This window comes from Methylophaga sp. (assembly GCF_048266885.1).
Taxonomy (GTDB): domain Bacteria; phylum Pseudomonadota; class Gammaproteobacteria; order Nitrosococcales; family Methylophagaceae; genus Methylophaga.
The window spans coordinates 11732-69402 of record NZ_JBLWYR010000002.1; the positions used below are offsets into that span (position 1 = coordinate 11732).

General features: G+C 43.5%; 46 protein-coding genes and 3 tRNA genes (1 of these 49 cut by a window edge). 18 read left to right on the forward strand and 31 right to left on the reverse strand.

The window, feature by feature from the left end; genetic code table 11:
- Positions 1–1052: DNA repair protein RecN (locus ACN0V2_RS01210; RefSeq protein WP_417548970.1), on the forward strand; the 1052-nt coding region annotated here is incomplete at its 5' end.
- Here the strand turns inward: ACN0V2_RS01210 and fur are convergent.
- A complete protein-coding gene (gene fur / locus ACN0V2_RS01215; protein ID WP_417549118.1) occupies positions 1053–1481 on the reverse strand; it encodes a ferric iron uptake transcriptional regulator in 429 nt (142 codons plus the stop codon).
- A gap of 71 nt (positions 1482–1552) precedes the next feature.
- Here fur and ACN0V2_RS01220 point away from each other — a divergent pair, with 71 nt between their 5' ends.
- The gene (locus ACN0V2_RS01220) at positions 1553–2134 is read left to right on the forward strand and encodes an outer membrane protein assembly factor BamE (protein WP_417548971.1); all 582 of its coding nucleotides are present in this window, start codon (positions 1553–1555) and stop codon (positions 2132–2134) included.
- A 4-nt stretch (positions 2135–2138) separates the two neighbouring features.
- Here the strand turns inward: ACN0V2_RS01220 and ACN0V2_RS01225 are convergent, their stop codons facing one another.
- The 5 genes from ACN0V2_RS01225 to ACN0V2_RS01245 form a co-directional block, all read right to left on the reverse strand.
- A complete protein-coding gene (locus tag ACN0V2_RS01225; RefSeq protein WP_417548972.1) occupies positions 2139–2777 on the reverse strand; it encodes a carbonic anhydrase in 639 nt (212 codons plus the stop codon).
- A gap of 3 nt (positions 2778–2780) precedes the next feature.
- Positions 2781–3422, reverse strand: coding sequence for an MBL fold metallo-hydrolase (locus ACN0V2_RS01230; protein ID WP_417548973.1), 642 nt, complete (start codon positions 3420–3422; stop codon positions 2781–2783).
- Positions 3423–3495: 73 nt separating this feature from the next.
- Positions 3496–4731, reverse strand: coding sequence for a hypothetical protein (locus ACN0V2_RS01235; RefSeq protein WP_417548974.1), 1236 nt, complete (start codon positions 4729–4731; stop codon positions 3496–3498).
- Positions 4732–4828: 97 nt separating this feature from the next.
- Positions 4829–5245: a hypothetical protein gene (locus ACN0V2_RS01240; RefSeq protein WP_417548975.1), complete on the reverse strand. Its 417-nt coding sequence runs from the start codon at positions 5243–5245 to the stop codon at positions 4829–4831.
- Positions 5246–5314: 69 nt separating this feature from the next.
- The gene (locus ACN0V2_RS01245) at positions 5315–7708 is read right to left on the reverse strand and encodes a Lon protease family protein (protein WP_417548976.1); all 2394 of its coding nucleotides are present in this window, start codon (positions 7706–7708) and stop codon (positions 5315–5317) included.
- 84 nt (positions 7709–7792) lie between these two features.
- On the opposite strand from ACN0V2_RS01245, the gene ACN0V2_RS01250 reads away from it, so the two are divergent.
- Entirely contained in the window at positions 7793–8098 is a 306-nt protein-coding gene (locus tag ACN0V2_RS01250) for a PilZ domain-containing protein (RefSeq protein WP_417548977.1), read from the forward strand.
- 7 nt (positions 8099–8105) lie between these two features.
- Here the strand turns inward: ACN0V2_RS01250 and coq7 are convergent, their stop codons facing one another.
- From coq7 to ACN0V2_RS01270, 4 genes are all read right to left on the reverse strand, one after another.
- Positions 8106–8750 (reverse strand): 2-polyprenyl-3-methyl-6-methoxy-1,4-benzoquinone monooxygenase, encoded by a 645-nt coding sequence (coq7, locus tag ACN0V2_RS01255; RefSeq protein WP_417548978.1) that lies wholly within the window; start codon positions 8748–8750, stop codon positions 8106–8108.
- Positions 8751–9033: 283 nt separating this feature from the next.
- Positions 9034–10104: a GGDEF domain-containing protein gene (locus tag ACN0V2_RS01260; RefSeq protein WP_417548979.1), complete on the reverse strand. Its 1071-nt coding sequence runs from the start codon at positions 10102–10104 to the stop codon at positions 9034–9036.
- Between the two features lie 86 nt (positions 10105–10190).
- On the reverse strand, positions 10191–11144 hold the full coding sequence (locus ACN0V2_RS01265; protein ID WP_417548980.1) for a chemotaxis protein: 954 nt from the start codon (positions 11142–11144) through the stop codon (positions 10191–10193).
- Between the two features lie 206 nt (positions 11145–11350).
- Positions 11351–11437: transfer RNA gene (locus ACN0V2_RS01270), tRNA-Leu, on the reverse strand.
- A 40-nt stretch (positions 11438–11477) separates the two neighbouring features.
- Here ACN0V2_RS01270 and rnr point away from each other — a divergent pair.
- From rnr to ACN0V2_RS01310, 8 genes are all read left to right on the forward strand, one after another.
- Positions 11478–13646, forward strand: a complete 2169-nt coding sequence (rnr, locus tag ACN0V2_RS01275; RefSeq protein WP_417548981.1) for a ribonuclease R — start codon at positions 11478–11480, stop codon at positions 13644–13646.
- A gap of 100 nt (positions 13647–13746) precedes the next feature.
- A tRNA-His gene (locus tag ACN0V2_RS01280) sits at positions 13747–13822 on the forward strand.
- A gap of 123 nt (positions 13823–13945) precedes the next feature.
- Positions 13946–14021: transfer RNA gene (locus ACN0V2_RS01285), tRNA-Thr, on the forward strand.
- Positions 14022–14362: 341 nt separating this feature from the next.
- Complete coding sequence (gene gdhA, locus ACN0V2_RS01290; RefSeq protein WP_417548982.1) at positions 14363–15715, forward strand: NADP-specific glutamate dehydrogenase; 1353 nt, start codon at positions 14363–14365, stop codon at positions 15713–15715.
- A 39-nt stretch (positions 15716–15754) separates the two neighbouring features.
- A complete protein-coding gene (locus ACN0V2_RS01295; protein ID WP_417548983.1) occupies positions 15755–16423 on the forward strand; it encodes a methylamine utilization protein in 669 nt (222 codons plus the stop codon).
- Entirely contained in the window at positions 16404–18755 is a 2352-nt protein-coding gene (locus ACN0V2_RS01300; protein WP_417548984.1) for a putative bifunctional diguanylate cyclase/phosphodiesterase, read from the forward strand. The genes ACN0V2_RS01295 and ACN0V2_RS01300 overlap by 20 nt, the downstream gene beginning before the upstream one ends.
- The gene (locus tag ACN0V2_RS01305; protein ID WP_417548985.1) at positions 18715–19545 is read left to right on the forward strand and encodes a DUF3034 family protein; all 831 of its coding nucleotides are present in this window, start codon (positions 18715–18717) and stop codon (positions 19543–19545) included. The genes ACN0V2_RS01300 and ACN0V2_RS01305 overlap by 41 nt, the downstream gene beginning before the upstream one ends.
- A complete protein-coding gene (locus tag ACN0V2_RS01310) occupies positions 19545–19973 on the forward strand; it encodes a group I truncated hemoglobin (protein ID WP_417548986.1) in 429 nt (142 codons plus the stop codon). The genes ACN0V2_RS01305 and ACN0V2_RS01310 overlap by 1 nt, the downstream gene beginning before the upstream one ends.
- On the opposite strand, the gene ACN0V2_RS01315 is transcribed toward ACN0V2_RS01310, so the two are convergent.
- Positions 19974–21413 carry a diguanylate cyclase gene (locus tag ACN0V2_RS01315; RefSeq protein ID WP_417548987.1) on the reverse strand — a complete coding sequence of 480 codons (1440 nt, stop codon included), beginning with the start codon at positions 21411–21413 and terminating at the stop codon, positions 19974–19976.
- A gap of 77 nt (positions 21414–21490) precedes the next feature.
- Complete coding sequence (locus ACN0V2_RS01320) at positions 21491–23242, reverse strand: pyrroloquinoline quinone-dependent dehydrogenase (protein WP_417548988.1); 1752 nt, start codon at positions 23240–23242, stop codon at positions 21491–21493.
- A gap of 498 nt (positions 23243–23740) precedes the next feature.
- On the opposite strand from ACN0V2_RS01320, the gene ACN0V2_RS01325 reads away from it, so the two are divergent.
- Entirely contained in the window at positions 23741–23977 is a 237-nt protein-coding gene (locus ACN0V2_RS01325) for a cytochrome c peroxidase (RefSeq protein ID WP_417548989.1), read from the forward strand.
- Here the strand turns inward: ACN0V2_RS01325 and ACN0V2_RS01330 are convergent.
- Together ACN0V2_RS01330 and ACN0V2_RS01335 are read right to left on the reverse strand one after the other, a co-directional pair.
- Positions 23974–24576: a cysteine hydrolase family protein gene (locus ACN0V2_RS01330; RefSeq protein ID WP_417548990.1), complete on the reverse strand. Its 603-nt coding sequence runs from the start codon at positions 24574–24576 to the stop codon at positions 23974–23976. The two genes, ACN0V2_RS01325 and ACN0V2_RS01330, sit on opposite strands and share 4 nt — an antisense overlap.
- A 64-nt stretch (positions 24577–24640) precedes the next feature.
- Positions 24641–25639 carry a catalase family peroxidase gene (locus ACN0V2_RS01335; protein WP_417548991.1) on the reverse strand — a complete coding sequence of 333 codons (999 nt, stop codon included), beginning with the start codon at positions 25637–25639 and terminating at the stop codon, positions 24641–24643.
- A 201-nt stretch (positions 25640–25840) separates the two neighbouring features.
- Here ACN0V2_RS01335 and ACN0V2_RS01340 point away from each other — a divergent pair, with 201 nt between their 5' ends.
- Genes ACN0V2_RS01340 through ACN0V2_RS01350 form a run of 3 tightly spaced genes read left to right on the forward strand, consistent with a single transcriptional unit; the run spans position 25841 to position 29419 of the window.
- On the forward strand, positions 25841–26428 hold the full coding sequence (locus ACN0V2_RS01340; protein WP_417548992.1) for a TetR family transcriptional regulator C-terminal domain-containing protein: 588 nt from the start codon (positions 25841–25843) through the stop codon (positions 26426–26428).
- Between the two features lie 29 nt (positions 26429–26457).
- The gene (locus tag ACN0V2_RS01345) at positions 26458–27447 is read left to right on the forward strand and encodes a zinc-dependent alcohol dehydrogenase family protein (RefSeq protein ID WP_417548993.1); all 990 of its coding nucleotides are present in this window, start codon (positions 26458–26460) and stop codon (positions 27445–27447) included.
- Between the two features lie 31 nt (positions 27448–27478).
- Positions 27479–29419: a PQQ-dependent sugar dehydrogenase gene (locus tag ACN0V2_RS01350; protein ID WP_417548994.1), complete on the forward strand. Its 1941-nt coding sequence runs from the start codon at positions 27479–27481 to the stop codon at positions 29417–29419.
- 90 nt (positions 29420–29509) lie between these two features.
- Here ACN0V2_RS01350 and ACN0V2_RS01355 read toward each other — a convergent pair whose 3' ends face one another.
- The 17 genes from ACN0V2_RS01355 to ACN0V2_RS01435 all read right to left on the reverse strand — a co-directional run bounded on the left by ACN0V2_RS01355 (position 29510) and on the right by ACN0V2_RS01435 (position 53398).
- On the reverse strand, positions 29510–31222 hold the full coding sequence (locus ACN0V2_RS01355; RefSeq protein ID WP_417548995.1) for a protein kinase domain-containing protein: 1713 nt from the start codon (positions 31220–31222) through the stop codon (positions 29510–29512).
- 14 nt (positions 31223–31236) lie between these two features.
- A complete protein-coding gene (locus ACN0V2_RS01360; protein WP_417548996.1) occupies positions 31237–32703 on the reverse strand; it encodes a NarK family nitrate/nitrite MFS transporter in 1467 nt (488 codons plus the stop codon).
- A 166-nt stretch (positions 32704–32869) separates the two neighbouring features.
- On the reverse strand, positions 32870–34369 hold the full coding sequence (locus ACN0V2_RS01365; protein WP_417548997.1) for a diguanylate cyclase domain-containing protein: 1500 nt from the start codon (positions 34367–34369) through the stop codon (positions 32870–32872).
- A gap of 52 nt (positions 34370–34421) precedes the next feature.
- Entirely contained in the window at positions 34422–35699 is a 1278-nt protein-coding gene (locus ACN0V2_RS01370; protein WP_417548998.1) for an EAL domain-containing protein, read from the reverse strand.
- Between the two features lie 128 nt (positions 35700–35827).
- Positions 35828–36619: an ABC transporter ATP-binding protein gene (locus tag ACN0V2_RS01375; protein WP_417548999.1), complete on the reverse strand. Its 792-nt coding sequence runs from the start codon at positions 36617–36619 to the stop codon at positions 35828–35830.
- A 278-nt stretch (positions 36620–36897) separates the two neighbouring features.
- Entirely contained in the window at positions 36898–37920 is a 1023-nt protein-coding gene (locus ACN0V2_RS01380; protein ID WP_417549000.1) for an ABC transporter permease, read from the reverse strand.
- 39 nt (positions 37921–37959) lie between these two features.
- Positions 37960–39351, reverse strand: a complete 1392-nt coding sequence (locus ACN0V2_RS01385) for a CmpA/NrtA family ABC transporter substrate-binding protein (protein ID WP_417549001.1) — start codon at positions 39349–39351, stop codon at positions 37960–37962.
- A gap of 321 nt (positions 39352–39672) precedes the next feature.
- Entirely contained in the window at positions 39673–40290 is a 618-nt protein-coding gene (locus tag ACN0V2_RS01390) for an ANTAR domain-containing response regulator (RefSeq protein WP_417549002.1), read from the reverse strand.
- Complete coding sequence (locus ACN0V2_RS01395; RefSeq protein ID WP_417549003.1) at positions 40274–41140, reverse strand: nitrate- and nitrite sensing domain-containing protein; 867 nt, start codon at positions 41138–41140, stop codon at positions 40274–40276. The genes ACN0V2_RS01390 and ACN0V2_RS01395 overlap by 17 nt, the downstream gene beginning before the upstream one ends.
- A 429-nt stretch (positions 41141–41569) precedes the next feature.
- A complete protein-coding gene (locus ACN0V2_RS01400) occupies positions 41570–42817 on the reverse strand; it encodes a hypothetical protein (RefSeq protein ID WP_417549004.1) in 1248 nt (415 codons plus the stop codon).
- Positions 42818–43002: 185 nt separating this feature from the next.
- The gene (locus ACN0V2_RS01405; protein ID WP_417549005.1) at positions 43003–45651 is read right to left on the reverse strand and encodes a molybdopterin-dependent oxidoreductase; all 2649 of its coding nucleotides are present in this window, start codon (positions 45649–45651) and stop codon (positions 43003–43005) included.
- A gap of 10 nt (positions 45652–45661) precedes the next feature.
- A complete protein-coding gene (gene nirD, locus ACN0V2_RS01410; protein ID WP_304916640.1) occupies positions 45662–45970 on the reverse strand; it encodes a nitrite reductase small subunit NirD in 309 nt (102 codons plus the stop codon).
- 6 nt (positions 45971–45976) lie between these two features.
- On the reverse strand, positions 45977–48406 hold the full coding sequence (gene nirB, locus ACN0V2_RS01415) for a nitrite reductase large subunit NirB (RefSeq protein WP_417549006.1): 2430 nt from the start codon (positions 48404–48406) through the stop codon (positions 45977–45979).
- Positions 48407–48581: 175 nt separating this feature from the next.
- On the reverse strand, positions 48582–50021 hold the full coding sequence (locus ACN0V2_RS01420) for a diguanylate cyclase (protein ID WP_417549007.1): 1440 nt from the start codon (positions 50019–50021) through the stop codon (positions 48582–48584).
- Between the two features lie 105 nt (positions 50022–50126).
- A complete protein-coding gene (locus ACN0V2_RS01425) occupies positions 50127–52259 on the reverse strand; it encodes a putative bifunctional diguanylate cyclase/phosphodiesterase (RefSeq protein ID WP_417549008.1) in 2133 nt (710 codons plus the stop codon).
- A gap of 139 nt (positions 52260–52398) precedes the next feature.
- Entirely contained in the window at positions 52399–52857 is a 459-nt protein-coding gene (locus tag ACN0V2_RS01430) for a YybH family protein (RefSeq protein WP_417549009.1), read from the reverse strand.
- Positions 52858–52867: 10 nt separating this feature from the next.
- Entirely contained in the window at positions 52868–53398 is a 531-nt protein-coding gene (locus tag ACN0V2_RS01435) for a MarR family winged helix-turn-helix transcriptional regulator (RefSeq protein ID WP_417549010.1), read from the reverse strand.
- A 217-nt stretch (positions 53399–53615) separates the two neighbouring features.
- Between ACN0V2_RS01435 and ACN0V2_RS01440 the strand changes: the two genes are divergently transcribed.
- The 3 genes from ACN0V2_RS01440 to ACN0V2_RS01450 form a co-directional block, all read left to right on the forward strand.
- The gene (locus ACN0V2_RS01440; RefSeq protein WP_417549011.1) at positions 53616–55451 is read left to right on the forward strand and encodes a diguanylate cyclase domain-containing protein; all 1836 of its coding nucleotides are present in this window, start codon (positions 53616–53618) and stop codon (positions 55449–55451) included.
- A 72-nt stretch (positions 55452–55523) separates the two neighbouring features.
- A complete protein-coding gene (locus ACN0V2_RS01445; protein WP_417549012.1) occupies positions 55524–56933 on the forward strand; it encodes a YcjX family protein in 1410 nt (469 codons plus the stop codon).
- A protein-coding gene (locus ACN0V2_RS01450) for a TIGR01620 family protein (RefSeq protein WP_417549013.1) crosses the window boundary here: on the forward strand, positions 56933–57671 show its 5' portion. Its footprint extends 299 nt past the window's final position; only the first 739 of its 1038 coding nucleotides appear in the window; the start codon lies at positions 56933–56935; the stop codon falls past the right edge of the window. The genes ACN0V2_RS01445 and ACN0V2_RS01450 overlap by 1 nt, the downstream gene beginning before the upstream one ends.

Here is a 57671-nt window from a genome sequence, read left to right on the forward strand (position 1 = left end):
ATGAGCTGCTACAGGAACAACAGCAGTTAGCCCATGCGGCACAGCTACTTCATACCAGTGAATCAACATTACATCACTTGTTCGATCAGGATCAGGGGGCGGCTTACGACCTTATCGGGACAGCTCTGGCAGAGCTGGAAAAATTGCAGCAATATGAGCCTCGCTTTGCCGAGATCATTGAAACGCTAAATAGTGCAGCAATCAATCTGGATGAAACAGCAACCTCGCTACGGCATTACCTGGACAGTGCTGATCTTGATCCTTCTAGACTTGAAGCCGTTGAGGCTCAGTTGTCTGTGTTGCATGATTTGGCGCGTAAACATCATGTTGAAATTGAAACCTTGCCAGCTCATTATCGAGCATTATGTGAAGAACTAAACAGTTTGTCCCAATCCCAGCAAAATCAAACCAAACTAGCAAAGCAGCTTAACGTTCAAGAAAAACGCTGCCTAGAACTTTGCGCCGAAATCCGTGCAAATAGACAGCAACACGCCAAACCATTAGCAGAAACCATCACCAAATCAATCCAACAACTGGCAATTCCTGCAGGCCGGATAGAATTTATTATTCGTGCTTTTGAAGAAGGTAAATTCAGTGAGCATGGAGCAGATCATATTCAACTATTGGTCAGCACCAACCCCGGACAGCCTGCTGGCGAACTAGCTAAAATTGCATCAGGTGGTGAGTTAGCTCGGATCAGTTTGGCGACTCAAGTAGTTACTGCAGGGAAACGCAGTGTGCCGACATTAATCTTTGATGAAGTGGATGTGGGAATCGGTGGTGGTGTAGCAGAAATTGTCGGACAACACCTCAAATTATTAGCATCCACCCAACAAGTAATTTGTATAACGCATTTACCTCAAGTTGCCGCGCAAGCGCATCAACAATTGCAAGTTACTAAAATACTCGGTGAAGACAAAACTCACACTGAAATTAGTGAACTTAACCGTCAACAACGTATTGAGGAAATCGCCCGAATGTTGGGCGGAATGAACCTGACCCAGAAAACTCGTTCACATGCTGAAGAGATGCTGGATCAGGGTCAAAGCTGATTAACGTTCTTTTTTGCAGTCTTCGCGGTTGCAAATGCCATAGATGTAAAGACTGTGGTCGGTCATTTCAAAACCATTCGCCTTGGCAATGGCTTTCTGACGTTCTTCAATAACTTCATCATAGAACTCGATGATGCGATTACATTTCACGCAAAATAAATGATCATGATGTTCGCCATCTTCCAACTCAAATACTGCATGACCGCCATCGATATTCAGACGAGATACCAGACCGGCACCTTCAAATTGAGTCAGCACCCGATAGACAGTTGCTAAGCCAATTTCTTCGCCCATTTCCAGCAAAGCCTTGTAAACATCTTCGGCACTGAGGTGGCGTTGTTTGGAATGTTCAAGGATCTCTAACACCTTTAAACGTGGCAGAGTAATTTTCAATCCCGCTTTTCTTAAATCTTGTCTTTCCATTATTATTGTTGCCTCGTAGAATACTTACGAATAGCGTATCATCGCACTTTCGTCATCAATACAGAAACAAATACTAAATGAAAAGCCTGCTTATTTATAGCCTTTCCTTGGTTATTCTCACTCTCAGCGCCTGCAGCAAAGATAAAATACCGGGTGTTTATCGAATTGATATTCAGCAAGGTAACCAGGTGACCCAGGAAATGCTTAGCAAACTGGAACCTGGCATGACCAAAAGTCAGGTGTCATTTGTAATGGGAACACCAATGCTAATTGATGTGTTCCATCCTAATCGCTGGGATTATATCTACAGTTTCCGTCCGGGCAATGGTTCTCGCGAACAACGTCGAATTACGTTGTATTTTGATGATGCCGAAACACTGGACTATATTGATGGTAATACGCGCATTGTTGAAAACATCCAATTAACAGAAGAACAGCGCACCGATACCAATGTAGTGGTTCCACTAACGGAACAAAAGACTGGCTTTTTCAATAGTATGCTGAATGTAATTGGTTTAGGCGAAGACGAAGTGGAAACCATCGATGACGACGTCACCGATACCGATGCAGCAAAGAAACAACAGAAAGAGGCGCTACCAAACAACTCTAATGATTCCATGGGAGACCAACCCGCAGGTCAGCTCCCAGACATTCAGTAAAATCCTAAACAGCTGATTCCTGAACCGGTTCAAACTGGCCGGTTTGGGGATTAAAACAAAGTAACTCCCCCGCTGCTAAATCAAAGTACCAGCCGTGTAACGTTAAACGACCATCTTCTACACGTTGCTGAACACATTCAAAACTCATCAAATTATCTAACGATACAAGCACTGCACGTTGCTCGCATGCTTTTAACTGACTGGCTTCATCACCTTTGGCATGGGTTTTAACCCAGTCTTTTGCCGGCTGGGCTATTGAAACCCACTGATGGATGAATTTTGAATTTTGCTGGCCATCGTCTTCCCACAATGCACGAATACCACCACAATTGGCGTGTCCCATGACAATAATGTTCTCTACTTCCAGATTATTTACAGCAAATTCAAGTGCCGAACTAGTGCCATGATGCAGTCCATCATGTTCACAAGGAGGCACCAGATTAGCTACGTTTCTGACGGTAAACAGATCGCCTGGATCACAATCCGTCAAAATTGCCGGGTCCACTCGAGAATCACAACAACCGACCATCAACGTTTTCGCTGGCTGGCCCGTTTTCATACTGGCGTAAAGACGGCTGTCTTGTCCAAAATATTGTGTTTTAAATCGCTGAAAGCCTTCAATTAATCTATCTGTATTAGCCATTGTCTATGCTTGTCTCAAAAACGTTAAAAAAGGATTATGTTGTTTCTCATGAGCAATCGTGGTGACTGGTCCATGACCGCTATGTACTTGCAAATGCCCAGGTAATTGCATTAAACGCTGTAAACTTTGCTGCATTATAGCCGGATTTCCCATCGGCAGATCAGTTCTACCGACACTTCCAGAGAAAATGGTGTCCCCAACAAAAATATCCTGTTGATCATAATAACAACCCTGCCCCGGGGTATGTCCTGGGGTAGAAATGAACTTAAGCATAGTATTACCTAGCTGTATTTCATCACCATCATTGACTAAATGATCGATGCGTCCACATTGACGGTTAAAGCTGGGTTGGCCGAACCAATCTCCCTGAACGGGCAATGTTTCGAATAATGGAATTTCTTTCCGCGGTAAGTAGGTTGGCACATCAAACTTTGATTGCAAAGCGATTAATCCGCCCGCGTGATCAAGATGTCCGTGGGTTAACAGTATCATCTGGATATCTGGCACTGGTTTGATTGCCAATAACTTTCTAACTAACTCATCGGTTTCACCGGTATCAACAATAGCAGCAGTGCCGGTTGTTTCATCTTCAATCAGATAGGTATTGACCTGAAAGGCACCAACGGTAAAGCAGGTGATTTTCATCCCTATATTACTCCCCAAAAAAAAGCAGCTGGTGAGGACACCAGCTGCTTTAACAACATCATTTTAAACTTAATTATTTATCAGTTTTTTTCTGCGTTTCGCGTGCTAAACGCATATTATTTTCAAACCAATCACGTTTAATTTTTTGGGTACGCGCCAGATTGATATTGGCTTCATACCATTTCTGTTTAATATCCGCATGGGGATCTGGATGCAGATTCGCTTCATACCATTTTTTATGGCTTTCACGTGCTGCTTGCAGATTCGCTTCGTACCATTTTTTGTCACTGGCCGTTTGCTCATCGCTAAACTCATACCAATGTTTGTCAGTAGGAGCCTGATCCAGATTCGCCTCATACCATTTGCTATGTTGCTCACGGAATTTCGCTAAGTTTGCTTGTTGGAAGCTTCGTTTCAAATCGCTGTATTGTGAATCAGCAAATTCATACCAATGTGTTTCTGTTGGTGTGTTATCCAGATTCGCTTCGAACCAATGCTGCCGATTAGCTCTCACCGTTTCGATAGCACTGCGTAAATTTGCTTCATACCATTTTTTCTTGGTATCAAGATGATCCACCATATTGGCTTCATACCAGTGTGTATCACGTTGCTGTGCAGGACGTTGATTGGCCTCATACCATTTCGCATTTTCACGAGCGATCTTGGTATTGTATGCAAACCAATCACGTTTAATTTGTTGTGTACGAACCAAACTTATATTGGCTTCATACCATTTCTTTTTAATATCTGCATGTGGATCTGGATGCAAATTCGCTTCATACCATTTTTGATGGCTTTCACGAGCCGCTTGCAGATTGGCTTCATACCATTTTTTATCATTGGCTGTTTGTTCATCACTGAATTCATACCAATGTTTATCCGTTGGCGTCTGATCCAAATTAGCTTCGTACCATTTGCTGTGTTGCTCACGGAATTTTGCTAGGTTGGCCTGTTGCCAACGCTTTTTCAGATCACTGTATTGTGAATCAGCAAACTCATACCAATGCGTTTCGGTAGGTTTATTATCCAGATTGGCTTCATACCAATGACGATTAGCTCGCACTGCTTCAACAGCACTACGTAAATTCGCTTCATACCATTTTTTCTTGGTATCAAGATGCTTCACCATATTGGCTTCATACCATGGGCGTTCAGAATGCTGTACAGGATTCTGCGCCGCTTTGTACCAAGGCAGTTTTTTCATTTTATCTCTCACTGCGTTTGCGGATTGCAACTTAGATTTAATACTATCTACCGTTGCGTGATTGCTCTCGTACCACTTTGTTTTAATATCGATTGTGCTACTCATTGCGTTTACCTCTCTGGGCAGTTTTACAGTTTGATACTACCCCAGAAGTGAAGCCTACCACAAGTAAAAGCATGTGAAGAACTATCGAAACCAGCTTTTATTCAAAGCAATGCTTTTCGGCTTTTACCCGTTGCAACATAGCAATTTTCTGCTCAACCTGTTGGGTGCGCCTAGCTTCTTTTTCATCAACCAATGAGGAATACCCCAAATAGGCTAATCCTAACCACCCTTCAACAATAGGAATGGTGTCAAAAACAATTAAAGTTGCAGCCAATTTATTACTGCCATCTTCAGAAAAACCCGGTTTATAGCTATATCTGTATGGATGAAGCTGGTTAATCGCCCCATCAATTTCAACACAACTATGTTTACGGATCTCATCCGTTATCTCGACCAGAGGAGGTTCGTAATAAATGGGCTCTGTCGGCACAGGTACTGGTGTTAAGGCCTGCACGGGAAATGCTACCAAACCAAATATCACACTACAGAGTTTAATAGAAAATTGATTATTCATAACTAATATACCTATCAATTAGCGTGTTTACTTGACTGAGTTAACGGCCAACCAAGCCAATACTAAAATCTAATCATTGGTATCGTTACTAGAGTCTTTGTCATGTTTATTTAACTCCGCCCAATTTGCCAATCTTGTTGCCACAGCAGCATTAAAACTGCCTTCAGGATAGTTACCTTGTTCATCTGCGACGCCGACTTCATGATCGGTCAACACATTAATGGCATCAGCGATATCATCAATGGCATAAATATGAAACAAACCATTTTCCACTGATTGCCTAACCTCAGGCTTTAACATCAGGTGCTGCATATTACTGCGCGGAATAATGACACCTTGGGTGCCGGTTAGTCCCACCAGACAACAGACATCATAGAAACCTTCAATCTTTTCATTAACACCACCAATAGCTTGAACATGGCCAAATTGATTCATGGAACCCGTAATCGCCATAGATTGTTTTAGTGGTATTTTGGCAATAGATGAGAGTAATGCACATAGTTCAGCTACCGTAGCACTATCCCCGTCTATCTCTCCATAGTTCTGTTCAAATACAATACTCGCCGCCATCGATAATGGCTTATCTGCTGCATAAAATGATCCCAGATAAGCCGCAAGGATCATTACACCTTTTGCATGGAGATTACCGCCTAATTCCACCTCACGTTCAATATCAATAATGGCATCATCACCATAGCGGCAACTGGCGGTAATTCGGGTGGGTTCACCAAAATGAAAACCACCAATACTTAAAACAGACAAACCATTTACCTGACCAACACGTTTTCCACTCACATCTAGTTGGATAATTTGCCGTTGGATTTGCTGATAAACCACTGAACGTACTCTATCAACACGTCTGAGACGTTGCTGCCAAGCATGATTGACGGCATCAGCGGTGATCTCTGATTGTTGGTACTTTCTTGTCCAGTAGGATGATTCACGTAGTAGGTCAGTCATATCGCCGATATGCAAAGATAACTGCTGACCGTCATTAATCGATCTTGCTGCGTACTCAATCATTAATGCGACCGCACCTTGTTGCAAGGCTGGCAAATGCTCATTCATAGCGGTTGAGGCAATCAATTTAGCCATTTGCATATGTGTTTCCGCGGTGCGCGGCAGTTCATCCTCCAAATCGGCAAGCACTTTGAATAAACCTGCAAATTCAGGATCCCATTCGTAAAGCTGATAATAGAGATCTCGATTACCCAGGAGGATTACTTTTGTTGAAAGCGGAATCGGCTCAGGCTCAAGAGAAACCGTGGCGACTAAGCTGTATGTGCGCTCCAGGTTTTCCAGCGGGATTTCCGCTGCTTTTAAAGCGGCTTTCAAACCTTCCCAGGCAAAAGGCTGTTCCAGTAACTTTTCAGCGTCAACAATTAAAAAGCCGCCATTGGCTCGATGCAAAGCTCCCGCTTTGATTAAGGTAAAATCGGTGACCAACGCCCCCATCATCGCCATATTTTCGACACAACCTAGGAGATTTTGATGATTCGGTTGATTGAGGTACACCACGGGCGCGCCATGCAAGTCGGCATTATCAACAATCAAATTGATTTGATAACGTTTTAAACAATTATCAATATTAACGTCTTCCGGGCGCTCATCATTTTTCAGAAACATTTCGATATTGCGTTGAATATCAAACTGCATATCATCAAAATAAATCTGCAGTTGTTTAGATCTTGGGTAAGCATGACGTAAAAAATCAATCTGGCGGGTTATAACTTCCAGTGCCACCTGATCATTGAGTGCAGTGATTTTATTAACGGTGTCATGTTCCCACTCATGAATTTCAATTAATGTTTCTTGCATTTCAACTTGCAGTTTGGCGATAGCGTCTTCTGTTTCCATTTTTTTTGCATAAGGAAGATCTTCAAAGGCTTCCCCAGATAACGGTTCACCTTCATGTTGAGCAGCAAAGGCATAAGCTCCATCTTCCATTCGCAGTAATACAACGCCCTGTTTATCTGCTTCAGCCTGTAAAACAGCAAACAAACGTACCCGATGTTGACGACTGGCTTCCTCAATTGCCCTTAACCGTCCACGGTAATATTCATCATCAAATGCATAAGGCAATTGTTGCTGGAGCTCTTTGATGACGCGTTCAATATCCAGCTTTAATTGCGCACCATCGCCCGCTGCTAATGACAACGCTTTAGGTTGTTGAGGCACATCAAAATTATGTAAATAGGCCCAATCTTTGGCAGACGGACGATTGACGCTATGCTTAGTGAGAAACTCACTAACCAGCGACTTTTTCCCCATGCCGGCCTCCCCCATCACATACAGGTTGTAACCATCGGCTTGAATATTCGCCGCAAATTCAATCGCTTCGCGAGCTCGGTCCTGGCCAATTAGGCCCGTTAAAGGTTCGATTGTTGCCGTGGTTTTGAAGGGCAGATCGGCTGGATTACAGCCATGATAAAGTTGTGATGCATTTAGTTGTGTGACTGGCATGGATATCTCTGGACGAATGAACTGAACTTAGCTTAGGCTAGGCACATCTGATAGGCAACTGCATCAATAAAAGGAATGAACGTTATGACAGGTCAGGATTTTGAAGAAAAACGCAATTTCTTTCGAATGCGCGTCAACGGTCCGGTGAAGATTCAACGTCAGGATTCTGAAGAAACCTTTCATGCTGAAGGACTTGATTTGAGCGCTAGCGGATTAAGTTTGATTTCAGATGAAACGCTAAGTGAAGGCGAATTGCTACAAATCAGCATAAAAAGCCATAATTCAGAACTCGCAGATTTTGTTGCGCAAGCTGAAGTGGTGCGAGTGCAACCTTTAGATGGGCATCCCGAACAATTCAATATCTCTGTAAAGTTTACGACAATATATTGAAATTGATTTAAAGCCAGTAGCTGCTACGAGTCATTACTTTAGACATCGGTTGCATAATTTTTCGCACCAGCCAAGGTAATTCGGCACCACCTGCTGCCAAAGCGCTTTCTTGATGATGACCTTCATCTTCTCGCATTTGTGCCAAGATTGAGCGACTACGCAAATCATTTTCACTTACTTTGTCCAGATGCTCGTCCAAATGTTCAATGACTTGCTTTTCAGTTTCAGCAACAAACCCTAGGCTCCATTTATCACCAATTTTTCCAGCCACGGCTCCAATCATAAAGGAACCGACATACCACAATGGATTCAGTAAACTTGTCCGGCCTTCAAGTTGGTGAATACGCTTTTCACACCACAGCAAATGATCATTTTCTTCCGTAGCAGCTTGTTGCATCGCTTCACGTACATTGGTCAATTTTGCTGTTAATGCCTGGCCTTGATACAAAGCTTGTGCAGAAACCTCTCCAGCATGATTGACACGCATTAACGCAATCGAATGCCGACGCTCGTTATCATTAAGCGTTTTTTCTTCTATATCTCTCGCTGGGTTTTCTCTTCCACTTGATGGCGGAGTACCGACCAGAGTTGTTAACGCTTTATCCAATTCGATAATAATTTTGTCAGTCAATAACAGATCACGAAAACTCATATTTTTCCTAGGGCTTGTTTATATTTCATATCCACCACTGCTGGGGCTATTTTTGTGTCCGACAAGGCGGAAATCACGCAGTGTAGCCATCCTACATAAGTGATTGACAACGCAGGCGGCCGCAAAAATAGCCCCAGCCCTTCGGGTTGTGGCTGAAAAAGCGCCACTCTGCGTTACTCGTCACTTATTTAGAATAACTAAAAGGCGCTCCTCGTGCCTTGATTGACGCTTTTTCAGCTCACAACAGAGGCGGAGATGAAAGATAAACAAGCCCTGGATTTATTCAAAATAACTCAACATTAGAGCTCGCCATTTTCTTCGGCTCAGCCACTCTTCCTTCAGCGACGAGATGATGGTAATTTTGTACTTGATTTCGGCCTTCATTTTTCGCGGTATACAACGCTTCATCTGCCTGACCGATGACATCAGTTGGGGATAATTGGGCAGAAACTTCCACAAAGCCAACGCTGACAGTTACTTGCCCCAGTTGAGGAAAGTTATGATTTGCAACCACTTTACGAATTCGCTCAAAAGCCTGCATTGCATCATTTTCATTAGCGGCTTTAAGTAAGACCACAAATTCTTCACCGCCAAAACGGTAAATCAGATCATCATCGCGGATTACGCCAGAGGTCATTAGTCGGGCGACCAAAATGATCACCTCATCACCGTACAAATGCCCGTAGGTATCATTTATAACTTTGAACTTATCAATATCCACTACACCTAGCCAATGTTTTATGGCATAACGGCGGCGCCGTGAATCGTTTGGTGAAGCCATCAGTTTATTGAGTTCACTACTTTGGTTGACCAGTATTTTTGTAATCTGCTCATCCAGTGTTTCGCGATTATATAATCCGGTTAATTTGTCACGTTGGGACTTATCAATTAATGCCAGATAGTTCGCATAAACCCTCAAAATTCCATGCACTAGCCGTTGATCGATAGCAGAAGGTAATTCATCGCAATGATGTACCAGACTGGCAAAGATTTCGCCATGCGAATCGTAGGCCGGATAAATCACATTCCAACCTGTAGTACCCGTTTGGCGATAAGAAACAATATCTTCCTTATCAATAGCTTCGGTCATCGCGGCAGTCAATTCGTCAGCCGTTTCCACATTCAATTTAGGATGCTGATCAGAAGACGAAATAACATCGTTTACGCAGAATGCCAGCAGACTAATGTCGTGAACCAAATCATGACGCCGTACCCGAAACAAACGTAATGACTGGGCTGGAAATAATTCATTTAAGGTTTTTAACAGACTTTTTTCCAACACTTGACGATCATGATGTCGGGTAATTTCGGCAAGATTGTCGACAATTCGTATGCTGCTATGACGATGTTGCATTAGTTGTTGCCTTTATCGGAACGGGTGGTCGATCATCGTTGATCAGGCTGATCAATTGCCACTCAGATCAATTCGGCATTGGCCAGTTAGTGTTTGCTTTCAATAAAGCCGCGGATTGTTGCCGCTAATTCGCGAGGTTGGAATTTTGAAACATAGGCATCTGAACCAACACCGCGCCCCATCGCCTGGTTTGCCACAGCGGTGAGTGATGAATGCATTATTACCGGTAGATGCGCCATGCGGGAATCTGCTTTGATTTTTTGTGTTAAAACATATCCATCCATCTCCGGCATCTCAACATCGGTTAACACGACTTGAATTTCTGACGTTATATCGCGTTTTTCCTGCTCGCATTGAGTTGCCAATTTATCGAGCATTTTCCATGCAAGTGCACCATTAACGACACCAGTATGACTAACGCCCAATTTATCCAAGGTCTGTGTTATTTGCTTACGTGCGACATTAGAATCATCGGCATATAGGACTTTATACTTTTTACCGTTCTCAATTTTTTCTATGCCTTCAAACGCAGTTTCATCATAAAAATCACCGGTATCAGCCAGTACTTTTTCAACGTCCATGATCATGACCAGGCGTTTATCTTGTAATTCAGCAACTGCAGTCACTAAACCGCCTAAACGTTTGGAAATTAATGGAGGTGGTTCTTTTACTTGCTGCCAGCTTAATCGTTGAATGGTATCAACGGATGTCACCAAAAATCCCTGAACATGCGTGTTATATTCTGTGATCATCAAGATTTTTGGCGTTTCTTTGGATTTTAATTTACAGAACTTTTGTAGATTGATGATAGGCACCATATCACCACGCAAACTGACAAAGCCCTCGATGCCATCTGGCATTTCTGGGGCACTGGTCACTTCTGGGATATTAAGCACCTCCCTGACTTTGAATACGTTGATACCAAATAGCTCATTACGACCAGTATCGTCATTAGTTCCAAGACTAAAAAGCAGCACTTCAAGATGATTTGTGCCTGCTAGTTTGGTACGCTCGTCAATCGAATCAATAAAAGTTGCCATATCCATTCTCACTGTGCAAAGGCTGATTTTTCCGGTGGGCACAATAGAAATGTACCTGACACGGCATTAGTTGCACAATATCGTAACCTTAAAGCAGGTTCAATAGCATTAATAATCAAATTGTGGGAATGCAGAGCGAGAAAGATTCACCTGAATCGGCCAAAGCAGTTAAAATGGTCGGGTGACAAAGAGACAAAAATTCGGAATGGTGCCCAGGGGGAGACTCGAACTCCCACGTACATACGTACACTAGCACCTGAAGCTAGCGCGTCTACCAATTCCGCCACCTGGGCAAGAAGACGCGCATCATATAGATCGAGATAAAAACTGTCAATGACTGAACAAAACATAACGGACCCTTTTGAGGGTCGTGAAGCCGAGAAATACGACAACCCCATCCCTAGCCGTGAATTTATTCTCGAGCTCCTCAAAGAACACAAAGCCCCACTCTCCCGAAAACATCTTTCAAAACTTCTAGACATTAAAGGTGAAGATCAAACCGAAGCATTACGCCGACGTTTAAGAGCAATGGAACGTGATGGTCAAATTTTGCGTAATCGCAAAAATGCCTATGGCATCGTATCCAAAATGAATCTCGTTAGTGGTCGAGTAATGGGTCATCCTGAAGGCTTCGGCTTTTTAATTCCTGATGAAGGCGGCGAAGATTTATTCCTGAGTGAACGTGAAATGCGTGTCGTATTACATGGAGATCGGGCATTAGCTCGAGTCAGTGGTACTGATCGCCGAGGCCGCAAAGAGGGTGCCATCGTAGAAGTAGTTCAGCGAGGTAATCAAACCGTAGTTGGGCGCCTGCAAGCAGATGCCAGCCTATACTATTTAATACCGCATAACCGTCGTATCAGTCAGGATATTATGATTCCTGCTCATGAATTGATGGACGCCAAAGACGGTCAAATTGTCGAAGCAGAAATTACTGAACACCCTAATAAACATCGCTCACCCCTAGGCAAAATTGTTGCAGTACTCGGTGATCATATGGCTCCAGGAATGGAGATTGACATTGCCCTGCGTAGTTTCGAATTACCTCATGTTTGGTCACCCAAAGCATTAGCCCAAGCAGAAAGCTTCGGTGAAAATATTCCACAAGAAGCTATTAAAGACAGACTCGACTTACGTGAGCTGCCTTTAGTCACGATTGATGGCTCAGATGCACGTGATTTTGATGATGCGGTTTACGCCGAAAAACTTGATTCGGGCAACTGGCGTTTATGGGTTGCCATTGCCGACGTATCTTATTATGTCAAACCTGAAGATGATCTTGACCAAGATGCTCAAGAACGGGCAACTTCGGTTTACTTCCCAAGTCAAGTTATCCCTATGCTGCCTGAAGCTTTATCCAATGGCTTATGCTCATTGAATCCCGAAGTGGATCGTTTGTGCATGGCCTGTGAAATGATCATCAACCATGATGGCGAAATAGAATCTTACAAATTTCACCAAGCTGTAATGAACTCCAAAGCACGACTGATTTACGAACAAGTTGCTAGCATCCTGCAAGAGAATGATGCTCCATTACGCGAACAATTCGCCCATGTACTTCCTGGCTTGGAAACAATGTATGAATTGTTTCACGTCATGCTCAAAGCACGTGAAAAACGCGGTGCGATAGACTTTGAAATGACTGAAACACAATTCTTGTTTGATGAAAACCGGAAAATTGCTTCTATTGAACCGCGTAAACGCAATGATGCTCATCGGTTAATCGAAGAGTTTATGATCGCCGCCAATGTGGCAGCAGCAAAATATTTACTCGCCAGCAAACTGCCCGTTTTGTATCGTGTACATGAAGTACCATCGGTTGAAAAACTGTCGGGCCTGCGTGAGTTTTTAGGTGAACTGGGTTTATTTTTAGGTGGCGGCGATACCCCTGAACCCGGCCATTATGCTTCATTACTGAAAACCGTCAGCAAACGTCCCGATGGGCATCTGTTACAAACGGTCATGTTACGTAGCATGAAACAAGCGGTCTATTCACCGGACAATCTTGGTCATTTTGGTTTGGGATTGGAAGCTTACGCCCATTTCACCTCGCCGATTCGTCGCTATCCTGACTTGTTAGTTCATCGTGCTATTAAACATGCCATCAGTAGGAAAAAGAAAACGACTTGGCACTATTCCGAAGAAACCATGGTACAACTTGGTGAACATTGCTCAATGGCCAGTCGACGTGCTGATGAAGCCACTCGTGATGTTGCCGATTGGCTTAAATGTGAATATATGCGGGATCGGGTTGGTGAAGTCCATGAAGGTGTCATCAGTGGAGTAACCGGTTTTGGCTTATTTGTTGAACTGAGTGACATCTATATAGAAGGTTTAGTCCACGTCACCGCATTAAAAAATGATTACTACCAGTTTGATGCTAGTGGCCACCGATTAATGGGTGAACGAACACGTAAATCTTATCGTTTGGGTGACTCGATTCGTGTCAAAGTCGTTCGTGTGGATCTTGATGAAAAGAAAATTGACCTTGATTTAGCTTAGAACTGAATTTCCCTTGACCAGAAAAATAAAGGCAGTACAATTGTCGACTTCCTGAAAGTCATCCAAATTAATTTGAGTGGCTTTTGAATAGATTTCTGTGGTGAATGTAGCTCAGTTGGTAGAGTCCCGGATTGTGATTCCGGTTGTCGTGGGTTCGAGCCCCATCATTCACCCCACTTTTGCAATCGTTTATTTAAGCTCATGTGAATGAAAAAAAATAAACCGATTCAGCATTATGTTTTAACAAGTGATTCAGGCTTGCACGCCACACACACTGTTTGTATAATGCGCCTCTTGTTGCCGGTGTAGCTCAGTTGGTAGAGCAACTGATTTGTAATCAGTGGGTCGTAGGTTCAAATCCTATCTCCGGCTCCATAAATTAAATGGTCGTGTTTATACACGGCCTTTTTTTTGTCTAAAATTCCGTATCAAACGCCAACAAATTCTCTTCCAGTATCAACAATCAAAGCTAGCTGGTGAAAAGATTGATTTCTCTGAATTTAATGTTTAGCTAGTTGTTTGCCTAATAATTACGATTTCCCCCGGCATGAATACAAATAAATTAGGCTAAGAACATGCTGCCAGCGCCCCAACTTTATTCAAACAATTCAGTACCATGAACCATTGTTGTGATATCAAGTCTGATAAACGGCGGCGTTTCTGTTAAATTGTTTAGCTTAAATCGAACCCGTGTAACTAAATCTAGTGAGTGATAAATGTCTTACCTTGAGACAACGATGAAAAAGCTGCAACGTAGCAGCCCAAGCCAACCAGAGTTTTATCAAGCCACCGAAGAAATTCTGCAATCTATCCGCCCATTAATCGACCGAAATCCGCAGTATTTACAACAAAATATTATTGACCGTATTGTTGAACCCGAGCGTCAAATTATGTTTAGAGTTGTCTGGCATGATGATGCTGGTAATGTGCATGTGAATAAGGGCTACCGCGTTCAATTCAGCTCTACACTTGGCCCTTACAAAGGTGGGCTTCGCTTCCATCCTTCGGTGAATGCCAGCACGATTAAATTTCTGGGCTTTGAGCAAATTTTCAAAAATGCATTAACCGGTTTATCGCTTGGTGGGGGTAAAGGGGGAGCAGACTTTGATCCCAAAAATCGTTCAGATCAGGAAATCATGCGCTTCTGTCAGGCATTTATGACCGAGTTACATCGTCACATTGGCGCAACCATTGATGTTCCGGCGGGTGATATCGGTGTCGGGAAACGGGAAATTGGCTATTTATTTGGTCAATACAAACGTTTGAATCGACACTTTGAAGGCGTGCTGACGGGAAAATCACTCAATTGGGGTGGTTCTTTAGTTCGCCCTGAAGCCACGGGTTATGGCTTAGTCTATTTCACCGAAAATATGCTGCAAGCTAACGATGATAGTTTGGATGGTAAAAGATGTCTGGTATCAGGAGCTGGCAATGTTGCTACGCATACCATCGAAAAGTTGTACCAATTGGGCGCTTTGCCGATTAGCTGCACTGATAGCACCGGTACGATTTATCATGAAAAAGGCATTGATTTAATGCTTATCCGAGAATTAAAAGAACAACGTCGGAGTTCATTAATTCACTATGTGGAATCACATCCTGATGCGCAGTTCATCCCTGTCGAAAACTATCCTAAAGATGGTCATGCCGTTTGGAGAATAAAAGCGGATGCAGCGTTCCCCTGTGCGACTCAGAATGAGTTGTCTCTAGCTGATGCAAAAGCGCTCAGTGAAAATGGCGTTAGCTGTATTGTGGAAGGAGCCAATATGCCTTGCACTGCTGAAGCTCAAGCACATATTATTGCGGCTGGGATTCACTTTGGCCCAGCCAAAGCAGCCAATGCCGGTGGTGTAGCAACTAGCCAACTGGAAATGGCACAAAATGCTAGCATGATCCAATGGTCATTTGCTGAAGTGGACAAACGTTTACAAGAGATCATGAAAGACATATATCAACGCTGTTCAGAAACAGCGATAGAATTCCACCAACCGTGTAATCTAGCGTTTGGTGCCAATATTGCAGGATTCCGTAAAGTAGCGGATGCCATGCTGGAACAAGGATTGGTGTAAAGTTTACCAAGTCCTACCTACAGGCCATAACCGCGGGATATGACATTGAGATCTCTTTATCATTTTACTGTGAGCTTACTGCTCGGTTCATTCACACTGGCTTTACCAGCACAGGCGGATGTTATTCAGTTGAAAATAATCGATCAACATCAACAACCCGTTTCTAATGCGGTAGTTGAAATTCTTAACTCTGCCGAAATTGCTGATCAACCGTCCAACATTGCCGTAATTGACCAAATCAATAAAGCCTTTGTCCCTGAACAAATTATTATTCAACAAGGTCAGGCTGTCGATTTTCCGAACAGTGATAATATCCGCCATCATGTTTACTCTTTTTCTGAAGCTAAAACCTTTGAACTCAAGCTCTATGCTGATAAGCCTGAGAAACCAATAGTTTTTAATACACCAGGTGTAGTGGTGGTTGGCTGCAATATTCATGACTCGATGATTGGATATATATACGTTGCTCAGCATCAACCGTACACTTCCTCCGAATTCGGTATCGCTCACATTGAAACTACCCTAGCCTCCCCTCAGATAAGTATTTGGCATGCGTATGCAGTAAAAGGCCCAGAAAGCCGAGAAACATATGAGATAGACCAATTAAAACAAAATGATTTAGGGGAATTCATTGTCGAAATGAAAATAATGCCCCCACCTTCACGCGAATCATTTGAGGATACGTTTGGTGCGACTGCGCATCACTAAATTACGCACGCAAATTTTGTTATTTGCGTTAGCACTGGTTTTATTGACTACCCTGGTGATCCAGTCTATTTCCTGGTGGTCAGCTAACAAATTTAACCAGCAACAAATTGCCCAAAACATCATCAGTGCTGAAAACATTCTACGTCAATATATTCGTTCCACTGAAAACAGTCTGGTGAGTTCAGCACGTGTCTTGACAGCAGATTTCGGTTTCAAACAAGCCATTACCTCAGGAGAGAAAGACACCATTACCAGTGTGCTGGCTAATCATGGGGCTCGTATAAATGCCGATTTAATGCTACTGACCGATTTATCCGGCCGTTTGATTTCTAGCAGCCGTTCCAGCATGAATGAGCCGACGATATTAAGTGATATTGTCAAAGATTTATTGGAAAAGCCTGCTGTAGCACATCTTGTTATGCTCAATAACCGAGTCTATGAATTAATCCTGTTACCAGTGATGGCACCTCGAACAATTGCCTACAGTCTGGTGGGGTTTGAAATCGATCAAACGACCCTGCTCGAACTAAAACATCTTACCGGGCTGGATTTAACCATTATGAACAATGACATAACGGTTTATTCAACTTTGGAAGATTTTTCTACCGATGAACACTTTATCGATCAAATAAACGCCGCTAATTCAAATTGGCTATGGATAGATAGACCTACCTTTGTTAGTTCCGATTTTATGCCAGCCACTAGCAGTTTGAATCCTATCAGGATTTTGTTCACTGCCGACCTAAGGTCAATTTATAAACAATATGATGATATGGCCTATCAAATCATGTTGATTGTTTTGCTGGTGATCATGTTAGCTATTGTTATCAGCACCATCATCGCGCATACCTTAACTACACCTTTAGCCAAACTGGTTAAGATTGCTAACCAATTTGCCGAAGGTAACTATGATGCTTGGATTGAACCAGGTCAGTCTAGCAGTGAAATCCGTGATTTAGCCGGAGCACTTCGTACTATGGGGCAAGAAGTCAAACAACGAGAACAAGTGGTGACCTGGCAGGCACAACATGATGCATTGACGGGGTTATTAAATATACACACGATGCGCAGTAGCCTCGGGGCGATCCTGCGAGAGTATGGTCAGTGCGTTGTTATCGCGATGTATATCCAAAATTTCAGGCAGATTAATGACCGATTAGGCCCGGAAATAGCTGATGCCTGCCTGACAGCATTATCCAGTCGCCTCAAGCAATTTGATACCCAAGCAGCTAAAACCAATGCTCGACTGGAAGGCATAGAATTTTTATCCGTAATTCAGTTACTCCCTAATCAACGCCCCAAGGAAATTGTTGAAGCACTGCTCGCAACTTTAGATCAACCTTTTCAAATCGGGAATATCAGTTTGAATTTGCAGTTCTATGCAGGCGTATGTTGTTATCCTGAACATGGACTGGACAGTAAGATAATGCTGCGCCGGGTCAGAATTGCAGCCGATCATGCTCGGCTCAACCGTCAAGCCATCCATATTTATACAGCGGGCGAAGATGAACAACATTTAGAAGAATTAACACTGATAGAGTCACTGCAAGCGCTGTTAAGGCAACCCCATAATATTGAGCTGTTTTTAAACTTCCAACCCAAAGTAGAACTGCATAATGGCAAAATGGACACGGTAGAAACCCTTATCCGTTGGCACCGTCCAGGGTTTGGCCGTATTGCTCCCGATAAATTTATCGGTCTTGCTGAACAATCAGGCTTAATTGTTGAATTAACACATTGGGTCGTTAATGAAACATTCAAACAACTCCGCATCTGGCGTAATCAAGGCCTAGAGCTAAGTGCCGCTATTAATGTATCGGCCGAAGATTTAGCCCATCCTGACTTTTGTAACTATTTGAATAAGCAAATTGTACATCACCAGATACCGGCTGAGTCAGTCACGATTGAGATTACTGAACGCGATATCATGCATGATGAAACCTTGGGCATAGAAGTACTTAATAGCTTAAAGCAGTCTGGCTACAAAATTGCGGTCGATGATTACGGTATTGGTCAATCCTCTTTATCCAAATTGAAAATCTTACCCGTCGATGAACTTAAATTGGACATGAGTTTTATCCGCAATTTGGATAGCTCTCTCACAGATCAAAAAATAGTTTGGTCGACCATTCATCTTGCTCACTCATTGGGTTTAAAAGTGGTCGCTGAAGGTGTGGAAAACCGGGCCAGTTATGAATTGTTAAAAGAAATGGATTGCGATAGCGTGCAGGGATATTTAATTAGTAAACCTCGAGATGCTGAAGATCTTGTGGCTTGGTTAGGTGAAAATAATGCAACTTATTCTATTTCTGCTGACATTGACACTCACTAGTCAGCTTTTTGCTGCCGATGGCAAATTAATTGCCACGCCAGGCATTTCACAAATCGAAGGTACGGGTGGCGGTGGTTTTGTCCCATGGGCACAATTAGCAGGCTACGGCAGCCGTGATGAAATTGCTGCCAATGTATTTTGCAGCGGCGCCAATGTTGATGATTACGACCTGCGTGTCTGCGGAGCTCAAGCGACTTTTTATGATCGTGTTGAATTTTCTGTGGCTAAACAAAAGTTTCATGTTGATGCGCTAAATCTAGATATCAAACAACGTGTATTAGGGGTTAAAGCCAGACTTTATGGGGATATCGTTTACAGTCGTTTTCCACAAATCAGCTTGGGGATTCAGCATAAAAAACTTGATGACCCGTTAGTCGCGGATTTGTTAGGGGCTGATGAAGATTCTGGAACAGATATTTATTTAGCCGCCAGTAAACTGCATCTTGGTGCGATTGGCGGCTACAACTGGCTATGGAACATTACTGCTCGCTCCACTGAAGCCAATCAAACTGGATTGCTGGGCTTTGGTAATGCTGAGCGTGGCAATCAGAGAGAAATCGTTCTCGAAGCTTCGACAGCGGTTCTTTTTGGACGGCACTTGGCACTGGGCGTTGAATACCGTCAAAAGCCCGATAATCTAGGTGTAAAAGAAGATGACTGGTCGAATATTTTTGTCTCCTGGTTTCCTAATAAAGTTATCAGCGTCACCGGGGCTTGGTTGGATTTGGGTGAAATTGCTGGAGCCAAAAACCAAAAAGGCGCCTACTTTTCTGTAACGGGTTATTTTTAATGTTTACAAAATATTTCTCCAGCCTGTTAATAGTTGTTGGTTTGTTGGTTTCTGGCTGTGCAACTACCTCCCAAAAAACGTTATATGAGCAATTAGGGGGTGAAGCTGGAATCAATAATATTGTGGAAAACCTTATCCAAGAAATTGGTCAGGATCAGCAGGTTTTTCATTATTTTGCTGAAGCACGTGTCAGTCGATTTAAAGAAAACCTGATAGAACACTTTTGTGCGATTTCGGACGGACCGTGCAGCTACACTGGCGATAATATGGTCGATATTCATACGGGTATGAATATCAATGAAAAAGACTTTAATCATCTAGTGGATTTATTAATTAACGCCATGGATACCGAAGGCATTCCCCACCGTATTCAAAATCAACTTATTGCCCGTTTGGCGCCATTACGCAAAGAAATTATTTATCTCTGATTACTCTTCATTCTCTATCTCTGCTTCCACCAGCGGAAACTGCGGTACATGGGTAAAAACCACCTGATTTCGGCCATGATCTTTCGCTTTATAGAGTGCTGTATCAGCCGCCTGTAAAATCACATCCATCGGCGGTACAGCCTCTTCCGGCCATAACAAACAGACCCCACAGCTCATAGTCACCGGAATTAAATCGGAACCACCGGCAATGGGTGCTGAATCAATAATTGTTCTTAAACGTTCAAATGAAGCTGTTGCCTCTTCGGGCTTTAATTGTAAAGCGATTAAAAACTCTTCCCCACCGAACCGCCCTAACACATCATAGTTACGTAACGTGGTTTTCAATCTAGAAGCAAACCGGCGTAACACTTCATCACCAACAGCATGACCATAGGTATCGTTAATTTTTTTAAAATTATCGATGTCACATAATGCAATGCAATAAATTAGGTCAGTACGCGAAGATCGTTGCAGCTCTTCCGAAATGCGCTCAATTGCGGCATGCCGGTTTAACAGCGTGGTTAAATGATCGTGGTTGGCCCGATAAATTAAATCCTGATACAGATGGGATAAGGGATTTGCCAATCGACGGGCCAACAGCGTACTGAGAATGACAGCCAGTAATACGATAAATAAGGTGAGTGCTAGCAAGGAGTAATTTAACTGATCAAAGACTCGGTAAAACACTGATAAATCAGCCAGCAAAAACAATTGTATTTGTTGCTCCATTGGACTTGCTAACGGTACTTTCTCCAACAAATATTGAGAGCGTTGCCACCACAAAGTCGGCGAACCATCATTTTCTAATATCTTTTCAAATTGCTTTTTATCAATAGGGTAAGTCGTTAAAAACAAATTGGATTGCGATGACTGAAAAATAATATCCAACCCAGTTTTGAGCTTTAATTCTTCCAGCAATGGGACATTTATTTCAAACGCAATAACGGCAATGGCGACTTGATGTGGCGCCTGAACTGGCAAACTAAACAAACGGTAAAGATGCTCATTTATCTCTACATACTGGCCTTGTTCTGAAGCCTCATGAAATGCCAACCAATTGATATCAGCCAATTCGATTAGTGGTACATCCAACTCATTTGATGCAATAAGTTCACCTTGATTACTCACCAAAAGCATCAAGTCAGCTTGGATTCTTTCTGCATGGTTTGTCAGCATGCTTTTAATCGTTGGTAAATCGTTACTAGCAATGGTCTGTCTAAAACCAAAATCCTGAATGATTACGTCAGTGGAATAACGCAAGCTAGATTCACGACTATCGATATATTGATGCAAAAAATGTGATGCATTGGCAACCTGGTGATGAATCTGCCGTTGGTTATGTTGATTGATAAACCAGCCATGGCTGAGCTGCATAGCTAAAGCCGTCAATAAAATCAAACCGACACAAAGCAGGATCACCCGCGCCTTAATACTATTCATTTATGCAATATTTCCAAATACGTCATACCGTCAATATTAAGGTTTGAAACGCTGCCATTACCGGAAAAAGAATCTTTTCAAGGCAGACGCCAGACTTGAATTTTCTGCCCAGTTTTAAATCCGAACAAACGATTTCCACCGACAGCAACAGCGATATGTTGTTTGCCATTAATACTGTAAGTGATTGGCGGTGCATTCACACCAGCCTCGGTTTTTGCACTCCAGCGTTTTTCACCCGAATCAGCATCAAAAGCCATCAACTCTCCATTGCCTTCACCAACAAATACCAGACCACTCGCTGTACTTAATACGCCTCCAATTAATGGATTTTCGGTTTTAACCTGCCAGACAATTTTGCCATTATCCAAATCAATGGCTGTTAATAATCCATGTTTTTCGTCGGTATTCAATGGTGACATCGAAGAATAGCGTACCGCTTCTTTACCATCACTCGCGGCTTGTTCGTGCAACTTATATTCAACCGGCCAATGAATGGCCGCAATAAACACTAAACGTCTACGGGCATCCACTGACACCGGTGACCAGTTTGCCCCGCCCATTACCCCAGGATAAATTACCGTGCCTTCTTTGCTGGGAAGTGAAAACATATTTTTTTGCGGTACAAAGGCTTCACTTTTATAAAGAAATTTACCATTACGTCTGTCATGCACGTAAAACCAACCGGTTTTCCCCGCCTGACCGATGGCAGGAGTTGGCTTTCCTTGAATTGTTATATCAAACAATACCGGAGGACTGGCAACATCATAACCCCAACTATCATGGGGTACTTGCTGGTAGTGCCAGCGATAATCACCACTACTTGCATCCAGAGCTAGTAAAGAACTGCTATAAAGGTTATCGCCAGGTCTGGATGAGCCTTCCATCTGAGGCGAAGGATTACCGGTGCCGAAATGCAGAATCCCAGTGTACGGATCGATGACAGGTGTACTCCAGGCAGAAGCACCGCCATAACGCCACGCATCATCGTGTTGTTTTAATGCCGACTTTTCTTTTTCGATATCACGAGGTAACTCAATTCCATCAGCGGTTTTAGTGACAAAATCCCCTTCCCATCCTTCTGACTTAATGGTGTCAAATTGCCATTTCAATTTTCCACTATTGATATCAAATCCGGCCATAAATCCACGGCGGCCATATTTTCCAGCAATCCCCACCACAGCGCCCAATGGTGAGTCAGAATCCGTCGCATCCAGATGTAAGCCATAGCCAACTCCGGTAATACCAATAATCACCGTATCTTGATAAATCATCGGCGCCATATTGATGCCTGCTCCAGAGGTACCTGAAACACTGCCAAGCTCAGTATCATCCAGGGTGCTTGCATCTTCTTTGATGCCACTATTTTCACCAATCACCCGATTATCCCAGCGTTTTTCACCCGTTTTGGCATCTAATGCAATCAGTCTTGCATCAATAGTCCCGGTAAACACCATGCCGTTCGCAACCGCAACACCACGGTTCGCTGGACCGCAACAAATGGGATAGCCTTTATCCAACTCATGCTCGTAACGCCAGATCAGTGTGCCGTTGGCGGCATCCAAGGCGACCACATCATTAAATGGGAGGGAAACATACATTACACCATCTAGTACCACCGGCGTAGCTTGGAAGGTCTCGTTAACCCCGGTATCAAATTCCCACGCTTCAATTAGACCCGAGACATTACTTTTATTAATTTGTGTCAACTTGCTATGGCGTTGATGAAGATCATCGCCACCATAAACTGGCCATTCAATCTCTGCCGCTGAAAGTGGCATGGATAAGCTTACTAGCAGCCCTCCTAACCAGATGATGTCTTTTAGACGCATAGTTTTCTCTCTTAAATTATTTTTTAGTTATGCTAACAATTATTCTGCAACGAACATTATTCACCTTAAACCATCACATATGTGATTCAGATCAATTCAACCACTGTTAACCCTACAGCAAACAACACCACCTACAATCAAATTTTGAACAACTACATTATTCAGATAATTGAGGTGAGTTTTATGCATAAAACTTTATTAAGCCTCGTTACAGCGCCATATATCACAACCTGTCTTCGCAGACCGCTTGGCAAGTGAACCAATTAACCCCATCCAGACCTTTATTATTGCCGAACTCGGTAAAGTTGAACTCGGGAAAAAACTCTTTTTTGATCCAAGGGCTTGTTCCGGTTTTATTTATTGTAATTCCTGTCCTATCCTCAGCATGGTAGGCAGCGATTATACCCACCTCAATTGGTCATAAATGGCCGGAAGGTTCTATTAAGTCACCTACCTTGCTGAATTCCAATATGAACTTCGCACAATTCTGAGATGGTCGTGCGGCCAATTTGCAAGAACGCCGCTGGGCCAATCGCTAATCCGATGGAAATGGTCTTCAGCCATTCTTTTGCGATTGATGTATTACGTTCAATTCCTCAGTATGTCGCCGAGTTTAATAAAATTTATGACCGTGATGAGATTACTCTGGATCACGTCACCAATGTCATAACTGCTTATGTAATCCAACTCAAACGCCCGGTGAAAACTACTACCGGGCTTTTTTGTGAAATTTAATCAGGCAAATCAGCAACACTATCGACTACTGCAGCGTATAGATCACGTGTTGAGGCAATTGCTCCATCCTGAACCTGTTCAGCTGAAACAACCTTTTCACCAGCCGCCTGCAGTGGTCGAGTTGCTGTAGCACTCGCAACAACTGTAGGTTTATAGCCCAAATTAAACGCGCCATGTGCTGTGGAATTCACACACATATGCGTCATAAAGCCAGCCAAAACGATATTCTCAATATTCAATGATTTTAGCCGCTCATCCAATTCAGTTTGCACAAACGAATTAGGGAAGTTTTTAGTAATCACATATTCCCCATCTTTCGGGGCCACTTCATCTGAAATCTGTCCAATTTCAGTGGTCAGGTCATAAGGTGAACCCACACCTCCATCGTGCTGAATATGAATGATAGGAATGTTTAACGCCCTAGCCCGTTCTAGCAAAGCTTTGGCTTCAATAATGGCTTTTTCCACACCCGTGAGCTGCATAACACCGGTCCGATAGGTGTTCTGACAATCAATCATGATTAATGCTGAATCACTCAACTTTGCCGGCTGATGCCCTAAGCCGACAATATCTCTTAATGTTTGTGATGCTTGTGTCATAACAATCCTCTTTGAATGTTCAAAAATTTACTCGCGGTATGGTTAGCTTCAGTCGTACTGCCGATTAATCCATACGATGTTGAAAACTCACTGCATAAGCACCCGGTCTGGCCAATAAAATAGGATCAGCAGATGGTTCAATCCCCTCTGGCAAAGCCAATGGATTAAACATTGTCGCTTTTTCATACTCTGCAGCATCAGCCATTGGTGCCTCGATCACTATAGTCCCTAACTCAACTACTTGACGGTCATCAGGCCAAATTACCGTTGCATCATTCACTTCATCGCCTGTTTCAGCAATTTGCACCGACAAACGAAACTCGGCAGCTTCTTCAGGTAAGCGCTCACGAATTTCATTCATCAAATAGTTTTCGTTTTGTGCTTCGGCATCAGCTTTTTCCAATGTTTTCACACCATCTAATGGGGTCACAATATAGCGACCATAAACCGACTCACCTTCGCTATTGGTAAACTTAAACGCATTGATACCATGGTAGGACAGATTGGCAAAACTGGCTGGAAAAGGTTTGGGATATTCAACAAAATGCTTGGCTTTAGGGTTATTCGCTAAAAATTGTTGAATAGGTTTGGTCTCTGCTTCTGAATTGGCAGAATCTCTTACAGCAGTGAGCATTTCCAAAAAGGCTTCTGGTGTTGCCACCGGAAAACGTGGCACTGAGCTCATTACCATATCGGTATATTCCTCATCGCCCAAATCAATACGCATCGCCATCCCTTTGGCTAATCCTTTAGGATCATTATCGGCAATATCTGGAAACCCGGTTGCATTAGAAAAACGTACGACTATTGGTGAGGATTGCTGTTGCAAATGTGCTGCAGAAGTAATTTGTCTTGCTGACTCAGCCGGATGGAACACGCCGGTTAACACCACCCCTTTTGTATGGTTGGAACGTAATCCTTCTCGGGGTCCTTTGAATAAATCATGCTGTACATCAACAATCTTTTCGACCGTCGATTTTTCTGCTTGCTCTGCTGAAACAGGATTTATATTGAAACCTAACAACAATGCCAGCGGCAAATACTTCAATGTTTTGCTACCCATTAACGCTCTCCTTTTTATGAATTCACTGCCCGCATCGAGCACGAAAATATAGGTTAAAGCTTTATGAGCCTTTTACATCAAACTAAGTTCATGTTGATTTAAACATGAATCAGTAATTTTGCGCTGTTGATTTAACATGGTTTGCATTTACTAGACGATTGGTCTATCGTGAACGAAAAATAACTAGACGACCGGTCTAATATGGCACGCATTCAAACAAGACAATCATTAATCAAAGTGGGTACCGACGTTATCGGCAGCCATGGTTTTAACCCAACAGGCTTAAATACCGTGTTAAAAACCGCTGGCGTGCCGAAAGGGTCGTTTTATTATTATTTTGCTAGTAAAGAAGATTTCGGCCTCGCTATCATTGATGAATTCGCGATTGCCTATAACGAAAAAATTGCCTCGTTTCTCAGCGATACCAAAGTCAGTCCACTGCAAAGGATTCGTAACTATCTGCAAAACGGGCTGGAAACAATCAGTGAAGGTAAGTGCAAACGTGGCTGCCTGATTGGCACATTAGGACAGGAATTCTCCAGCCAAAATGAAACATTCAGAGTACGATTGGATCAGGTTTTCGAAGGCTGGAAACAACAATTTAGCCTGTGTCTACAAGCAGCTATTGATTGCGGTGAGCTTGCCGAAGATAACGACATACATCAACTTGCCGAGTTTTTACTATCCGGCTGGCAAGGTGCAATTTTACGTGCCAAGATGAATTCCAGTGTTGCGCCTCTGCAAGCTTTTATTGATACCACTTTTGATCGCGTATTAATCACCCGCTAAATAATTCCTATCAACTACCCGGAGATTTTATGAGCAAAGTCGCTCGTTTCCATCAAACAGGTGGACCAGAAGTATTAAAACTGGACAGTATCGAGCTATCCCCGCCTCAAGCCGATGAAGTGCTGCTCAAAATTAACAGCATTGGTCTAAATCGTGCTGAAGTTATGTTTCGAAGTGGACAATATCTGGAAACACCCACACTCCCAGCCCGTCTCGGCTACGAGGCTTCAGGCATCATCGAACAAGTCGGTTCCAATGTCAGTCAATTCAACGTTGGCGACAAGGTCAATGTGATCCCATCTTTTTCAATGAACCAATATGGCACTTATGCTGAAAAAGCCGTGCTACCCGTTCATGCCATCGTTAAACAACCCGCCAATATTTCTGACAATGAAGCAGCCGCTGTTTGGATGCAATATCTCACCGCTTGGGGCGCACTGGTTGATATCGGAGAATTAGCAGAAGGTCAGACAGTGCTGATTTCAGCAGCCTCAAGCAGTGTCGGGCTGGCAGCCATTCAGGTAGCTAATCAGGTAGGTGCAACTCCGGTTGCAATCACCCGCACAGCTGAGAAAAAAGGCCTATTGCTAAAACACGGCGCCAAACACGTTATTGTCAGTGAGTCCCAACAGATAGCTGAACAGGTGATGTTGATAACGGGTGGAAAAGGCGCAGACATGGTATTTGATCCTGTCGCCGGACCCGTCTTAAATAAATTGGCCGATGCCTGTGGCCAATTTGCACAAATTTTTGTTTATGGCGCACTCAGTACAGAAAACACAATGTTCCCGCTGTTTGCTGCTTTGGCTAAAGGATTAAGCTTTCGGGGGTATACCCTGTTTGAAATCACCCAAGATGCCAAACGCTTGCAACGCGGTGTAGAGTTTATCGATAAAGGCCTAACTGCCGGACACCTCAAACCGATTATTGCCAAAACTTTTTCCTTGGATGACATTGTTGCTGCTCATCAGTACATGGAATCCAATCAACAAATCGGCAAGATCATCGTTACAACCTGATACCACTTTTTTACATTAATGGAGGATATCCATGAAATTTACCCTTAAAACACTCAGCTTTTTAACGCTTTCCTCGCTTGGCATGTTCAGTACTGCCAGCTTTGCCGATGCGGCTGATGTCGAAAAAAACCTTCATAAACTCAATGTGCCAGATGGTTTTAAAGTTGAAGTCTATGCCGAAGTGCCAGGTGCACGCCAAATGGCGTTGGGCCAATCAACTGGTACCGTTTTTGTCGGTACGCGTGGTCCTAAAGCTTATGCTGTGGTGGATCGTAATAAAGATCGCAAAGCCGATGAGGTAGTCACTATTCTTGACGATCTCAACATCGGTAACGGTGTTGCCATGTATCAGGGCAATTTATATATCGCCGAACAAAACCGCATTGCCCGTTATGCAGCGCCTGGTTTTGACCTCACCCTTCCGTTTAAGGAAATGCGAGAAGTCATTTATGAAGATCTGCCGGACAAAGCACATCACGGCTGGCGTTATATTGATTTCGGACCGGACGGCAAACTCTATGTCACCGTTGGTGCACCCTGCAATATCTGTGAAGTAAATAATCTGGAAGCCACGATTATCCGGATGAATCCAGATGGTAGTGATGCTGAGATTTTTGCCGAAGGCATTCGTAACTCAGTTGGTATGGATTTCCAACCAGAAACCGGTGTGCTTTATTTCACTGATAACAACACCGATATGATGGGTGATGATATCCCGCCCGGTGAATTAAATGCTGCACCTGAAAAAGGCATGCACTTTGGCTTTCCTTATTATGCCGGCGGTAAAGAGCGCCATGAAGATTGGGCTGATAAAACACCACCGAAAGACGTGACTTATCCGGTTACCGAGTTTCAAGCGCATACCGCTGCGTTGGGCATGAAGTTTTATACCGGCAATATGTTTCCAGAAGACTTTAAAGGCGATGTCATCATTGCTCAACATGGTTCTTGGAACCGCACAGAACCTGTTGGCTATCAGTTGATGCGTGTCACATTTGATGAAAACAATAAGGTCAGTGGTCATGAAACCTTTATCGACGGCTGGTTGGTCGATGGTGAAGCTTGGGGACGTCCAACTGATGTACTGCAATTACCTGATGGCTCAGTGCTGGTTTCGGATGATTTCAATGGCGTGATTTATCGTGTCAGTTATGGTGAAGAAAAAGCCGCTGACAAAACCACCAACACAAGTCATTCAACCAAAACAGTTGAAGGGCTGGTGATGCCAGAATCTGCTATTACTCATCCTGATGGTCGTGTATTTGTCACTGAAATCGGTGAGTTTGGTAAAAAAGGTGATGGCAAAGTTACTGTAGTAAACACCGATGGCAGCACTGAAACCTTAGTTGATGGCCTGAACGATCCAAAAGGCATCGATATGTTTAACAACACTTTATACGTTGCCGATGTCGATCAATTGGTGAAAATCAGCATGGATGGCCAAAGCGAAGTGATGGTTAAACCAGCTGACTTTCCAGGTAAACCAGTGTTTCTCAATGATGTTGAAATTGATGGTCACGGCGTAATTTATGTATCTGATAGTGGCGACGATAACGGCAAAGATGCTGGAATTTATCAAGTCACAACAAATGGTAAAACGACTGAAATAATCAATTCAAAATCCGGCATTAAACGTCCTAATGGTCTGCTGATGGATGGTTACAACAAAATGCTGGTAGCTGATTTTGGCACAGGTGATTTATTTCAACTGGATATTGCCTCAGCGAAAGCCACAAAAGTAAACAGTGGTTTTGGTGGTGCTGATGGGTTAGTTCGGGATACCGATGGATTTTTATATATCAGTGATTGGAATAACGGCAAGGTATGGCAGCTAAACGAAGCCAAAGCCACGCCACAACTCATCACAGATGAATATGAAACCGCGGCCGATATTGCCTTATCAGCTGATGGCAAACATCTTTTGATGCCCGATATGAAAGGCGGAAAATTGTATTTCTTGCCAATCAGGTAAAACCGTATCAAAGCAATCTAAAAGCCGGGATTCTTCCCGGCTTTTTTGTCTCTGAATTAAATCATTCAAGTGTTATTAAAAGTGATTCCCCTAGCCTACCATTAGGTAAAGCAATATCAGATTAAACACCAAGCTCAAAGTTGCTAGTATTTGCCAGAATCTCACCGGATGACGTTCTATTAAAGGAACATATGCATCATGCAAAAAAGCTGGGTTAGGTTTTATGATGTCAGTTTGCAGCTCAGATAACGCTTCATAACGCCGTTGCGGATTAAGCTGCACCGATTTTTCAATAGCCTTATCCACCCAGACCGGGATCTCCGCCTGCAATAGCGTTAATGGTTGATAAGTCAGTCGACTCAATTGCTGACGATTCATTTGTTTTTCGAAACGCTTTCCGTAAGGTAGTTGGCCACTCAGCAAGTGATAAACGATCGAGCCCAACGAAAATTGATCGGCCTGTACTCCTGCCTGTTCACCCAGCAAATATTCGGGAGCGGTAAATTCTCTAGTTCCCAATAGTTTTTTGCGTTCGATCGGCGAAGCGACATCAGCGATACCTGCGATTCGGGTAGAACCAAAATCAATAATTTTAACTACACCTTCATCACTAAGCATGACATTGCCGGGCTTAAGATCCTGATGCAGCATATCCAGACGATGAAACGCCCGTAGTCCGGAGATTAATTGTGGAAGTATTTGCCTAACTTCACTTAGGCTCAGCGGTCCTTCATCATCCAGTTTCTGTTGCAGCGTTTTGCCCGCGATATATTCCATCACATAAAACAAAAAACGCCGTGGACGTTGTTGTTCGACAATGCGTACTACGTGGGCATTATCAATTCGTCGACCAATCCACTCTTCCAACTGGAAACGTTCCAGATAAGCCGGATCATCTTCGAAATTCACCGATGGTGTTTTCAACACTACTTTCTGCTGAGTTTCGGTATCAATAGCCAGATACAACTGACTGGTTGAACTAGCATGCAATTCACGTAATACCCGGTAACCATCAAGAATGACACCTTCATACAATTCCGGCGGGAATGGTAATGCCATTAATCGGGCATAGACTTCATCGGGTTTGGGTTCAGACAACTCGTCAATACAAAATACTTGGCAACTTACATTGTCACCACTGCCGTTTTGCAACGCTAACTCACACAAGACTTTGGCACACTGCTCAGGATCTGTGTTGTCGCTTAATTGTTGCTTGATGACATTGTCGGCAACAAACTCATAAACGCCATCAGTCATCAAGATAAAGACATCACCCTGTTCCACAGCCAGGTTTTTATAGTCGATATCCAAAGCATAATCGACTCCCAATGCCCGACCCAGATATTCCTTACCTTCCTCCAGTTTTATCCGATGGTCTTGAGTAAGTTGCTCCAGCGTATTGTTGCGAAAAAGATAGATTCGGGCATCGCCGACATGGAACAAGTGCGCCGTAACTGATTTGATAATCACCGCCGAAAAGGTAGTGGCAAAGCCTCGCGACATTTCCCGAAACTGATGACTCTGCCCACACAGCCAGACATTAATCGCCGTTAAAACCTTGCCACCGGATTGTTTGACCGACCAGGTATCTGGTGTGCTGAAATAATCAGCAATAAATCCGGTGATGGCTGCATGACTGGCCTCACGGGCCTGCTCGCTGCTACTGATACCATCGGCAATTGCACAGATGGCCCCCTTACTTTCCAGCAACAAGTTATTTTCCGGGGCATAAAAACCAATCGCATCCTGATTTTCTGCTTTTACCCCGGCCCGCGAGTATTGTCCGCAACGGACTTTCAGCATGATCTCGATCCCGTTTAATGCACGTCGATCATTTGCACGGTACCATCCGGCAATACTTCTGCCATCTGGCCGCGCGGCTCATCCATAAATTGCACTACGATCAAGGTAACAACAGCGGTGGCAGCAATCACCCAGAAAAACAACTGTGCAGACACCACCGATAAAACAGTTAAAAATAACAATGCACCGACATTACCATAAGCACCTGCCATACCAGCAATTTGTCCAGTCAGACGACGCTGAACCAAAGGTACTACAGCAAAAACCGCGCCCTCACCTGCCTGAACAAAGAACGAACAGCACATGGTTGCCAACACAGCTAACACAATAAACCATTCGGGCGTAATCAGGCCCATAACAAAATAGCCCACAGCCAGACCTGCCAGACAAATAGTTAATGTCAGTTTACGACCAAGCTTATCACTGAAATAGCCGCCGGTTGGACGTGAAACCAGATTCATAAATGCAAAACCCGATGCCAATAAACCCGCTTGAACCGCTGTAATATCAAATGTTTCACTGAAAAATAACGGTAACATGGAAACCACCGCCAATTCTGATCCAAAGGTAGCCAGATAGGCCAAATTCAGCACAGCAACTTGTTTGAATTTATAACGATGAATCTCTGGCACTGGAGTATGGAATATGGATTTGTTGACCTGATAAATATGATAAAGCTGATACAAAAATAACAATACCAAAACAAGGTAAATCATAAGTGTGACCGAGCCAGATAATAACGCCACACCGTTAGGAGACAGTTTCCAAGCTAACAAACCTAAAGCGCCATACATGGGGATGGTCATTAGAATTAATAACGCAAAGTCACCTTTGCTGGTCACCTCCATCGCCCCAGATTTTTTCGGTTTGAAATACGTGGAACCTTTAGGTGTATCAGAAACGCTGTTGTAATAAATAAACGCATAAACCAAGGCAATAAACCCGGTCAAAGCCACTGCATATCGCCAGCCTTCTTCACCGCCAAACATCAAAGCAATCGTCGGCAGACTCATTGCCGCTGCAGCGGAACCGAAATTTCCCCAGCCGCCGTAAATGCCTTCAGCCAGACCAACTTGTTTGGCCGGAAACCATTCTGAAATCATCCGGATACCGATAACAAAACCGGCCCCAACAAAACCCAGCATAAAACGGGCTAAGGCCATTTGTTCGAAACTGTCAGCTATCGCAAAAAAGAAACACAACATACTGGAAATGCCCAGTAGTAATGAATACATGATTTTGGGGCCGTATTTATCAACCAGCATACCCACCACGATTCGGGCAGGAATGGTCAATGCTACGTTTAGGATTAATAAGGTTTTAATTTGCTGGTCGGTGAGGCCAAGAGTTTCTTTAATCGAAACCAGTAGCGGTGCATGGTTAAACCAGACCACAAAACTGATAAAAAAGGCCATCCAGCTAAGATGTAAAATGCGGCTGTTACCGCTGAAGGATAAAAATTTTAAATTTGAGGCAGACATGGTGTTCTCACTTCAGAACGTTTGACCGACATTGGTAAACCTTCTAAGCGGGAATTATGCCAACTTTTAAGTTATTGATTTTATTATCGCATCGAGCTTTAAACAGGTATCTAATGCACTTATTTAAATCAAAATGGCTGATAGCGCACCACGGCTGTGCAGTAGTTCAGGCAACAAACGCCACGGCATTTTTACCTGATTGTTTGACTCGATACATTGCTTCATCAGCAGCTTTAAGCAAGGCATCAATGTTTTCTCCATCTTCTGGATAGCGAGCAATGCCAATGCTGGCGCCTATCTGACACGGGCAATTATCTATCAGCATTTTTTCAGATAATGCAGCAATAATTTTATCGCCCACCGTTTGCAAATGCTGATCTTGTGCCACATCACTGATCAACACCACAAACTCATCTCCACCAATACGGAATACAGTATCTGATGCTCGTAAGCGTTGACTAATGCGTTGAGCAACTTCAATTAACAATGCATCACCCACATGATGACCACACATATCATTTACAGACTTAAAGTCATCCAAATCAATAAACATCATCGCAATGGAATAGCCCTTACGGTGTGCCTGCAAGATGGCCTGCTGTGCTAATAAACTGAACTGTGCCCGATTCGGCAGGCCAGTCAAACTGTCCTTATGTGCCATTTCAGTCAACGCTAATTCCAGTTGTTTACGTTCAGTAATATCACGAATATCAGCGCTAAGTTCAATGGTACGACCATCTTCACTACGATTAAGCTGTAGCAACATTTCGGCATCAATTAGTTTATCGTCGGCTCTGACCAACTGCACTTCACAACGGCTATAGGGTAAGGGTCTAAACTTCTTAGCCAGCAATAACAAATGTGAAATTCTCGTAGCGGATTCCTGATTAAACAATCGATGATAAGGCTGGCCCAAATAATACATTTCGTCGTGTTGTAACAGTAACTTCACCGACGCACTGATAAAGGTAATACGGCTGGTAGCCGAATTGATCCCAATAACAATATCCGAGCTTTTTTCCATCAATTTGCTGAAATATTGTTCACGGCGAATCAAGCGATTAATCGCCATGGCAAATGACAATAAAATCAGGATCACAATAATGGTTTGTAAACCTCGCAATAGATAAGTCTGCCGTTTGGCTGAGGCTTCTATTTGCACGGTCAATTTATTCATTAACGCCAGCAACTGCAGATTATCCGCCACCATAGCATCGACCAGTTGATCCACCTCTGATTCACTAAGTTGCATTTGTTGAATTGATTTATACAGTGGCTCCCATAATTCAATTGATTGCATCAGTGTTTTTTGAATTGCGGTTTCTTTAAGTTGCTTAACCTGAATAAGTTTACTATCGGCGCTAAGTGTTTCGCCGCCGTTGCTCATGGCGATTAGGGTTTGATCAAATAAAGTCATGGCGTCCATCAGTTCTTGGTAGGCCGCTTGGATATTTAATCCCTGTTGTTGCTGATAATGCATTAGCAACAAAGATTTGGTCATTTTCTGCGATAACATGCGTTGCCGACCGGCAATGTTTATATTGATTGATGAGGCTTCCAACTGGGCAGAGATACCATAATTCATTGCCAATAAGGTGATATCAAATATCACCACTAAACTGAGTGGCAACAAAAAATGTCGGTACTTTTTAATCACCTCAAACATGTTCCCCCCTGTCATAACATTGTGTGCTGATTATGATGTTAGATTTTGGCTATCAATCATCTTGCCAATCTAGATCACAACAAAACACATAAAGTTTGTTATGCACGACTACTGTCTGGGAAACGGTAATACACATACGAGAGTCAGCAACCGACAGATAGGGTCGACTGAGCTGCATTTCCCCAGGATGTTCGATAGCACGGAAGTGGTAGTGTTTATGGGACCAATTGGCATTATCACCAGATAATAGCGGGGTAAAACGGGTGTCCATCTTTTGTTGGTAATGTGGAGAATAAACATTGCGTGCCATCTGGAAACCAACTTCGTCCAACAAATAACAACGTACGGCGCGCTTTTCTTTAAATAAAATTTTGGTGCTGGTATCAAATGCATTAGTGATTGAAAACTCACTGACCGCCTGACGAAACAAAGATTCGATTTTTTTGAAATCCTGATTCATCTGGTGACTATTTTTAAACCGCTGACGCTGTTGAATTTTAAGCAGATGGTCAATCACTTCAGCAAATTTCAGGTCATGGGTAATACGTGGTTGCGGCTTGGCGAAATAAAAGCCCTGAATCATATCGGCATTGGCTGCTATGGCGACTAAGGCTTCGCGCTCCGTTTCAACACCTTCAATGATCACCAGACTGCCCGCTTCATGGATCAATGACACGACCCCAGTCAAAATACGTTCAACTCGGCTGGAAGTGCCTGCTCCACGAATCATACTGCGATCGATTTTCACGATATCCGGTTCCAGCTCCCAAATTCGATCAAAATTCGAATGTCCTGCACCAAAATCATCGATGGCAATCAGGCATCCAAGTTCACGAAAGTGGCGAATCAAGCTGCGTAAGTACTGCCTGTCATCAATTTCACTTTCGAGGATTTCAATAACCACCCGATGAGGGGGAATACCGGTTTGCTCAAATAAAGCGTTCATAAAGCCAGCGTCAGGCCGCTCAGAAACCAGACATTGTGAATTAAGATTCAGAAACAACCATGCTTCTCCATTTGGCTGACGGGCAAAATTGTGCATATGCAATCGGCGACAAAGCCGATCCAGAGACAGGTTTTCGACAGCATTTTGCGGTATAGCCAGCAGCTCCAACGGCGAGTGTGGATGTTTTTGAGGGTCAACCGCGCGAATCAGCCCTTCATAGCCGACTGGACGACGATGCGAGATACTGAAAATAGGCTGAAAATGACTGCTCAAGGTTAAATGATGATAATCAGCCGTAACATACAGACTGGTTTGTTCAGCATCCTGCAACTGCTGCATAGGCATACCTTTAAATTCGGGTTGTGATACAACTGTGTTCAACATAAATCACTTCTATATGTTAGCGGTCAATTCACCGAGAAGTTTTGTTAAATATCAAACCTGCCCAAATTGAGCAGGTTTGATTCACATTTGCATCCATGCCTAAGGGTTTTCAATTGGTTTTTAACGCATTAGGCAGCTTTCCTGGCATGCCTTTGATGTAAGAATTTAATTACCTCTGACCGATAATGGTTGTAATCTGGATTGTCAGCCAAAGCTAAACGCTGCCTTGGTCTTGGCAGATTCACCTGCAAAATTTCGCCAATAGTCGCTGCCGGTCCGTTTGTCATCATCACGATCTTGTCAGATAACAATACTGCTTCGTCCACATCATGGGTAATCATAATAACGGTGTTGTTCAAATCCGCCTGAATTTCCATCAACGAATCTTGTAAATGGGCACGGGTCAACGCATCCAACGCTCCGAAGGGTTCATCCATTAACAAGACTTTTGGCTCCATTGCCAACGCTCTTGCAATGCCGATACGTTGTTTCATACCACCCGAAATTTCTGCTGGCAATTTATGCTTGGCATGAGCCATGTGCACCAATTCCAGATTGTGTAATGTCCAGTCACGAATTTGCTGACGATTACGGGTTTTACCAAACACTGATTTCACTGCCAACTCGACATTTTGATAGCAAGTAAGCCAGGGAAACAAGGCATGATTTTGGAACACAATGGCCCGATCCGGACCGGGTTCATTGACCTCTTTTCCCTGCAAAATAACGCCACCTTCGGTTGCCTGATAAAGTCCGCCAACAATATTCATTACTGTGGATTTACCACAACCGGAATGCCCGATAATACTAACAAATTCTCCCTGGTTAATTTGTATATTCACATTATCTAACGCCCGAAATGGTCCATTGGCAGTGGGGAAATCAATGCTGATGTGATCAATATTTAAATAACTAGCCATTATTTTATTCTCCTTGGGTCTATTTATGTTTCATCGCCACCACTGCTGGAGGCTATTTTTTAGTCATACAAGGCGGAAATGATGCGATGTAGTTGTTCTACATAAGTCATTTCCAACGCCGTAGGGCGGAAAAATAGCCCCAGCCCTACGGGTTGTGGCTGAAAATCTACCACTCTGCGTTGCTTGTCATTTATTTAGAGCAACTAAACTGCATTCCTCGCGCCTTGATTGGTAAATTTTCAGTCACAACAGAGGCGGCTATGAGACATAAATAGCCCCTACCGAATATTCGCAGTTTTGTCGTATGAGAAAAACTTCTGCAGTGTGAGCATGATGCGATCTAACACAAAACCAATCAGACCGATTGCCAGCACGGCAACCATGATTCGACTCAGCGAATTGGAACTGCCATTTTGAAATTCATCCCAAACAAACTTACCCAGACCTGGATTTTGGGCGAGCATTTCGGCGGCAATCAACACCATCCAGCCAATGCCCAGCGAAATTCTCAAGCCGGTAAAAATCATCGGAATTGACGAAGGAATCACGATTTTCCACACTGTGGTGAAATATCCCAGCCTCAATACTTTGCCGACATTGAGCAAATCACGATCAATCGATGACACACCAACCGCGGTATTAATCAAGGTCGGCCATAATGAACACAACATGACCGTGATGGCCGAGGTAATAAATGATTTGGAGAACATTGGATCGGCCGAAACATACACCGCACTGACCACCATGGTCACAATCGGCAACCAGGCCAGTGGGGATACCGGTTTAAAAATCTGAATCAGTGGATTGATTGCGTTATAGAGATTCTGACTCAGACCACTGACAATACCGATGGGAATCGCTATCAAACTGGCCAACAGAAAACCGACAAACACGGTAAATAGACTGGTCCAAATTTGATCAACAAAAGTGGGTCTTCCCGTGAACTCGCGAACCCGGATCTCAGCATCCGGGTTTTTGGCCAGTTTTTCAGCATTTCGCTCATCTTGACGCTGATAGAAGTCACTCGCTCGTTGACGTTCAGCTTGATGTTCTTCATTCAACACCTTGACCTGTTGCCAAACTTGAACCGGACCTGGTAACTGCCCAAGACTGGTATCCACTTTTGCAGCACCCAAATGCCAAAATACGAGGAAAATAAGTATAGCGACTAGCGGTAAACCAATCATTTTTACTAATTGTTGAAACTGAAACCCCGCCGGTTCCCCACCAGCGATTTTCGCCAGTGGTACGAACCAGTTAAGCCCTGTCAGCTCCAGAAAATATATGAGTTTATCGTTCATAAGAGTCCATCTTTTTCCGTTTATAAAAAAAGCAGGTGGTTAATCCACCTGCTCCTCTCCTTTCAGGCCAATGGCAAATTTTTCCAGGTAAGCATTGGGCGCTGTCCCGTCAAATTCGATGCCATCAATAAACTCATTTTGTGCCGGTTTAAAGCCGGTTTCTGTGGAAAAATCAGGAAAATCTGTTGCCGATAACTTGCCCTCTTCAATTAATTCTTTTGCAGCAATTTGATAAATATCAGGACGATAAACCTTCTTGGCCATATCGGTGTACCAGCTATCCGGTTTCGCTTCAGGAATTTGGCCCCAACGTCGCATCTGTGTCAGATACCAGATGGCATCGCTGTAGTAGGGATAAGTCGCGTTGTGACGGAAAAACACATTGAAATCAGGAATGTCACGTTTGTCACCTTTTTCATATTCAAAGGTGCCAGTCATGCTATTGGCAATAACATCATAATCGGCGCCGACATAATAACTTTGAGAAAGGATTTCCACTGCTTCGGGGCGATTGGCATTATTTTCGGCGTCTAACCAATGTGCAGCACGAATTAATGCTTTGACCATTGCGATGTGGGTATTAGGATGTTTATCAGCCCATTGTTGACTTACACCAAGGACTTTTTCAGGATTATTTTTCCAAATTTCATAATCGGTAATCAATGGCACACCAATGCCCATAAATACTGCCTGTTGATTCCAAGGCTCACCAACGCAGTAACCATCAATGGTGCCAGCTTCCATGGTGGAAGGCATCTGAGGCGGTGGAGTCACGGAGAGTAAGGCTTGAGCGTTCAGTTGGCCACTGCTGTCACCTTTATGTGGCGCATAAAAACCAGGATGAATACCACCCGCCGCCAGCCAGTAACGTAATTCATAGTTATGAGTCGATACCGGAAAAACCATGCCCATATTGAATGAATTGCCTTGCTGTTTGAATGACTCAATGACGGGCTTTAACGCTTTTGCACTAATTGGATGTTGTGGTTTGCCATCTTCACCAACAGGAATATGCGGCTTCATCTGCTCCCACACCTTGTTGGAAACCGTGATGGCATTACCATTCAGATCCATACTGAAAGCGGTAATGATGTCAGCCTGAGTTCCATAGCCAATGGTGGCACCAAGAGGTTGCCCTGCCAGCATGTGCGCACCATCGAGTGCGCCATTAATCACACCATCCAGCAATACTTTCCAGTTAGCTTGTGCTTCCAGAGTGACGTACAAACCTTCATCTTCAAAGAAACCTTTTTCTTGGGCAATCGCTAATGGCGCCATATCGGTAAGCTTGATAAAGCCCAATCGAAGATCTTCTTTTTCTAACTCTCCGGGTGCTGCAACTAATGATGATGAAAAACTGATAACAGAAATGATGCCAACCGTTGACAACCATCGACGCAAGGAATTTATATTTACATGAGGTAAAGACATAAATAGCTCCAATTTAGGACAGAAAACGGCGGCGTTGCCCGATACCGGGGAAATGATTTCCAGACACGGTTTTCAATCCTGCATTGGATTGGTATTGGGTGCTCTAACGTTCATAGCTACAATAGTGGTAACTACGACGAGCTATAGACCCTTCTGTCCAATTTGCAGTTAATATGCCAATTACATACCTATTTAAAAAACTATATTTTTCAGTCACTTGAAAATTATCTCAAATAAACTGCGCCGTTAGGTTGCGTCGCTTTGGGGCTGAATAAAGCGGCCGGCACTTTGTTGGTGCAGCAACCGACCGCTTGATGTTGATCACGGATGAGAATGTGTTTCTAACAAGTTGGCCGTAGCAAGCACTTGTTTGGCCAACATCGCTAGACGCATATTCTGGTTCATCGCCGTGGTGCGTAATAGACGATAAGCTTCATCCTCACTGCATTGACGTTGTTGCATCAATACTCCCTTGGCACGATCGATAATCTTACGTTCGGCCAGTTTGGTTTCCAGTGATTGCACTTGTTCACGCATCGTCTGCTGTTGCAGAAATCGGTTGCGTGCTGTGCTGAGTAATGGCAACACCCGATGTGGTTGCAAACCATCGACCACATACGCACTGACGCCAAGCTGAATCGCTTGTTTTTCAACCTGTGCGTCATAGGCATCGGTAAATATCACCACCGGCATCGGTTGTTGTCTGAGCAACATATCGATAAGTGCCATCATGTCACTGTCGCAGTTACGCACTGCCAAAATGAACATGCCGGTAAATTCGAGTTGCTTCATAGCAAGTTTAGGGAGAGAAGCCGATTGATTGGTCACCTCGAACATGGTGCCACTCAATTGTTCGACTAATTGCTGTGCTATATCGGAACGATCGCACACCAATGTGGAATTAAAACTTTGTGTCAGGAGTTCAGTTGAGTTTCGCATGATTATCCGCAGCATAGTTAATGATAAGAGAAAACACATTGAGTACCGTATCAATGGCACGAGTGGCCGTTTTAAAATAATCATCTGCTGACAAAGTAATGGTTTCCTCAATCAGCACTTGTTGATCAATGGTTTGTAACAATAAATCCGTATCACGTTCAATTTGGTTGTTTTGGCCGGCTAAAATCGCAATTAACTGTTTATTACGTATTCCGGCAATTTCCCTAAGCAGTTCGGCAATCCTGCCGTTTGCTGTTAAACGTTGAAAAGACAGCATCATGGTTTCTGTGCCACCCGCCTGACCTCGAGCACACAGGCTCGAACCAACGGCACGCATTTGGCCCAGAATTTCAGCCGCTCTTAAGGTATCCAGACAGATTGCGGATAAGCGAGTGATGTTATCCAGCATGAAGTGGTGCAGGTTGTATAAACGGCCGAGATCATCAAACAAAGATAATTGGCCTTCAATCATCGCGTTATGTTGACGAATAACTTGATGAGGTGTCAGTTTACGGTCTTGAACCTGTTTTTTAAGTCGCGGCCAGTGGTCGACAAATGACAACCATTGCGGCAGCATTTGCATTTCCATGTTTTGACTAGCAAAGATAAATTGATCGATTTGTTGTTGCAGAAAGGTGAGTTTCCCTGTCAGCGAAGCATTACCCGCGCAGACCGCACTGCTGGTGCCGCGGTGTTGCTGACAGAGATCAATCAGTTGTTTTAAATGTACCAGTTGAGAGATGGCAAATTCAGTACGCCGTTTATCACGAAAATTCGACGTAAATTGTTTGGTAGCAGCAAAGCATGCTGCTACCGTTAATGCACCTGCGATGGTGGGATTGACTATCATAGCCTGACTCTCAATTAGTCTAAGTTTTCATTATTCCCAGCTGAACAGATAACCAGCCATTAAGCCCAGGGGAGAAATCAACACCAACAAAAGCAGCTTGAATAACTCTTTCATCAAATAGAAAAAATCAACTAAGTATCCCATTGTTGTGGCCTCCTTCTTTGTGTGGCAACGTCTGGGATATTGCATAAGCTGTGCCATCAACTAAGTCGTTTTATTTCAATCACTTATAAAACCAACCTACTCAAACATGCATTAAAATGGGCTGTAGCCGTTGGTGCGTCGCTTATTTTTGGTGCGAGTAACATACTAAAACGCAAAAAAAAGCCAGCCCTAAACAGAGCTGGCTTGGTACAACTTTAGGGCCTGTTAACCTTTCCGAGTCGCCTCTGTTGTGAAAGATAAAAAGGCCCTTGCACCGAGGAGATATTAGAATTTAACTTGTCCGTAGACCCAGAATTTTTCGGTATCAACTAATGTTGGAAACTCATCATCCGCTTGGTAATCAGCATATTTCACGCCAACGGTGTAATGTTGATTAAAGGCTTTTTCCAGTGAAATATCCAGTTCATTACCGGCATCCAGACTATCTTGGTCAGTCTCAAAGTCATGATAGGAAACAATTAATTTGGCATCCCAGAACACATTACCCACCACGGTAAGATAGGTATCTTTCAGACCTTGTGCAGGGGTATTCAGGAATTGATCAGCCCAGCCCTGAAAGGCATGGTTGGTGCCCAGTGGCGTCTTAAAGCTATCCGTGCCATCCCCTTCTTGTACCTCGTAAGAGAGTTTGGCCATCCAGCCTTTATGCTTGGCACCGAGTTCTGCCAGATAGTAATCTTGAGCATCCATGGTGCCACTTTTATAATCGCTTTGGCGGGCGTATTCGGCTGTGTACACCAAATTCCATGCATCATTAATTGCGGGCGCACCACTGAGTCGCAGCCCTAACGTTTTAGAAGAAGTCGCTTCTGCATCTTCATATTCCAGCAAATAGCCATAGCCTTCCAACTTGCCAAACGGTAATCCACTGTACTGCGCGTTAAGCAGATGGGCTTCAACATCGATTACGCCATTTTTTACAATGCCCGCATCACGATCATCACCATAAATAGTGTTGATTTTATTTACAAAGGCATAACTCAACTGGGTATCTGGCAATGAGGTGTTCTGGAGAGAAATGGCATCAAAGGTTTGATGATTTTGTCTCCATAACACATTACCGATATAACGATGGAATGGCGCATCTCGGTAAGTAATTTGCTGACGACCAAATTTAGCTACGGTATCAAAACCTTGATAACTGAGATAAGCCTGATTGACTTCAGTACCATCTGGATCTGCCACAACTGAGTATTCAGTCTCACCATTAGTGGTGCTGTTGTAGTTGTCACCACCTAAATCGGTGACGTTCTCAAACTCAACAAATGCACCAAAACCATTTAACCGGCCGGTTTCATAACCCAGAGTTGAACGAACAGTAAACGCATCGGCATCTTTCAGGTTGTTATCTTGTTCAACTGACTCGTAACGGGCACGGGCAGAAAAACTGACTTTACCGCCGGTTAGGGCTTCCATAAAACTGTCTTTTTCCGCTGCCGCCACTGTGATTGGTAATGTGCCAATTAAGCTCGCCATCAACGTTGTTGCAGTATATGTATGTAATTTTGACATGATCCTTCCTTATTCACGGGACGCAGAAACTTGTTTCGGCGGCCGAAATATCAAACAATAGAGATTGATTTGCCACGTCGTTATGGCTGCATACGCGCTGGGCGGTTCAGAGGGCAATACATCATCGTAAATGCACAACACTCATCAATTTGGTTTGGCAGAAATCAGTGCTGCCACAACAACTGTCAGGGATTAGCTAACAGTTGTTTTAATTCTGGAATGCAGGAGCCACAGTTGGTTCCGGCTTTTAAACAGCGGCCAATATCATCAACTGATTTGGCTTCACCTTTACGAATTGCGTCTTTAATCGTGGTCTCCCCAACTGCAAAACAAGCGCAGACCAGTTTTCCTTTATCTTGTTGTCCGGGCCCAGGGCGGCCTGCCAGCAGACTTTGCCGGGCAGTCGCATCCAAAGTTTGTTCAGTAAATAATTGAGAAAGCCAGCCACGTTCCGGCAAATGATGATCGGCTGCCAGAAACATCACGGTCTGTAATTGGTTATCCACAATATTGGCAGCACGATAGCGGCCTGCCCGTTGATCACTGAATTCCAGCCATTCACCTTGCTGTTCAGTAATATTCTGGATCCACTCAAGTGGGTGTTCTACCCAGTTTTCACCAGCCAGTTCATAACGCCAGAACTGCTGACCTTTGACCTTGACCCAATAAGCCGTTTCAGTGAGGCTCAATGGTTGCCGGGATAAAATAAATCCATGCCAGCGCGGTAAGAATGGTCGTACATTCACCGGGGTATGTTTGGACTCGGGTTGTCCGGAAATTGGATCAGTAATGGGGGCGACCAGTGTGTCGACCCGAGCCTGAGAAGCAAACTGACCATTCCAGTGAATCGGCACAAAGATACTGCCTGGGCGTTGATCCTGAGTTAGATTAACCCGCCCAGTAAGCCTTCCCCATTTGCTCTCCACTTGAGCCAGTGCCTTGTTCTGAATTTGCCAATGTCCAGCATCAACTGGATGCATATCAATCATCGGTTCACTGATATGGGCATTTAATCTGGGCGCCCGCCCGGTGCGGGTCATGGTGTGCCATTGATCACGAATACGGCCGGTGTTTAACACCAAAGGATAGATATCATCTACTTCGTTTTGCGGATAATGTGGCTCTACCGCGATCATTCTGGCTTTACCCGATGCAGTATAAAAATGATTGTCGACAAACATTCGGGCAGTGCCTTGCGGCGCATTATCGGTTACTGGCCACTGAATCGGCTGTAGTGATTCATATTCTTGCTCGGTAATATCTGCCAAGGCACTGATATCAAAATCACGCTCGCCCTGATTTTCAAATGCAGACAATCTGGCATGTTCACGAAATACATCCACGGCAGTTTCAAACTCAAACTGTTCGGTAAAGCCCATACGTTTGCCAACTTCTTTAAGCATCCACCAATCTGCTTTCGCTTCGCCGGGTGCGGGTAAAAAAGCTCTTTGATGGCTAATTCGTCTTTCTGAATTCGTTACGGTGCCGTCTTTTTCGCCCCATCCCAATGCTGGGAGTAAAACATCGGCAAATTCGGTGCAATCCGTCTGCTTTTCAATCTCAGAAACAATGACCAATTCGCATTGTTTTAATGCTCTTTTGATCTGATCGGCATCCGGGATGCTTACTACTGGATTAGTGGCCACAATCCAGACGGCTTTGATCTCACCACGTTCAATTGCTTGAAACATCTCAATGGTTTTACGGCCAGCCGTATTGGTTAAGCGATCGGTGTTCCAAAAACGAGATAGTCGATCATGATGTTCCGGCTTGTCGATTTCCATATGCGCTGCCAGCTGATTACTTAGACCGCCAACTTCCCGACCGCCCATCGCATTGGGTTGTCCGGTGATGGAAAATGGTCCCATGCCGACCTTGCCGATCCGGCCTGTTGCCAGATGACAATTGATAATCGCATTGCATTTATCGGTACCACTGGTCGATTGATTAACGCCTTGCGAAAACAACGTAATGGTTTTTTCAGTCGAAGCAAAAAGTTGATAAAACTTGGCAATATCGGCTTCTGACAACTCGGTCTGCCGAGCTACCTGAGGAATATTCGCAGCAGTTTTGCTGGCCGAATCCAATGATGACGCAAAGCCTTCGACATATTGTTCAAGATAATGCCAATCAATACAGTCATGTTGTTTGAGATAACTCAGCAAGCCATTAAACAGAAAAGCATCGGCGCCGGGACGCAATGGCAAATGCAAATCGGCGATATCACAAGTCGCCGTTTTGCGTGGATCAATCACCACCACTTTCATATTGGGACGATTTTGTTTGGCCTGGGTAATACGCTGAAACAACACCGGGTGACACCAAGCTGTATTGGAACCGATAATCACTAGCAAATCGGTTTGTTCGAGATCTTCATAACTGCACGGCACCGTGTCACTGCCAAAAGCACGTTTATGAGCAGCCACCGCGGAAGACATACACAAACGGGAATTAGTCTCGATATTGCCACTGCCAATAAAACCTTTCATCAACTTATTGGCCATATAGTAATCTTCAGTCAGAATTTGCCCTGACACATAAAACGCGACCGCATCCGGACCATGTTCAGCAATGATTTGTTTGAACTGGTCACTGACATGATCCAGCGCGGCATCCCAATGAACACGCTTACCATTCACTTGTGGATACAACAAACGGTTATCCAGACCAACGGTTTCGCCTAATGCCGAACCTTTAGAACACAAGCGTCCAAAATTAGCTGGATGAGCGGGATCACCCTTGATGGCGACCGTTCCATCCGCTTGCGGTGCAGCCAAAACGCCACAGCCGACACCGCAGTAGGGACAAGTTGTTTGTGTTGCGAGTTGTGCCAACAGTCAATCCTCAGAGTGAGATGTAAATCAGGCCGTCTTCGACTTTGGTTTCAAAAGAACGGGTGCAACCTTCGTCTGGACCGGTGGCTTCACCACTGCTTAAATCAATCACCCAGTTATGCAATGGGCAGGCAACACGTTTGTCGTAAACAATCCCCTGAGACAGCGGCCCTTTTTTATGCGGGCATTGGTCAAATAAGGCAAACACTTCATCCGAGCTGGTACGAAAAATGGCCACATCCCCATCCGGTGTGGTCATCACTCGTGAGCCCTTTTGTGGCACGCTCTCTACCGGTCCTACTTCAGTCCAATTTTGCATCGTTGTTTAACCTACTTGCTTGATGGGAATATAGTTTTCACGCTGTTTAGCAGCATGTTCCGCCCAAGGATCATCTTGCGATCTTTCCTGTGACTCGTAAAAACGCTGTGCCAAGACTTTGCGGTTGTCATGATCATCAACCACTTTGGCCTGCACACTTTTCAGCCCTACTCGTTCAATCCAAGGCGCGGTACGTTCGAGATAATGAGCATCTTCACGGTAAAGCTGCATAAAGGCAGCGCAGTATTCCATTGCTTCTTCTTCGGTGGCGACTTTGCAAAGGAAATCGGTTGCCCGAACTTTAATACCGCCATTCCCACCGACATGTAATTCATATCCTGAATCCACGCAGACAATACCAAAATCCTTGATGGTGGCTTCTGCACAGTTACGTGGACAACCCGATACGGCAATTTTGAATTTATGTGGCGTCCAGCTGCCCCAGGTCATTTTTTCGACTTTGATACCGAGGCCAGTGGAATCCTGTGTACCGAAACGACACCACTCAGAACCGACACAGGTTTTAACGGTACGTAGTGATTTACCGTAAGCATGACCAGAGACAAAACCGGCTTCACTCAGATCGGCCCACATTTTCGGTAGATCGTCTTTTTTCACACCCAATAAATCGATACGCTGACCACCGGTAATTTTTACGGTAGGAACATTATATTTATCGGAAATATCTGCAATAGCGCGTAATTCATTGGCATTGGTCACCCCGCCCCAGATCCGCGGCACGACTGAGTAGGTACCATCTTTCTGAATATTGGCGTGAACCCTTTCATTGATGAAGCGTGATTGCGGATCATCCTGATAATCCGGCCAGGTGCTAAGCAGATAGTAGTTCAGTGCTGGACGGCAGGAGTGACAGCCATCTGCATTTTTCCAATCTAAGGCGACCATCAGATCGGAGATAGTTTTCAGACCTTTATCTTTAATAGCGTTTTTCACTTCGCCATGACTCATGCTGGTACATCCACACATGGCTTTTTTGCTTGGAGTATCGTTAAAGTCACTGCCCAATGTCGAGGCCAGAAGCTGTTCGACCAAACCAGTACAAGAACCACAGGAAGCAGATGCCTTAGTATGTGCTTTGACTTCATCCAGGGTAAACAGACTATGTTTACTGATAGCCTTGACGATATCGCCTTTGCAAACACCGTTACAGCCGCAGATTTCTGCATCATCGGGCAGTCCATCGACTGAGTTGGTCGCGCCATGACCTGAATCACCAATGTGATGCTGACCAAACAGCATATTCTCACGAATACTGGACACATCGGTGCCATCACGCATTAACTGGAAGTACCAGGCACCATCCACAGTATCACCATATAAAACCGCACCAATCAGTTTGTCATCCTGAATGACAAGCTTTTTATAGACATGGCGGGCAGCATCTTTAAACACCAGATCTTCAGTGCTTTCATCACCAATGAAGTTACCAGCAGAGAACAAATCAATACCGGTGACTTTCAGCTTGGTAGAGGTAATAGAGCTGACATAGCGGGCAATACCCATTTGTGCCAGATGATTAGCACATACTTTTGCCTGTTCAAATAATGGTGCGACTAAACCAAATGTTGCTCCACGATGCTGTACACATTCGCCTACTGCATAGACTTTAGGATCGAAAGTTTGCATGGTGTCATCGACCACAATGCCACGCTCGCAATGAATGCCAGCAGATTGGGCCAACTCGATATTAGGCCGGATACCGACCGCCATGACTACTAAATCAGTGTCGATTTCGGTACCGTTTTTAAATACTATTTTTTCAACACGTTTTTTACCTTCAATCGCTGCTGTTTCATGCGACATCAGGAAGTTCAGACCTTTGGCTTGCAATTCATTTAACATCAGATCTGATGCCGGTTTATCCAATTGCTGATTCATTAACACATCAGCGATATGCACCACAGTGACTTCCATGCCTTGAATCATCAAGCCATTAGCTGCTTCGAGGCCTAATAAACCACCACCGATAACCACGGCTTTTTTGTAGGACTTGGCTGTTTCGAGCATATTGTCGACGTCAGCAATATCCCGGAAGCTAATAACCCCCGGTAAATCCCGGCCTGGTAATGGCAACATAAATGGGCGAGACCCCGTTGCCAGTAACAAACGATCGTATTCAAATACTTCGCCTTCAGCGGTTTCTACTTGGCGCCGAACACGATTGATATGGGTGATTTTTTTACCGGCATGCAGGGTAATGCCATTGTCGATATACCATTGGCGGTCATTGATCATGATTTGATCAATGGTTTTATCGCCTGCCAGTACAGGTGATAGCATAATACGGTTGTAGTTACCGTAAGGCTCATCACCAAAGACGGTAATGTCGTATTTCTCAGGCGCTAATTTAAGTAATTCCTCCAGTGTCCGCACACCGGCCATACCATTACCAATTAGCACTAATTTTTCTTTCATGGATCGCTCCTGCATATTCGATTAAATATGCTTGAGCAAGCACTGTGCCAACAAGTAACCTATTAATTTAATTGCAGATTAATTTTAAACAGGTAAGTAACATGCGACTTTGTGGTGCAAATTGGTGCACCACGCACAAAGATGGTGAATTACGTTTTGCTGATCCATATAGCTGCTAATAAACGGTAATACGATTACGGCCTTTATTCTTCGATTCATACATCGCGTGATCGCAGCGTTCGATCAAATTATCCATGCTTTCCCCTAATTGATATTCTGCTACACCCGCACTAATAGTCACACTTATGCTGTCATCTTTAATGCGAATCTGTAGCTGGCTGATTTCTTCACGGATCATCTCTGCAACTTTTGCGGCATGCTGTTGATCGCAGTTTTCTAACAATAATAAAAACTCTTCGCCACCCCAACGACATAAAACATCAACATCACGTACTTTTTGTTTAATGAGACGACTGACCGATTTAAGCACCTGATCACCAAACTGGTGGCCATATTTATCGTTGACCGATTTAAAATGATCGATATCCAACACAATCATCGATAATGACCAATCCTTACGTAACGCAGTTTTTTGTGCTTTGTTAAATATCCAGTCAAAAACCTGCCTGCTTGTAGCACCAGTTAACTTATCTTTGGTTGCCATGGACTCAAGTCGGCGCTGATATCCCCTTAAAGTAAAATGAGCCAGCAGCAATACACAAATACTGAACGCCAGCGAAACAGCAATATTGATCCACAATGCACTTTCAATTCGGTCGGAAGCCGGATCGTTTATTTGCTCAACAATCAAAAACCAGTCGAATTCAGGAACCAGCCGGCTGTTTAAATAAATAGTATTACCGTCCTTAGCGTCATAGGTCACAGAGGCGCTCGGATTACTAAGGATCTGCATAAACAACTGATCTAAACCTGCTTTATTTTGCAAATAAATGTCATGCTGAAACTGGCTGCTACGCAATGTTATTTCGCCTTGACGATCGACAAAATAGATTTCTCGGCCATAGCGTCGCTGATAATTTTCAATTAAATGAGCAACCGATTCCATTGATAAACCGACGCCAGTTACACCGACTAACTCACCCTGAGGGTTCATTACTCGATAATTAACAAAAATACTCATCCGGTTAGGTGCCGCCGTATCCCAGTCGATATTGATATCGTAGTCGGTGTTGATATCACGAGTCTTGAAATACCAGCTATCCGCGGGATCAGTTTCATCAACCTGTTTGATAATGCCTTTTGGGTGATAATAATTACGAGTTTTTTCGGAGACAAAAAAAGTCGTAATGGTGTTGTATTTACGCTGAATTTGCGCCAGATAATCTGAGAGTTGTTGCGGATCTTGTTCTCCAGACTCAGCCCAATTAATCAGGAATGTATCGTTAGCCATCAATGACGAAATCAATAAAGGCTGTAATAGATCACGCTGGATTTCGGAATAAATGTTGTCACTGGTCAACGGTAACATTTGTTTTTGCAGTTGATCGCTGGTGGAATCACGCGCGACAAAATAACCAATCAGACTAGTAGCCATAAAGCCAAGCAAAACCAGTGAACTGATCGTCAGCGTAAATATCCGTTTACGATTTTGCATATCAAATGGCTCGTTATAAAACAAAGTTTTCAATCATAGAGAATTTAGCGTCAGGATCCTAGCGCCGGTTTATCTTACCGCACGATTAGTCTGACGAAATAGATTCTAAATTTGTTTTACGGCCTGGGCGTCTTCAGCGGTTAACTCATGCGGTTGCATATGCAGAATTTTCGACTGGATAAATTGGTACATATCAAGATATCGTGTATGAAGGGAGTGAAGGTTTTCCTCACTATTTTGTTTTTTTCCTGCTTGATAAAGTTTAATCGTCATGGTCATTAGGTGGTGAAAGCTTCGATATTTCTCCCGCAGAATTTGCAGACATTCTTTATCAATTAACTGTAAGTTTTCCGATCGTTCCAGCCAGACGCCACAATGAGATTGTTTGAGCGAGATGATGGACCATGCTGTATTGGTCTCGTCCGAATCGAGTGAAAAACGTTTTTCCAGACTTTCCACGCTTAATTCTAAATACAAGCAAAACAGGTTCAACTGTGTCCATTTAACATGTTGTCGATGATAACGATATTTGTGCCAGTCTACCGGCAAAGAAAATTGCTTATTCCAGGTTGGCAGCTCGGAAACTGGCATCGGTTTGGCAATCACATATCCTTGAGCAAGTTCACAGCCCATTGACAGTAATATTTGGCCGTGACGAAGTGATTCAACACCTTCAGCAATTACCTCCAGATCAAATGATCTGGCCAACACAATAACGCCTTCGACGATTTTGCAGTCATCCACATCCACCAACATATTACGTACAAATGTCTGATCAATTTTTACTGCAGAAACCGGTAACGTGCGGATATGACTGAGAGAAGAATAACCCGTACCAAAATCATCCAATACGGTTTTGATATTAAATTCGTTTCTGCAGCGACGCACCACATCAACTATCAAACTCAAATCATCTAAGGCATGACTTTCCAGAATCTCAAATTGGAAGAACTGTAAATCGACCTCAGGAAAGTCAGCAATGATCTCTCCCAGACGTTGTAAAAATCCATTAAAGCCAAGATGGTAAGCAGACAAGTTAATGCTGATATGCCAATTTTGCTGCTGATTCTGCCATTGCTGTAAGTGTGTTAGAGCTTGTCGGATGACCCATTCGCCTAACTGTATCTCTAGCGTTGTCCCATTGATTAAAGGCAAAAACTGTTGCGGAAACAACATGCCCTGCTCGGGATGTTGCCAGCGAATAAGTGCTTCGTACCCTACTACTTCACCAGTACACATACTGATTTTAGGCTGCATGAATAGCTGAAATTCATTTTCAGTCAATCCACGGCGGATCGCATACAACTGCTCAGATTTTTCATCACGCCAGCCTTCCTTGCCCGTTTCATACATTCGAAAGGTTTTCTTGCCATCGAGCTTAGCTTTATAAAGTGTCTGATCAGCATGCTCTATCAAAGTCTGCATCGAGCCTTGATCAAAGGGATAAACGGTATAACCAATGGAGGCGCTTATACGGATGTTGTGATCAGCGATTTGATAAGGTCGGCTGAGTTCGTCGGTTAATCTGTGCAGCAATGCTTCGCAATCCTGACGATTCTGGATTTCGCCAAGCAGAATGACAAATTCATCTCCGCCATATCGAGAGACCGTATCATCCTGGCGCAACATGGATTTAATACGTTGTGCAACCTCAATCAATAATTCATCACCAATGTTATGACCTAAATCGTCATTTACTGGTTTGAAGTTATCCAAATCAAGAAAACAAATCGCCAATAAACTTTGGGTACGGTTGCTATGGGCGATTGCCTGTTCAAATCTATCAGCAAGTAAATTTCGATTGGGAAGTGCTGTTAACGCATCATAATGGGCAAGTCGTTCCAACTCGGCCTGATGCTGTTTCAACATGGTAATGTCAGACACTAATCCCAAATGAAATAATTCACCAGATTGCGGATCAGTGGTGCGATGAATGGTCAAAACTTCGGCATAAAATGAACCGTCTTTTTTACGATTCCATACCTCACCACGCCAAAAACTATTTTGGCTAAGGCTTTGCCACATTTCACTGTAAAAGGCTTTGCTTTGTTTGCCGGAACTGAGAATATTGGGCCGATTGCCAATGAGTTCAGCCCTGCTGTAACCCGTGATATCACATAATGTATCGTTTACATCAACAATGACATTGTCAGCATTGGTGATAATGATGCCTTCATGAACGCGATCAAACAGTAATTCCAAAAGCGTGTGTCTTTGATGCGTAGCCAGGGCGCTCACGGGAAAATGTCCTTATATAACCATATTTTTTTCATGGTTTTTAACACAGCTTCTCCACATTAAGCAAACTATTTCAAACAAGCATAAAAAAAGCCGGTTGAATCAACCGGCTTTCTTCGCTAGAAAATGCAGCTAAATGTTATTGAGCCATGTTCCAGATATGAGAGACCACTTCCCACTCACCAGCATCATCTTGTTGTAATACCGTCATTAATACACCTTGGAAAGTCTGTGTTTGACCATCCTCAGCTTCAACATCTGCAGACCAGTTGGCCAATTGGCTGACCTGACCATTTGCTGAATAGGTGGCGATGGTATCGATTTGATGATTGTGCAAGCCATTTTCGAAAAAGCCTTGGAACAATGCACCAATTTCTTGTTGGCCATTTAATACGTTGCCATCACCAGCCGATACTGTAGCTTGTGATGCGTATAGCTCAACTAACGCATCCAAATCCTGTGCGTTAAAGGCAGCATTCCATTGCTCATTAGCAGAATCAACTACTTCTTGTGCATCATAATCTGCAGTAGGATTACTGCAAGCAGCTACCGCTAGTACAATTAGCCCCAATGGTAAAAAACGTTTTAATACTTTCATTATTAACTCCTTAGTTGGTCGTTTTATCGACAGAATGATTTTGAAAAACATGTCGTTGTTGATAAATTTTTTGCAATAACGACATGAAATGCTTGGATTCGGCTTCGGTTAACACCTGCATCAATTGATTTACTCTTTGATAATAGCCGGGCATAACTTCATCAAGTTTGGTTTGGCCCAATACCGTCAAACGGATTTGCACTTGACGTCTATCTATCTTGGCATGCACTCGACTGATTAATTTTTCGCGCAACAAACCATCCAATAAACCGGTCATGGTTGCACGCGAAACACCTGCTTTTTCAGCCAAAGCAGAAGGGGTTGAGCTCAGGTTATCTTCACGCATTAGCAACAGTAACACCCACCATCGCCCTTGCAGCAAATCATATTCAGCCAGATAACTATTTAAACCTTGAGACAAATCTGAACCGACACGTAACAAATTCAAAAAAGTAATCACACTTTTTATATCGGTTTCTGGATAGCGAGCTGCAAATTTCTGCATGATCTCGGCATTAGGAATATCTTTAACTTGCAACATAGCAGCCAGCTTATAGTTAGCCAGCTAACTATGTCAAATCTAATTAATATCGTGATTTTTTTAAATGATGCTATATTTGAAGCAGAATTTAACATTCCTGTTTATTGAGACCACTTTCTTGTTTTGTACTAACTACACTCAAATAAATTCATTCCACACTGCTAAGATTGGGTCGTTATCTTTCCAAAAGCTATTCAGCTTTTAAGTGGTGGGATTTGTGGTCAAGAAATCCATTTTTAAATTGCGTTATCCTGCTAACAGCAAATTATGGCTTTACACCATAATGATAATTCTGCTGGCTGTGCTGATAATTTTTCATAATTATCAACAGCAACTCTCGGCCTACTCATCTCAAGTCAATCAACAGATTGCTCAACGTAATCAATTGCTTGCATTAATGCAGGCCCAGCTACTTGAGTCAAAGCTGGAGGCAATTGACCAGACACTGAAATTAATCAGCTCTCATCCCGATTTTGTAAGCGATCCAGAACCACATACCTATTTGCTTAAACAATATTCAAGTAACAATCCTGAAATGCAGGCTTTATTACATGTTACAGCTGATGGATTATTACGCTATCCCATGCATCTGCGCGGTCCACTGGATTTATCTGAGCGTGATTATTTTGTAGTGCATCAGAAATCTAAAACCGATAATGTCTTTACCACGAAACCGATGTTACCAGGTCGTGGACATGTAGATCCTGTGATGGTCATCAGTCGTGGTTTATATGACGCAAACGACAATTTTCAAGGTGTCGTAGCGGCTGTTATCGATATCAAAACTTTCTCGTTGGCTCTCAGTGGCATCAGTGTAAATGCCCAATTGTTTTCGTCTATTGTGCATGAAGAAGGTGAAATAGTTTTCCGAGTGCCTTATCAAGATTTTGAGCCAGGACAAACCTTGGATTACGTTACTGAACGAGTTGAAACAGATAAATTACCACTAGCAGGAGAAGGTATTTATCAACGATCCAATGGCGATTATTATCAATTTGCTTATCAGACGCTGCCCAAGTGGCGACTCCATGTGTTTGTGGGAGAAAATCGAGCTGTAGTAGATGAGTTACTCTCTCTCTATAAGTTTTCACATCTGCGTAATAGTGCCTTAACGGCATTATCATTAATTATTTTGATTCTGACCACGGCTTGGTTAATCGGTCGTCGTTTAGAGATAAACCAACAACTCATTGAAAGTAAGGCCGCCTTACAACAAAGTTACCAGCGTAATCAGGCCATTATTAAAGCAATTCCTGACCTGCTGTTTACCATTGATAGAAATGGCAAAATAATTGATTTTGAACAAGGTGAAAGCGTGCCATTGTTGATGCCAGAAGAAGATTTTATCAATAAGCATGTCAGTCAAACCTTACCTGACTTTCTGGCCCAACGAACTTTGCAGGCATTACACAAAACCTTGGATGAAGGTGAAAGTGATTACTACGAATACGAGTTGAATCTGACCGGTAAGCAACATTTCTTCATGGCCCGAACCTCGCCGATCAACCAAAACAGAATGCTGGTGGTGGTCATTGATATCACCGAACGTAAAAAATCTGAAAATGCCCTGCAGTGGCAAGCCACACATGACAGCCTGACCCAATTACCTAACAGAGTATTGTTTTACGATAGGCTAAATCAGGCTATTGCTGAATCTGCTAGATACAAACAACCATTTTGCTTACTTTATATTGACCTCAACGATTTTAAAGCTGTTAACGATAATTATGGTCACTTAAATGGTGACTTGCTGTTGATTCTAGTCGCTCAACGTATCCGAAAAACGATTCGTGAATCTGACACTGCAGCTAGACTGGCTGGTGATGAATTTGCCATCATTATTAACCACAGTAATCTTGAAGAAGCTCAGCAAGTGACAGATAAACTCCGCCAGCAATTAGCGTTGCAATATGAGCTTAATGATGGAGTATTACTGAATATCAGCGCTAGCATTGGCATTGCCTGTTATCCTCATGATGGTAAAAACGCCGATGAACTTATTTCCTATGCGGATGACACGATGTATGACGATAAACGTTCATCCAGTTCATAGACGCCATGAGCGAAACTCATTAGCAATGGTGGCTCTGAAAGATAACCAGATCGCTATGGTAAGCTGATAGCTATGAATTCAAAGATTGAACAACTTGGCCTACGCTTTAACAAAACACTTGATGGGATAGATCAACAAGCCAGCAAATGGGTTGCCCGTAGTCTTGATAAACACCTCAGTATTGGCATTACCGGTTTCAGCGGTAGTGGTAAGTCCACTTTTATTACCAGCCTTATCCACCAGCTAAAATATTCAAATCATGCACATTTGGGGGGCTTCCTGCCAGCCAGAGATGAGCGTCTGCTCAATGTCGAATTACAGCCATTGGAAGACTTGCCATTGTTTAACTATCAGCAAGGTATTCAAGCTTTAGCTGATGATCCACCACTCTGGCCACCCTCCACTACCAATATAAGCGGTTGCCGACTGGTCATTGAATACAAAAAAAAATCCATGTTGCCTACTTTTACCGGGGAAACACGCCGCTTAACATTGGAATTACGTGATTATCCTGGCGAATGGTTATTGGACATCGCCATGTTGCAGCAGGATTATCGCCAATGGTGCTTGGATACGGCGGCATTATGTTCGAAGGGAATCCGATTTGAACTAGCAAAAGAGCTGAAAGCCGAATTGGACACGCTGGATCCGTTAGCAACCTTTGATGAACAACAATTCGACGCGTTGTTTGTCCGCTATAAAAACTTTTTAGTGACGTGTAAAACAGATGGCCTTACCTTTATCCAGCCGGGACGAGCATTGTTACCTGATAGCAGGGAGTTTCCGGCGTTTATTCCTTTGTTCAATCTGCAAACACTTAGCGAGCACCAATTAAATAAAGCAGCAGAAGACTCGTTGTATAAGGTTATGCAGCAGCGCTATAAAACCTATCTTAAAGAGTTTGTTCAACCCTTTTATAAAACCTTTTTCCGTGGCATTGATCGCCAAGTTGTGCTGATTGATGTGTTAAAGGCGCTCAGTGGTGGCAAGGAAAAATTTGATGATATGGTGATCGCTTTCAGCCGTATTATCGACTGCTACCGGGTTGGCAATAATGCATTCCTTAATCGATTGTTTAGTCCTCAAGTCGAAAAAATTCTCTTTCTGGCCTCTAAACCCGACCGTATATTGATGAATCAACATGAATCCCTACGTCGGCTATGTGACGAGATCATCAGCCATATTTGCCCACAATCGGTCAGAAATCGTATTGAGATTGAAACTGAAATTGTCGCCGCTGTGCGTAGCACGCATGATCATAACGATCACTTAACAGCCCGATTGTTGGATGGAAAATATGGTGAATTACGCCACCCTCCCATTCCTGATCAACTACCTGATACAGCACAGTGGCAACAGTTATCACAATGGAACCCGCCGGTGCTAAGAGCGCCCGTTAATCCCGACTTATTGATTGGTGGCCGTTTGGCGCATATTCGGATGGATAAAGTGTTACGCGATCTGATTGGAGATAAATTTTAATGGCTTCCACAGATGATTTTTTTAATCCAAAACCTGAGCAAGAAACAGCGCCCACAGCACAAAAAACGGAAACGTTTTTCAAATTGATTGCTGACAATCAGGAAGTAACTCTTCCCGACTCAGTCGAGGCGGATTTATTAACAGATTTTGATGACGCTTTATTGATACCACCCCGGCGTAATCGTGGATTAAAGTGGTTAATCGCCACATTATTTATCGTATTATCAGCCATGTTAGCCTGGGATGTAGCCGATTTTGCTCAAATGTTATGGCAACAAAGTCGCGTTTTAGGAATAACCTTCAGTGCTTTTGTATTGTTGTTGGTGGGCTTAGTCATGCAGCAATTGCTGGTGTTTCGTCGTAACCAAAAACAACTGAAACAAGCAGATCTTATACGTGAAGAAGCTTCTCGATTAATGCATGAACAACATAATGGTCAGGCCAAAAAATGGCTGCATTCGTTGCAAGATTTTTATCAGGATCAACCTCAAAACGATTTACTAACGCCCTGTATTCAACAACTACCAGATTATCTAAATGATGGTGAAGTAGTAAATCGGATTAGTGAAGACTTTTATAAACAACTCGACAAACAGGCTATCAACATTATTGAACGTACCAGCATCAGCAGTGCTGCAATGATTGCCGTTAGCCAATTGGCGGTGGTGGATTCGCTGCTAGTGGTTTGGAAGACGCTTAAAATGATTAATCAAATCAATATGATTTATGGCGTAAGAC

Bases quoted from the DNA above. Each gene is read 5' to 3' on its own strand.
- ACN0V2_RS01220 (WP_417548971.1), top strand. From the start codon at position 1,553: ATGAAAAGCCTGCTTATTTATAGCCTTTCCTTGGTTATTCTCACTCTC.
- ACN0V2_RS01225 (WP_417548972.1), bottom strand. From the start codon at position 2,777: ATGGCTAATACAGATAGATTAATTGAAGGCTTTCAGCGATTTAAAACA.
- ACN0V2_RS01230 (WP_417548973.1), bottom strand. From the start codon at position 3,422: ATGAAAATCACCTGCTTTACCGTTGGTGCCTTTCAGGTCAATACCTAT.
- ACN0V2_RS01235 (WP_417548974.1), bottom strand. From the start codon at position 4,731: ATGAGTAGCACAATCGATATTAAAACAAAGTGGTACGAGAGCAATCAC.
- ACN0V2_RS01240 (WP_417548975.1), bottom strand. From the start codon at position 5,245: ATGAATAATCAATTTTCTATTAAACTCTGTAGTGTGATATTTGGTTTG.
- ACN0V2_RS01245 (WP_417548976.1), bottom strand. From the start codon at position 7,708: ATGCCAGTCACACAACTAAATGCATCACAACTTTATCATGGCTGTAAT.
- ACN0V2_RS01250 (WP_417548977.1), top strand. From the start codon at position 7,793: ATGACAGGTCAGGATTTTGAAGAAAAACGCAATTTCTTTCGAATGCGC.
- coq7 (WP_417548978.1), bottom strand. From the start codon at position 8,750: ATGAGTTTTCGTGATCTGTTATTGACTGACAAAATTATTATCGAATTG.
- ACN0V2_RS01260 (WP_417548979.1), bottom strand. From the start codon at position 10,104: ATGCAACATCGTCATAGCAGCATACGAATTGTCGACAATCTTGCCGAA.
- ACN0V2_RS01265 (WP_417548980.1), bottom strand. From the start codon at position 11,144: ATGGCAACTTTTATTGATTCGATTGACGAGCGTACCAAACTAGCAGGC.
- rnr (WP_417548981.1), top strand. From the start codon at position 11,478: ATGACTGAACAAAACATAACGGACCCTTTTGAGGGTCGTGAAGCCGAG.
- gdhA (WP_417548982.1), top strand. From the start codon at position 14,363: ATGTCTTACCTTGAGACAACGATGAAAAAGCTGCAACGTAGCAGCCCA.
- ACN0V2_RS01295 (WP_417548983.1), top strand. From the start codon at position 15,755: ATGACATTGAGATCTCTTTATCATTTTACTGTGAGCTTACTGCTCGGT.
- ACN0V2_RS01305 (WP_417548985.1), top strand. From the start codon at position 18,715: ATGCAACTTATTCTATTTCTGCTGACATTGACACTCACTAGTCAGCTT.
- ACN0V2_RS01310 (WP_417548986.1), top strand. From the start codon at position 19,545: ATGTTTACAAAATATTTCTCCAGCCTGTTAATAGTTGTTGGTTTGTTG.
- ACN0V2_RS01315 (WP_417548987.1), bottom strand. From the start codon at position 21,413: ATGAATAGTATTAAGGCGCGGGTGATCCTGCTTTGTGTCGGTTTGATT.
- ACN0V2_RS01320 (WP_417548988.1), bottom strand. From the start codon at position 23,242: ATGCGTCTAAAAGACATCATCTGGTTAGGAGGGCTGCTAGTAAGCTTA.
- ACN0V2_RS01330 (WP_417548990.1), bottom strand. From the start codon at position 24,576: ATGACACAAGCATCACAAACATTAAGAGATATTGTCGGCTTAGGGCAT.
- ACN0V2_RS01335 (WP_417548991.1), bottom strand. From the start codon at position 25,639: ATGGGTAGCAAAACATTGAAGTATTTGCCGCTGGCATTGTTGTTAGGT.
- ACN0V2_RS01340 (WP_417548992.1), top strand. From the start codon at position 25,841: ATGGCACGCATTCAAACAAGACAATCATTAATCAAAGTGGGTACCGAC.
- ACN0V2_RS01345 (WP_417548993.1), top strand. From the start codon at position 26,458: ATGAGCAAAGTCGCTCGTTTCCATCAAACAGGTGGACCAGAAGTATTA.
- ACN0V2_RS01350 (WP_417548994.1), top strand. From the start codon at position 27,479: ATGAAATTTACCCTTAAAACACTCAGCTTTTTAACGCTTTCCTCGCTT.
- ACN0V2_RS01355 (WP_417548995.1), bottom strand. From the start codon at position 31,222: ATGCTGAAAGTCCGTTGCGGACAATACTCGCGGGCCGGGGTAAAAGCA.
- ACN0V2_RS01360 (WP_417548996.1), bottom strand. From the start codon at position 32,703: ATGTCTGCCTCAAATTTAAAATTTTTATCCTTCAGCGGTAACAGCCGC.
- ACN0V2_RS01365 (WP_417548997.1), bottom strand. From the start codon at position 34,369: ATGTTTGAGGTGATTAAAAAGTACCGACATTTTTTGTTGCCACTCAGT.
- ACN0V2_RS01370 (WP_417548998.1), bottom strand. From the start codon at position 35,699: ATGTTGAACACAGTTGTATCACAACCCGAATTTAAAGGTATGCCTATG.
- ACN0V2_RS01375 (WP_417548999.1), bottom strand. From the start codon at position 36,619: ATGGCTAGTTATTTAAATATTGATCACATCAGCATTGATTTCCCCACT.
- ACN0V2_RS01380 (WP_417549000.1), bottom strand. From the start codon at position 37,920: ATGAACGATAAACTCATATATTTTCTGGAGCTGACAGGGCTTAACTGG.
- ACN0V2_RS01385 (WP_417549001.1), bottom strand. From the start codon at position 39,351: ATGTCTTTACCTCATGTAAATATAAATTCCTTGCGTCGATGGTTGTCA.
- ACN0V2_RS01390 (WP_417549002.1), bottom strand. From the start codon at position 40,290: ATGCGAAACTCAACTGAACTCCTGACACAAAGTTTTAATTCCACATTG.
- ACN0V2_RS01395 (WP_417549003.1), bottom strand. From the start codon at position 41,140: ATGATAGTCAATCCCACCATCGCAGGTGCATTAACGGTAGCAGCATGC.
- ACN0V2_RS01400 (WP_417549004.1), bottom strand. From the start codon at position 42,817: ATGTCAAAATTACATACATATACTGCAACAACGTTGATGGCGAGCTTA.
- nirD (WP_304916640.1), bottom strand. From the start codon at position 45,970: ATGCAAAATTGGACTGAAGTAGGACCGGTAGAGAGCGTGCCACAAAAG.
- nirB (WP_417549006.1), bottom strand. From the start codon at position 48,406: ATGAAAGAAAAATTAGTGCTAATTGGTAATGGTATGGCCGGTGTGCGG.
- ACN0V2_RS01420 (WP_417549007.1), bottom strand. From the start codon at position 50,021: ATGCAAAATCGTAAACGGATATTTACGCTGACGATCAGTTCACTGGTT.
- ACN0V2_RS01430 (WP_417549009.1), bottom strand. From the start codon at position 52,857: ATGAAAGTATTAAAACGTTTTTTACCATTGGGGCTAATTGTACTAGCG.
- ACN0V2_RS01435 (WP_417549010.1), bottom strand. From the start codon at position 53,398: ATGTTGCAAGTTAAAGATATTCCTAATGCCGAGATCATGCAGAAATTT.
- ACN0V2_RS01445 (WP_417549012.1), top strand. From the start codon at position 55,524: ATGAATTCAAAGATTGAACAACTTGGCCTACGCTTTAACAAAACACTT.